This is a genomic window from Streptomyces sp. NPDC046862 (assembly GCF_040704615.1).
Classification (GTDB): Bacteria; Actinomycetota; Actinomycetes; order Streptomycetales; family Streptomycetaceae; genus Streptomyces.
On sequence record NZ_JBEYXP010000003.1, the window covers coordinates 1 to 57,671 of the forward strand.

Consider the following 57,671-nt stretch of genomic DNA (forward strand, 5'->3'; position numbering starts at 1 on the left):
ACACCCCACGACTCCACCAACCGGAACAACGCCACTTCCACCGCGAACAACGCCGGCTGCGCCCACCCCGTCGACTCCAACACCCCCGCCGGACCCTCGAAGACAACCTCCTTCAACGAGCCCGGCCCCTGCAGCAACCCCTCAAAGCCCGCACACACCTCGTCAAAGGCGGCCGCGAACACCGGAAACGCCCCGTACAACCCACGCCCCATCCCCACCCGCTGCGACCCCTGACCCGAGAACACCCAGCCCAGACCGTTCTCGGACGCCACCCCCTTCACCAGACCCGGTGTCGGGCGGTCGTCCGTCAGGGCGGCCAGGGCCGCGCGGAACTCGTCCGGGCGGGACGCGACGATGACGGCACGGTGCTCCAGGGCCGCGCGGTGCGCGCCGAGAGTGAGACCGATATCGTGCGTGTCCGCCGCGGTGGGCTCGGCCGGCAGGGCGTCGAGCAGCCGGGCCGCCTGCTCCCGGAGCGCGGCCTCGCCGCGGGCCGAGACGGGCCACGGGATGACGGGAAGCAGGTGGAGCGGGGAACGCGTGGCCGGTCCGGTGGACTCCGGCACGGCTTCCGGGGCCTGTTCGAGGATGACGTGGGCGTTGGTCCCGCTGATCCCGAACGAGGACACCCCCGCCCGCCGCGCACGCCCCGACTCCGGCCACTCCCGCGCCCGCGTCAGCAACTCCACCGCGCCCGACGACCAGTCCACTTCCGGTGTCGGCTCATCCACGTGCAGCGTCTTCGGCAACACCCCGAGCCGCAGCGCCACCACCGTCTTGATCAGACCACCGACACCCGCAGCCGCCTGCGTATGACCTATGTTCGACTTCAACGACCCCAGGTACAGGGGCCGTTCCCGGTCCTGCCCGTACGTCGCCAGCAACGCCTGCGCCTCGATGGGGTCCCCCAGCCGGGTTCCCGTGCCGTGCGCCTCCACCGCGTCCACGTCGGCGGGGGTCAGTCCGGCGTCGACGAGGGCGGCGCGGATCACTCGCTGCTGCGACGGGCCGTTCGGCGCCGTCAACCCGTTCGACGCACCGTCCTGGTTCACCGCCGAACCCCGTACCACCGCCAGCACCGGATGCCCGTTTCGCCGCGCGTCCGACAGCCGCTCCAACACCAGCACACCCGCGCCCTCCGCCAACGCGAACCCGTCAGCCGCCGCCGCGAAGGACTTGCACCGACCGTCCGGGGCCAGCGCCCCCTGACGGCTGAAGCCGACGAACGGCGCCGGACCGGACATCACGGTCGCCCCACCGGCCAGGGCGAGATCGCACTCGCCGGCCTTCAGAGCCCGCGCCGCCAGATGCAGGGTCACCAGGGAGGAGGAGCAGGCCGTGTCGACCGTGACCGCCGGGCCCTCCAGACCGAGCGTGTACGAGATCCGGCCGGACATGACACCACCGCTGGTGCCGGTCAGCACATAGCCCTCCGCGTCCCGGGCACCGGCGAGCGCCGCTTCGTAGCCGATCTGTGCGCCCCCGACGTAGACGCCGGTACGGCTGCCGCGCAGTGCCCGGGGATCGACACCCGCCCGCTCCAACGCCTCCCACGACGTCTCCAGCAGCAACCGCTGCTGCGGATCCATCGCCACCGCCTCACGCGGCGAAATACCGAAGAACCCGGCGTCGAACAGCGCGGCGTCCCGCAGAAAGCCACCGTGCTCCGTGTAGCTGGAGTCCGGGCTCGTCCCCTCCGGGTCGTACAACCGGTGCAGCGGCCACCCCCGGTCACCGGGAAACGCGCTGATCAGATCGGCCCCGTCCACAACGGTCCGCCACAACTCCTCGGGCGAGCCGATGCCACCTGGATAACGGCAGCCCATCCCCACCACGACCACCGGATCGTCAAAGGCACCGCGCACGGCCGGCACCGGCACCGTGAGGCGATCGGTCGTCCCGAGCGCCTCAGAGCCCAGGAACGCGGCGAGCGCGGTCGCGTTGGGGTGGTCGAAGACGAGAGTGCTGGGCAGCCGCAGACCGGTCGCGGTGGCCAGCCGGTTGCGCAGGTCGACCGCTGTCAGCGAATCGAAACCCAGCTCCTTGAACGCCCGTTTGACATCGACTGCCTCCGGATCCGCGTGTCCCAGGACGGCTGCCGCGTGCTCACGCACCAGATCACGCAACGCCCGCAGGCGGGCGCCCTCGTCCAGACCCGCCAGCCGCCCCGCGAACTCGGACGCCGGCGCCGCCGCACCCCCGGAAGCCTTTTCAGGGGCGGCCGCACACGCCTGTGGAATGTCGTCCAGCAGGCGGCTGGGCCGGCCCGAGGTGAACACCTCCGCGAACCGCTCCCAGTCGACATCCGCCAGGATCACCGAGGCCCCCCCGTCCACGAGGCCGTCCGCCAGGACCGTCCGCAGACCCGTGATGGCCGCCCCCGGGTCCATGACCGGCAGACCCGTATGCCGCAACTGGTCGTACATGCCGCCGGTCACCATGCCGCCGCCCGCCCACGGCCCCCAGGCCACCGACAACGCCGGCACCCCGTCCGCACGGCGCCACTGCGCCCGCGCGTCCAGGACCGCGTTGCCCGCCGCGTAGACACCGTGATCGCCCGCACCCCACACAGCGGTGATCGAGGAGAAGTAGACGACGGCGTCCAGCTGTTCGAGGTCGAGGACGGCCTCCAGATGGTCGATGCCGGCGACTTTGCCCTCCAGGACAGAGGCCAGGTCGTCCACGGACGCCGTGTCGAGCGGGCCGTAGACGCCGACGCCCGCCGCGTGCACGACGGCTCGGATCTCTCCGAGACCCTCCATGGCCGCCGCGAGCGCCGCACGATCCCCCGCGTCGCAGGCCACCACCGTCACCCGGACACCCGACTCCTCCAGTTCGGCGACGAGTCGGTCCGCACCAGGAGCGGCCGTCCCCCGCCGGCTCAGCAGGATCAGATGCTCCGCGCCCTCCCTCGCCAGCCAGCGCGCCGCATGCGCACCCAACGCCCCTGTACCGCCTGTCACCACCACCGTGCCCCGCGGAGACCAACCGCCCCTCCCCGGCGCCGGGGCAGCGACGCGGACCAGGCGACGGACGAAGGCGCCACCGGGGCGCAGGGCCACCTGGTCCTCACCCGTCGCTCCGGCGAGCACCCCGAGCAACCGGCCGATGGTGACGGCGTCGACCGCGCCCGGCAGGTCGACCAGGCCACCCCAGTTGTCCGGGACTTCCACGGCGGCACAGCGGCCCAGCCCCCAGACCGCGTATTGAAGCGGGTGCGCCGGGCCGGAGTCATCGGCCACACCCACCGCTCCCCGGGTCAGGCACCACAGCGGTGCGGCGGCGTCCGCGGCGGCGAGCGCCCGCACCAAGGTCAGGGTCATGGCCAGGCCGGCGGGGACCACGGCGGCGGCCGGGTGCGGTGAGGTGTCGATCCCCACGAGGGTGAGGACACCGGCCAGGTCGCCGTCCAGCGCGGTGCGGATGCGGTCGGCGAGAGTGTCCACGCCGTCATCCGGGGCAACGGTCAGCAAGACGCCGCGCCCGGCCCGCTCACGGACCGCGTCGGCAACCGCGACGAGATCCGGATCTCCGGCGAACGCCTCCGGCACCACCACCAGCCACGTACCCGGCAACGCCGCCGGAACAGCCGGGTCGGACAACGCGCGCCACTCCACGCCGTACCGCCACGCGTCGACCGTCGCCCGCTCCCGGCGCCCCCGCCGCCAGGAGGCAAGCGCGGGCAACACCGTCCGCAACGCCGGCTCCTCGTCCCCCAGTGCCAGCGTGGTGGCCAGCCCGGCGGCATCCTGCTCCTCCACCGCCCGCCAGAACTCCTCGTGGGCGGGATCCGCGACCGGCACGCCCGGGATGGCCTCGGGCCAGTAACGCGTGCGCTGGAAGGGGTATGTGGGCAGGTCGAGGCGGGTGCCGCTGCCGCCGTAGAGGGCCGGCCAGTCGACGGTGGCACCGTGGACGTACGCCTCGGCGAGTGCCTCGACGAAGCGTTCGGGACGTCCGCCCTCGCCGCGGCGGAGGGTACCGAGAGCGGCGGCGGTCCCGTCATCCGTGGCGTCGATGCTCTGCTGAAGCGCGGAGACAAGCACGGGGTGAGGGCTGACCTCGATGAACAGGGTGTGTCCGGTGTCGAGCAGGGCGCGGACGGCCTGTTCGAACCGCACGGTGTGCCGCAGGTTCCGGTACCAGTAGCCGGCGTCCAGTTCGGTGGTGTCCAGACGGCCGCCGGTCAGCGCCGAGTGGAAGGCCACGTCGCTGGAGCGCGGGCGGACGGGGGCCAGGAGTTCGGCCAGCCGGTCCTCCACGGCGTCCATCTGGGGCGTGTGCGAGGCGTAGTCGACCGCGACGCGCCTGGCCCGTATGCCGTCACGTTCGCAGGCGGTCCGCAGTTCCTCCAGGGCGCCGGTGTCGCCCGCGACCACCACCGTGCCCGGGCTGTTGACGGCTGCGACGGCGATCCGGTCCTGCCAGGGGACGATGTGCTCGCGCACCGTGTCGGCGGGCGCCGAGACCGACAGCATGCCCCCGCGTCCGGACACGGACAGCAGCGCACGGGACCGCAGGGCCACCACACGGGCACCGTCCTCCAGGGACAGCCCTCCGGCCACCACGGCGGCGGCGATCTCGCCCTGGGAGTGCCCTATGACGGCGTCGGGCCGCACTCCGCACGAGCGCCACAGCTCCGCCAGCGACACCATGACGGCCCACAGCACCGGCTGGACGACGTCCACGCGTTCCAGCAGCGCGGCGGCGTCCGGTGAGCGCAGTACGTCGGTGAGCGTCCAGTCGGTGAACGGAGCGAGGGCGGCCTCGCACTCCGCCATACGGCCGGCGAACACGGTTGAGGAGTCGAGCAGGTCGACGGACATGCCCGCCCACTGCGCCCCCTGTCCCGGAAACACCAGGACGACACGGGCGGGACCCGCCGCGGTCCCCCGCACGACGCCCGTCGGCAGGCCTCCCTCGGCCAGCCCGGCGAGCCGGTCGAGCAGCCCCTCGCGGTCGGAGGCGGTCACGACGGCACGGTGCTCGAGCGCGGCGCGCGTGGTCGCGAGTGACCAGCCGATGGCCTCCACCGGCCCGCCGCCGTCGTTGCCGGGCAGCCCCGCGGCGAAGTGGTGCAGGTTACGGGCCTGGTCGGTGAGCGCGGCGCCGCTTTTCGCGGACAGCGCCCAGGGGATGGACGGCAGGGTGGTGAAGGGGGCGGTACCGGTGCGCCCGGGGTGGTCAGGGGTCTCCGCGTCTTCCTTGTCCTCCTCCGGCTGTTCCAGGACCACGTGTGCGTTCGTGCCGCTGATGCCGAACGACGACACGCCGGCCCGGCGTACCTGCCCCGTCCGGGGCCACTCACGGCTCTGCGTCAGCAGTTCCACCGCACCCGCCGACCAGTCCACCTCCGGTGTCGGCTCGTCCACGTGGAGGGTCTTCGGGAGCAGCCCGTGCCGCATCGCCATGACCATCTTGATCACGCCGGCCACTCCGGCGGCGGCCTGGGTGTGGCCGATGTTGGACTTGAGCGAGCCCAGCCACAGCGGCTGCCCCTGCGGCCGGCCCTGCCCGTACGTGGCGAGCAGCGCCTCCGCCTCGATGGGGTCGCCGAGACGGGTGGCGGTGCCGTGCGCCTCCACCGCGTCGACCTGGGCCGCGGACAGCCCGGCGTCCGCCAGCGCCTGGCGGACGACCTGTTCCTGGGCGGGGCCGTTGGGCGCGGTCAGGCCGTTCGACGCCCCGTCCTGGTTCACCGCCGTGCCGCGCACCACCGCCAGAACCGGGTGGCCCCGGCGCCGGGCGTCCGACAGCCGCTCCACCAGCAGCAGGCTCACTCCCTCGGACCAGCCGGTGCCGTCCGCCGCCGCCGCGAACGCCCTGCAGCGGCCGTCCGGGGCGAGCCCGCCCTGCCGTTCGAAGTTGAGGAAGAGACCGGGCGTGGGCATGACCGTGACGCCGCCCGCCAGGGCGAGGTCACAGTCCCCGCGGCGCAGTGCCTGCGCCGCCAGGTGCAGGGCGACCAGTGAGGAGGAGCAGGCCGTGTCGACGGTCACCGCCGGGCCCTGGAAGTCGAAGGTGTACGCCACGCGCCCGGAGGCCACGCTGGATGTCGTACCGGTCAGCGCATGGCCGCTGACGTCCTCGTCGGCCTCGTCCAGCCGGGGGCCGTAGTCCTGGGCGACGAGTCCGGCGTACACACCGGTCCGCCGGGCCTCCGGCGACCTCGGGTCGATGCCCGCCCGTTCGAACGCCACCCAGGTGGCTTCGAGGAGCAGCCGCTGCTGAGGATCCATGGCCACGGCCTCCCGCGGCGAGACGCCGAAGAAGTCCGCGTCGAAGTCGCCCGCGTCGGGGAGGAAGCCACCCGGCACGGACGTGCTCCAGCCCCGCTCGTGCGGCACCGTGTCGATGGCGTCGTCGCCGTTCGCGAGCAGGTCCCAGAGGCGTTCCGGGGAATCCACGCCGCCGGGCAGCCTGCAGGCCATGCCGACGATCGCGAGGGGCTCCCGGGCGTCGTCCTCCGCCTGACGCAGCCTCTGACGGGTTTCGTGCAGTTCGGCCGTGACGCGCCTGAGGTATCCGACCAGCTTCTCTTCCTCAGCCATGTGGCTCATTCCCGCATTCCCGGCGCTCGCGCTAGCGCGCCCCGAACTCGTTGTCGATGAAGGAGAAGATCTCGTCGGCCGTGGCCGACCGGAGTGCCGCTCGCACGCCGTCGTCCGCCTCGGCGCCGCGGCTGTCGCCGCCGCTCCCCGTGCCGTTCGTCCCGTGCGCGCCGGCCGCGCCCTCGCATCTGGCCAGCAGGGCACGCAGCCGCCCGGCGGCCCGCTCCGCCGCGGCCCGGTCCGCCGGTGCCTCTGTGAGGAGGGCCTCCAGCTTCCCGAGTTCCTCGTCGAGTGAGGCCGTGGTCGTGGCTCCGGCCCCGACGCCGGTGCCCAGATAGCGGGCGACCGCGAGCGGGGTGGGATGGTTGAACAGCAGTCCGGCCGGCATCCGTCGGCCGCCGGCCGCGCTCAGCCGGTTGCGCAGTTCGACGCCCATAAGCGAGTCGAAGCCCAGTTCCTTGAAGGTGCGGGCCGCGTCGATGCCGCTGCTGCCACGGTGGCCCAGCACCGCCGCGGCGTGAGCCCGGACCTGCTCCAGCAGCAGCGCCTCCTGTTCCCGCGGGGCGCGGCCGGACAGCAACCGCCTGAGGGGGGCGTCGCGCGTACCGGTGTCGGCGGGACCCTGCGGGGCGGCTGCGGTGACGGCCGGGTCGCGCCACGACGCACCGGCCAACTCGCGGAGGAGGAAGGACGCCCGGCCGGCCTGCGCGGCACGCCGGATCGCCGGGCGGGACAGGGCCATCGGCAGCAACAGGGCGGGGCCCGGGCTGCTCAGGGCCGCGTCGAAGAGCGTCAGGCCCTGCTCCTCGGTGAGCGGTCGCAGACCGGTGCGGGCCATGCGCCGGAAGTCGGTGTCGGTGAGCGCGCTGGTCATGCCGCCGCTCGGACCCCAGGGGCCCCACGCCAGGGACACCGCGGGCAGCCCCTGAGCGCGCCGCTCCGACGCCAGCGCGTCGAGGAAGGTGTTGCCGGCCGCGTAGCCGCCCTGTCCGGCGGCGCCCAGGATGCCCGACACGGACGAGAACAGAACGAACGCGGACAGGCCCAGCCCGGCGGTCAGTTCGTGGAGCAGCCACGCGGCGGTGACCTTGGGGTGCAGCACCTCGTCGAGTTCACGGGGGTCGATGGCCTCGGTGACGGCGTCACGGACGACGCCGGCGGTGTGCACGACGGCGGTCAGGGGATGGTCCTCGGGTACAGCGGCCAGCAGTCGGGTGAGCGTGGCGCGGTCGGCGGTGTCACAGGCCGCCACGGTCACCCGGACGTCCGGCCGTGCGCCCAGCTCCGCCGCGATGGCCGCCGCTTCCGGGGCGTTGGAGCCCTGTCGGCTGACCAGCAGCAGGTTCCGTGCGCCGTGCCGGGTGACGAGACGACGTGCGACGAGACGGCCCAGGGCGCCGGTGCCTCCGGTGACCAGGACGGTACCGTCCGGGTCGAACGCCGGTACGGCGGCGGCAGGTGCGGCCGCGGTGACCTGCCCGCCCGTACGGGGACGGACGATGCGCGGTGCGTGGGCCAGGCCGCCGCGCAGGGCGAGCTGCGGTTCACTGCCGGCAACGGCGGACGGCAGGGCCTCGGCGGAGGCCCGGTCGTCGTCCAGGTCGACCAGGAGGAAACGGCCGGGATGCTCGGTCTGGGCGACCCGGAGGAGCCCCCACACAGGGGCCTCGGCCGGGTCGCAGTCGTCACCGTCCACGGGCACCGCACGCCGGGTGAGGACGACCAGTCGGGCGTCGGCGAACCGGTCGTCGGCCAGCCACTCCCGGACGATCCGCGCGGCCCGGTGCGCGGCGGCACGGGCGCGACCGGCGGGATCGACGGCGGCGGGATCGACGACGGCCGGATCCGGGCCGGTCGCACAACCGATCACCACGACCTCCGGCACCACACCGGCGGCCAGCGCGTCCAGGTCCGCGAAGCGAGCGGCCCCGGGCACGGCGTGGTCCGGCAGCGCCAGGTCGCCGACGAGCGCCCATCCGCCGTCAAAAACGCCGGGCGGGGTCCCGACCGGCCGCCAAGCCAGCTCGTACGCCGTGCCCGCGCTCCCGCCGTCCGCCGAGGGGACGGTCTCGGGCAGGGCGCGGGGGGTGAGCGCTCCGATCGTCGCGACGGGCCGGCCGGCGGGGTCGGTGAGGCCGACCGTCGCGGTGCCGTCGTCCCGGCGCGTGATCCGGGCTCGCACGCGGGAGACACCGGCCGTGTGCAGGACCGCCTCCGCGTATGCGACGGCCCGGTGATCGCCGCCTGGCGGCGGGGCGGCCATCAGCAGCGTGTGCAGGACGCCTTCCAGCAGTCCCGGGTGGAGGGCGAATCCTCCGGCGTCCGAGACCTCGATCTCGGCCAGGAGTTCCACCGCGTCCGCGCCGTGCGGTCGCGTATCGCGCCGCCACACCCTCACCGGGCCGGGGAAGGCGGGCCCGTACACGGTTCCGGCGGCCGAGGCCCGGTCGTAGAACAGTGCTGTCTCGGACCCGTCCACCTCTGTCGCGTCCTCCGGTGGCCACTGGCCGGGTCCCGGTCCCTCGGCCGTCGCCGCGGTGCGCGGGCCCAGGAGGCCGGTGGCGTGGCGGGTCCACGGCCCGTCACCGCCGTCGGGACGACTGTGCACCGACATCGGTCGGGCGCCGTCCCCGGCTCGCGGGTCCTCGGGACCGACGAGGACCTGAACCGCCAGCGCGCCGTGCTCCGGCAGGACGAGCGGGACGTCCGGCCGCAGCTCCGTCACCTGCCCGGCGTCCGTCTCCCGGGCCGCGGTGAGGGCGAGGTCCAGCAGGACGGCGTCCGGCACCACGGCGGTCCCCGCCACGGTGCGGTCCGCCAGCCACGGATGGGTCGACAGGGAGACCCGGCCGGTCAGCAGGGTGTGCCCGGCGCCCGCGAGGCCGACGGCCGCGGCGAGCACCGGATGGTCGAGCGTCGTCGCGCCGGGTGCCCCGGCCGAGCCGGACGGTTCCGGCGAGGCCCAGTAGCGGCGGCGGCGGAAGGCGTAGGTGGGCAGGTCGTCGGGGTCGGCGGGCCCATGGCCGGAGAACACCGACGGCCAGTGGGGCGAGTGGCCCGCGAGGTGCAGACGGGCCACGGCGGCGACGGCGGCCGACGGTTCCGGCCGGTCCTTGCGCAGCAGTGGCACCAGGACCGGCGGGATTCGCCCGCCGCCGTCGGCCAGGCACTCCTGAGCCATCGCCGACAGCACCCCGTCGGGCCCGAGTTCGACGTACCCAGTTGCGCCCAGGGCCCGCAGCCGGCGTATTCCGTCGTGGAAGCGCACGGTGTGCCGGGCGTGGCGGACCCAGTAACCGGCGGAGCGCTGGTCGTCCCCGGCCGCCGGTTCCCCGGTGAGGCCGCTGACCACACACAGGGCGGGGTCATGGAAGGTCACGGTGCGGGCGACGCGCTCGAACTCGGTGAGTGCGGGGTCCATGTGCGGTGAGTGGAAGGCGTGGGAGACCCGGAGCATGCGGGTCCGGCGGCCCCGCCCGGCCCAGATCCCGGCGATCTCCTCGACCGCGTCACGGTCACCGGAGATCACCACGGCTGCCGGACCGTTGACCGCCGCAAGGCCGAGTAGGTGTTCGCGTCCGGCGAGGTCGGGCAGGATCTCCTGCTCGGTGACCGCCAGCGCCGCCATGGCGCCGCCGCCGGGCAGCGCCTGCATCAGCCGGCCGCGGGCGGCGACCAGTGCGCAGGCGTCGGACAGCGACAGCACTCCTGCCGCGTGGACGGCGGCGAGTTCGCCGACGGAGTGCCCGAACAGGTGGTCGGGGGCGAGCCCCCAGTGCTCCAGCAGCCGGAAAAGCGCCACCTGCAGGGCGAACAGGGCGGGTTGGGCGTACTCGGTGCGATCAAGGAGTTCCGGTTCGTGGGCGAGCACCTTCAGCAGGGGGTGCTCCAGGTGCGCGTCGAGGTGGCCGGCGATCTCGTCCAGGGCTGCGCGGAAGACGGGCTGGGCGGCGTACAGGCCGAGGCCCATCCGGGGCCGCTGGCTGCCCTGTCCGGTGAACAGGAACGCGGTCCGGCCGTCCCCGGCCGTGTCCCTGAACGTGTGGGGCGTCTCGGCGCCGGCGGCCAGAGCGCCGAGTCCGGCGAGCGCCTCCTCGCGGTCGGCGGTGACGACGGCGGCCCGGTGCGGGAGCGCTGAACGGGTGACGGCCAGCGCGTGGCCGATTCCACCGAGTCCGGCACGGGGCAGGCCGCCGGTCAGCCGGGCGCGCAGCCGCTGCGCCTGTGCGCGCAGCGCGTCCTCGGTCGCGGCCGACAGCACCAGCGGTACGGGGAGGGCGTCCGAGAAGTCCACCGGAATTTTCAGGTCGGCGAAGGTCCCCGCGTCCGGCGCACCGCCCGCGGACGACCGCTCACCGGCTGCGCCCTCCAGGCCTCCTCCGCCCGCTCCCCGCTTCGCACCCGCGTCCTCGCCCTCTTCGAGCACGACATGGGCGTTCGTCCCGCTGATCCCGAACGACGACACGCCCGCCCGCCGGGGTCGCCCCGCCTCCGTCGCCCACTCCCGCGCCTCGGTCAGCAGCCGTACGGCGCCCGTCGACCAGTCCACGTGGGGTGAGGGTTCGTCGACGTGCAGGGTGCGGGGATGCGCGTGGTGCCGCATCGCCATGACCGTCTTGATGACACCCGCGACGCCGGCCGCGGCCTGGGCGTGGCCGATGTTGGACTTCAACGAGCCGAGCCACAGCGGCCGGTCCCCCGGGCGGTCCTGTCCGTACGCGGCGATGAGGGCCTGCGCCTCGATCGGGTCGCCGAGCCGGGTCCCCGTGCCGTGCGCCTCCACCGCGTCCACGTCGGCCGGCGAGAGTCCCGCGTTCGCCAGCGCGTCCCGGATCACCCGCTGTTGGGCGGGTCCGCTGGGGGCGGTCAGCCCGTTGGAGGCGCCGTCCTGGTTGATCGCCGATCCTCGGACGACCGCGAGGACCCGGTGGCCGCTCCTGCGGGCGTCCGACAACCGCTCGACGAGCAGCACGCCCACGCCCTCCGCCCAGCCCGTCCCGTCCGCCGCCGCCGCGAACGCCTTGCAGCGGCCGTCGGCGGACAGCCCGTTCTGCTGTGCGAACTCGCTGAACAGGCCAGGCGTGGCCATCGCCGCCACACCGGCGGCGAACGCCATCGAGCACTCACCGCGCCTCAGCGACTCGACGGCGAGGTGGAGGGCGACCAGCGAGGAGCTGCACGCGGTGTCCACGGTGACGGCCGGGCCCTCGCAGCCGAAGACATAGGACAGCCGGCCGGAGAGTACGCCGGCCGTGTTGCCGGTCAGCAGATACCCGCGCAAGTCGTCCGAAGCCTCGTGCAGTCGGGGGCCGTAGTCCTGGGACATGGCGCCGACGTACACGCCGGTCCGGGTCCCCCGCAGCGCCGAGGGCGCGATGCCGGCCCGCTCGGCGGCCTCCCACGCGGTCTCCAGGAGCAGCCGCTGCTGCGGGTCCATCGCCAGGGCCTCGCGCGGGGCGATGCCGAAGAGGTCTGCGTCGAAGGAGGCGGCGTCGGCAAGGAAGCCGCCCCGGTGGTCCGTGTCGTCCCAGCCCCGGTCGGCTGGTGGCGGGCCGATCGCGTCGGCTCCGTCCCGTACGGCCTGCCAGAGGTCCTCCGGGCCGGTGATGCCGCCGGGCAGCCGGCAGGCCATGCCGATGATCGCGATCGGTTCGGTGGCGGCCTGCGCGGCCGTCGGCGCCGTACGGTCCTGCCCGGCCTCGTCCCCGTTCAGGTGCCGGGCGAGAGCGGCGGGCGTGGGGTGTTCGAAGAGCACGGTGGTGGGCAGGCGCCGTCCCGTCGCGGCGCTGAGGCGACCCCGCAGTTCGAGGGCGAGATGCGAGTCGAATCCGAGGTCTTTGAAGGTCAGCCCGGGCGCTATGTCGGCCGCGCCCTCGTGACCGAGCACGGCGGCGGCCTCCGTCCGTACGAGCCCCAGCAGGTCGGCGGGGGCGCGACGGGCGGACGGCACCGGTGCGGGAGCCGGGGCCGACGCGGGCGCTTCGGGCCGCTGCGCCGCCTGGTCGGCCGGGCCTGTCGGGCCCGTCGAGGCCGGCGGGGCGACCGGGTCTGCCTCGGCCGCCGCAGCGGCCGGGCCCTCCGCGGTCAGCCAGTGTCGGCGGCGCTGGAAGGGATAGGTGGGCAGCTCCACCCGCCGGCCGGGCCGGTGTCCGGCGTAGGCGGCCGTCCAGTCCACGTCGGTTCCCCCGACGAACGCCTGGGCCAGGGAGTGTGTGAGCTGCTCGGGGCCGCCGTGGTGGCGGCGCAGGGTCGGCACGACCACCGGTTCCGCGCCGGTCCGTTCCACGATCGCGCTGACCGCGGTGGTCAGCACCGGGTGCGGGCTGATCTCGATGAAGACGCGGTGTCCCGCCTCGGCCAGCGCCGTGACGGCGGGTTCGAAGGCGACGGTCTCCCGCAGGTTCCGGTACCAGTAGGCGCCGTCCAGCAGGGGGTTGGTCACCCCTGGTTCGACGGTCGAGTGCAGCGGCACGCGGGCCTGCCGGGGCGTGATGCCGTCAAGCGCGTCGAGGAGTTCCTCCCGGACGGCCTCGACGTGGGATGAGTGGGAGGCGTAGTCGACGGCGACGCGACGCGCGCGGACGTCCTGCGCGCCGCAGGAGGCGAGGAGTTCCTCCAGCGCGTCCGGAGAACCGGCCACGACCACCGAGTCGGGGCCGTTGACGGCGGCGATCTCGACCCGCCCGTCGAGCGCGGCCAGCCGGGCCCGCACCACCGGTTCCGACTCGGGTACGGCGACCATGCCGCCGTACCCCGAGAGGTTCCGGCCGATCAGTTCCGCACGGCGCACGGCGATCCGCGCGCCGTCCGCCAGGGAGAGCACGCCGGCCACGCAGGCGGCGGCGACCTCGCCCTGGGAGTGTCCGACGACCGCCGCGGGCTCCACGCCGTACGAGCGCCAGGCCTCGGCCAGACTGACCATGACGGCCCACAGGACGGGCTGGAGCACCTCGACCCGGTCCAGGTCCGGTGCGTCGGCGACCGCACGCAGCACCTCGGTCGGCGACCAGTCGACACAGTCCCCGAGGGCCTCTTCGCACTCCCGCCAGCGGGCGGCGAACGCCCGGTCGCCGTCGAGGAGTCCGACCGCCATGCCGGCCCACTGGGAGCCCTGTCCGGGGAACACGAAGACGGCTCCCGGTCCGGCCGGGGGCGCGTCCGGACCGGGAGTGGTGACCACGGCGGGCGAGGATCCGCCGTCGGCCAGCGTGGCCAGGCCCCGGAGCCGGGAGGGCAGGTCGGCGCCGAGCACAACACCGCGGTGGGCGAAGCGGGTGCGGGTCGTCAGCAGAGCGTGCCCCACGTCCGCCGGAGTGACACCGGGCTGGTCGTGGAGGGCGTCGCGCAGCCGCCGCGCCTGCTCGGCCAGGGCCTCGCGGGTGCGGGCGGAGAGGATCCAGGGCGACGAGGAGACGTCCTGCGGTTCCCCTCCTTCGCCGGACGCCGTGCTCTCCGGTCCGTCCCACGAGGACAGCACCACATGGCAGTTCGTGCCGCCGAGGCCGAACGCGCTGACGCCGGCGACCCGTGGTCCCGTGCCGTCCGGCCAGGGCTCGGCGGTGCGCTGAACGGTCAGCCGCAGCTCGTCCAACGGGATGCGGGGATGGGGGGCGTCGTGATGGAGCGTCGGCACCAACTGCCCGTCGCGCAGGCACAGTACGGCCTTGATGAGGCCCGCGATTCCGGCGGCGCCCTCCAGGTGGCCGATGTTGGTCTTGACCGAGCCGACGCGCAGGAGGGCTCCGCCCGGTCGCGCGGCACCCAGGGCGGCGCCGAGCGCGGCGGCCTCCGCGGGGTCGCCCTCCGGGGTACCGGTGCCGTGCAGTTCGACGTACTGGACGGCGGCGGGATCGGTGGCGGCCCGCTCGCAGGCGAGCAGGAGCACCTCGCGCTGCGCCTCGGGGTCCGGGACGGTCAGTCCGCTGCCGCCGCCGTCGTTGTTCACCGCGCTGCCGCGGATCAGGCAGTGGATCGTGTCCCCGTCGGCGAGCGCCGCCGAGAGCGGTTTGAGGACGACGAGGCCACCGCCCTCACCACGGACGTATCCGTTGGCGCGGGCGTCGAAGGTGTGGCAGCGGCCGTCCGGGGAGAGAGCGCCGATCCGGGCGACGGCGCGGGTGCTGTCGGCCGAGAGGATGAGGTTGACGCCCCCGGCCAGGGCGAGGGTGCACTCGCCGCGCCGCAGGCTCTCGACGGCAAGGTGGACCGAGACCAGCGAGGAGGACTGACCGGTGTCGACGGTCAGGCTCGGACCCCGTAGGCCCAGGGTGTACGAGACCCGGTTCGCGAGGAGGGAGCGCTGCACCCCGGTGAAGGTGTGCGGGGTGACGGCTTCCGGGCCGCCGGCGCGGACGAGTGCGGCGTAGTCGTCGGCGAGTGTCCCGGCGAAGACTCCCGTACGGCTGCCGAGGAGCCCGGCGGGGATGATGCCCGCGTGCTCCAGGGCCTCCCAGCCGAGTTCGAGCAACAGGCGCTGTTGCGGGTCCATGGCGGCTGCCTCCCGCGGTGAGAGCCCGAAGAAGGCGGCGTCGAACCGGTCCACCGCTCGGAGGAATCCGCCCCGGGAGGGGACACCCGGCGCCCCGGAGAGCACGTCCCGGCGGTCGGCCGGCACCTCGGTGACGGCGTCGCCGCCCCGGGCGAGCAGATCGGCGAACTCCGCCGGATTCCCGGCTCCCGGCAGCCGGCACGCGATGCCGACTACGGCGATCGCCTCGGACACACCCGGCATCCGCTTCCCTCCAAAGGGTCAAGAACGGTCAGCGTCGGTCGAGAGCCCCGCCGGGCGGCTCAGCTCCGGTGGAAGTGCAGGATGTCGCCGGGCACCAACTGGCCGTCGACGTCGATGTAGCCGTGCTTCACGAAGTGGTCGTCGTCGATCACCTCGTAGTCGTCCACGAAGCGGTGGCGCATGCCGAAGACGGCGGTGTCCCCGGCGATCTTGAAGTGGCCGTCGTCCCAGCCGGGGCCGGTGAGCGTGCCGTGATGTCCCCAGTCGTCGTAGTAGAAGCTGGTGAAAGCCTGATCGACGGCGCTCCAGCCGATGAGGTATGCGGCGACGATGCCGGGGGCCGGGACGGCGACGCGCTGGGTCATTTCGTAGAACCGGCCGTCTGCCACCGGGCGGGTGGTGCAGGTCGCTGAACCCGTGGTGACCTGCTCGGTGGTCAGGTTGGTGTATTCGACGCGAAATTCTCCGAGGAGGAAGTCGAGCTGTTTCATCTCCACCGGGATTTCGGGGCGTTCCGGAAAGACGACTGCACCGCTATCGGCGGGAACGGAATCCCGCGCGAGCTCGTCCGGGGACGGCTGGGACTGTGCGCTCATAGCGGCGAAGTTATGGACCGGCGATCACCGGACACAAGCCCGGCCGAACCAAATAGGGGTGCGGGACCGGATTGTTCGGGGGCGGCGGATCCCGGCTAGGGGTGTTTGAGCCGTACGGACGACATTAGGCTCTCGGCGACGGGACCGGCTCACCGTCCGGTTCCTTCCCGAAGGAGCGAGACGATGACCACCGAACAGCAGTATCCGACCCCCGAAACGCAGGACGATTTTCCGTCGCTGCTCGCCTGGCTGTCGAAGAACCGGCAGGAAAGCCCGGTGATGCCGGATGCATTTCCCGGCCTCTGGCACGTTTTCCGTTACGCCGACGTCTCCCGCGTCCTGTCGGACACGGCGACGTACTCCAGCGACATGTCGGCCGTCATTCCGGTCCAGCCGGACACGGCATGGATGGCGAAGGGGAACGTGGTCGGCATGGACCCGCCGAAGCACCGCAGGCTGCGGTCGCTGGTCAGCAAGGCGTTCACACCGCGGCTGGTGGCCGGTCTTGAGCCGCGGATCACCGAGCTGGCCACCGAGCTGATCGACGCCGTGACCGGCCGCGACCGGTTCGACCTGGTGGAGGCGGTCACGCATCCCCTGCCGGTGTTCGTGATCGCGGAACTGCTCGGCATCCCGGTGACGGACCGTCCCCTGTTCGAGAAGTGGGCACTCGCCTTCATCGCGGCCAACGGCGGCGGGGAGAGCGCGCTGCCCACCGAGGAGCACGTGCTCGCCTTCACGCAGACGGCCCGGGAGATGCGCGCCTACATGCTGGAGCACGTGGAGCAGCGCCGCACCGCACCGCGGGACGATCTGATCAGCCAGCTGGTCACGGCCCGCACGGAGGACGGGCAGCTGGACGACGACGAGATCATCGGTTTCGCCGGCACGCTGCTGATGGCCGGTCACATCACCACGACGGCTGTCCTCGGCAGCACCGTGCTGTGCCTGGACGAGAACCCCGGTGCGCTGGCCGCCGTTCGCCGGGACCGGTCCCTGGTGCCGGCGGCGGTGGAGGAGGCGGTGCGACTGCGCCCGGCCTTCTCCCGTCTGGTGCGGATGACCACGCGGGAGTCGGAACTCGGGGGCGAGAAGATCCCCGCCGGCCAGGTGCTCACCCTGTGGACGGTGTCGGCGAACCGGGACCCCGAGCGGTTCGACGCCCCCGACTCCTTCGACCTCCACCGCGACCAGGGCCGCCACCTCGGCTTCGGGCAGGGCCTGCACTTCTGCATGGGTGCCCCGCTGGCCCGCCTGGAGGCGCGGATCGTCCTCAATCTGCTGCTGGACCGGTTCCCGGAGCTGACTGTGGCCGGGGGCGCTGACGCGGTGGCGTATCACCACCCGAAGAACGTGGTCGGCCCACGCCGGCTGACGGTCGAGGTACCGGTCTGAGGACGACGCGGGCTCGCGCCTGCGGCAGAGGGCCTGTACACCCCGGGCAGGGTGTACAGGCCCTCTGCTCGTACGACCCGCGTCAGCCGGGCCTCACCAGGTCACCGGCATCCGCTCGATCTCGGGGTGCCAGCTCGGCCTGTCGTAGACCTCCTCGGTCGGCAGGGCGAGCTTCAGGCCTGGCAGGCGGCGGAAGAGGGCGCCGTAGGCGACTTCGAGGCCGACCTTGGTCAGGTTGGCGCCGAGGCAGTGGTGGGCACCGGAGCCGAAGGCCAGGTGCCCACGTCCGGCACGCCGGACGTCCAGCCTGCCGGGTTCCGGGTACTCGGCCGGATCGTGGTTGGCGGCGGTGCCCGACACCACCACGCCCTCGCCCTCGCGGATGAGCCGCCCGCCCACCTCGACGTCCTCCAGTGCGACACGCGGCATCAGATCCAGGGGACTGATCAGTCGTGTCAGTTCGTCGACGGCGGCGGGCAGACGCTGCGGGTCCGTGCCGACGGCGGTCGCCTGCTCCGGCTCCTGAAGCAGCCGCATGACCCCGATGGTGATCATCGCCTTGACCGGTGACTGGCCCGCGACGAATATCACGAAACAGAGTTTGACGAGTTCGTCCTTGCTCAGCGTTCCCGCATTCACGTACTTTTCGACCACGCGGCTGATGGGGTCGTCGCCCGGGTTTTCCGTCTTCGTGTCGACGAACTTCTGGAAGTACTGCTGCAATGCGAGGATCTGGTGCACGATGTCGGCACCGACCTGCTCCGTGTCGACCGCGGAGGCGGCCTTCGTCCGAGTTTCCCGGCTGGCGTCCAGCCACTTCTGCAGATCGGTGTAGTCCATTCCGAGGGACCAGCAGGTGATGGTCCCGGCGAAGGGCTCGGCGAATTCCCTCACCAGATCCGCCGAGTTTCCTCGCGCGACCATGGCGTCCACCAGCTCTTCGGCTTTCCGCTGCATCGCGGGGCGGAGACTTTCGGCGCGCCGCAGCGTGAACTCGCTCACGACCGCCCGGCGCTGCGCCGAATGCTGCGGCGGGTCCATGGTGTTGAGCAGCGGAAAGGCCCGGAACCCCTCAAGGAGTTCGGCGTAGATGGGATATCCGGGGTGCGTGATGTCGGAGCTGAAACGGGGGTCGCCCAGGACGGCTCGCGCCTGGTCGTAGCGGGTGACGAACCAGACAGGTTGCCCGTTGTACAGACGCCCCGGTGTGGGCGTGTCCGCCTCGCGCAGGGTGCGGTACTCCTCGGGCGGCGCGTACGGACAGCTTCTGATGATCGGGACGTCGACGTCCTTGGCACGGGTGGCGTCGGCCATGGGGCACGTTCCTTCGGTGCGAGAGCCGGTGGGAGTAGGCGGAAACGGCGTACGGAGCTCAGGCCTGCCAGCGCAGCAGGCACAGTCCGGCCGCCATGCCCGCGCCGAACCCGGCCAGCAGCAGCAGTTCGCCGTCGGCCAGCAAACCGGCACGGGCGGCCTCGTCGAGGGCCACGGGTACCGAAGCGGCGCCCATGTTCCCGTACTTGACGAGCGGGGTATGGGTGCGGGCGCCGGTGAGGCCGCAGCGCTCGACCAGCTCGCCGAGAAGCACTCCGTTGGCCTGGTGGGGGACGAAGTGCGTGATCTCGTCCCGGGTGGTGCCGGTGCGCCGCAGCAGAGGGTCGATCATCGGGGGCACGTTCCGCATGACGAAGTCGGCGACACCGCGGCCGATCATCCGCAGGTAGTGGCCGCCGTTCGCGACGGTGTCGGCGGAGGCGGGGACGCGGCTTCCGCCTCCTTCGATCCAGATCAGCTCGTGGGCGTCGCCACGTCCGGCGAGTTCGACGTCCAGGATGCCGTACGGCTCCGGAACGGCCCCTATCACGGCGGCACCGGCGGCGTCGCCGAGGAGGACGGCTGTGCCGCGGTCGCCGTAGTCGAGGAACCGTGAGTACAGGTCGGCGCCGATGACCAGGCCGAGCGTGCCGGGGCGCTGGGCGACGAGTGCGCGGGCGACGTCGAGCGCGTAGACGAAGCCGGCGCAGGCGATGTTGATGTCGAAGGCGGCGGCACGGTGGGCGCCGAGCGCGTTCTGCACCAGCGACGAGGTGGGCGGCAGGGGGGCGTCGCCGGTGGAGGTCGCGACGATGAGGTGGTCGATCCGGTCCGCCGTCACGCCGGCCTGTTCCAGGGCCGCGGTGGCGGCGTGCCGGGCCAGGTCCGAGGTGGCCTCGTCCGGTGCCGCGTACCGCCTGCCCCGGATCAGGGTGCGGCGGCCGATCCACTCGGCGGTGATGTCGGGCACCCGGCGGGCGATCTCCTCGTTGGTGATCTCCTCCTTGGGGAGGTAGGAGCCGGTGCCGAGGATTCCGATGTGGGCGGTCACGACGTCACCGCCAGGGCACCGGGCGCTTCGGCGGCGAAGGGACGCAGGGGGTTGAGCCGATCCTCGCCGATACGGGCCCGCAGTTCGGGGTCGGTGACACCGAGGCCGGGCTCCGGGGCCAGGCACAGCACCCCGACCTTGCCGATGTGTTCGTTGCGCTGCACCAGGCGTGTGGCCTCGCCGACCTCCCGCAGCGGGAACAGCGACGACATCGCCGGCATGATCCGTCCCTGGCCGAACAGCCGTGCGCACTCCCACTGTTCCTGGAGGTTGGCGACGTGACTGCCGATCACTCGCTTGAGCTTCATCCACAGGTAGCGGTTGTCGTAGCGGTGCCGGTAACCGGTGCTGGAGCCGCAGGTGATGACGGTGCCGCCGCGGCGCACCACGAAGACGGACATCCCGAAGGTGGCCTGTCCGACGTGCTCGAAGACCGTGTGCGGGTCCTCGCCGGTCGCCTCGCGGATGGCGCGGCCGAGCCGTTTGCCATCGGCGACGGCCTGCTCGACGTTGTCGCCGTCGCCCGCGCCGATGCCGATCTCCTCGCGGTCGATGACGATGTCGCAGCCGAGTGCGCGCAGCGCCTCGGCCTTGCGCGCGGAGCCGACGACGCCGACGGGGATACCGCCGCCGTTCTTGACGAACTGCACGGCGTAGGCGCCGACACCGCCGGTCGCGCCCCAGATCAGTACGACGTCGCCCTGTTTCATCCGGGCCCCGCGGTCCGACACCAGCATCCGGTAGGAGGTGCCGGCGCAGGCGGGGACGCAGGCGGCCTCCTCCCAGGTGAGGTGGGCGGGTTTGGGGATGAGCTGGCTGGCGCGGGCGAGGCAGTAGTGGGCGAGGCCGCCGAAGTTGGTCTCGTAGCCCCAGGCCAACTGGTGCTCGCCGAGCATGCCGTCGGCCTGGGTGACGGCTTCCTGTTCGTCAACACAGGCGGCGTTGACGAGGACGTGGTCGCCGACCCGCCAGTGCCGCACGGCCGAGCCGACCCGGACGACGACGCCGGCCGCGTCCGAACCGAGGACGTGGAACGGCTGGTCGTGGCGGGTGGCCCAGCCGCCCTGCTTGCCGTAGGAGGCGAGGAAACGGAAGGTCGGCAATGGCTCGAAGGTGGCGGACCACACGGTGTTGTAGTTGATCGAGCTGGCCATGACGGCGATCAGGACCTCGTCGGGTGCCGGCTCCGGCATCGGCACCGGGCCGACCCTCAAGGTCTTGCGCACGTCCTTGTCGGCCACGTCCCGGAACGTGTCCACGTCCTCGATCCGCAGATGTGCGGCCGTGAACTCCTCGGGCAGGGGCGCACGTTCGAGGTCCCCTGGGCTCGCGCCCGCCAGCACCGCATCAGTCACAGAACCCATGACGGCCTTTCCTTGTACCTCTGTTGATGTCGCCGACGCTAGGCGAGGCTCCGCCCCCTAACGCCACCCCTCACTGTGTGCGGCGCCCCCTGAATCCGGCTCGGGGGCGCCGATCGATGTGTCCGGTGCTTATTCGGCTACGGCCGTCCGGGCCGCCCATCGGAAGACGGCGACCTCCTCGCCGTCGACGGTGGTGAATTCGCCGTCGTGGACGAAGTGTTCGTAGCCCGCGCCGAGGCGATGCTTGACCTTCTCCGTCAGCGACGTCACGAACTGTGTCCTCTCGTGGTCCGGCAGGGAGGAGGGACCGCCGAAGAGCAGGGCCTTGAAGTTTGCCATGGGGGAATTCTCCGATCAGCGTGAAGGCACGGCCTAATCGTGTTCCGATTCCGATTCCGATTCCGGAGCGGGTCCGTTGTCACGCAATCTGGCAGTGGGCGGCTTTTGCGGACAACCCCTATGTTCCCCTATGGCGCCCGGGGCGGGTTACAGCGGGAACAGGGGTGGCGGGAATACCCCGGTTTCTCCGGAGGGGCTGGATCCGCTCACGCCGTTTCCGGCAGCTTCAGTTCGATGTGCAGGGGCAGTTCCTGGCGGGAGGTGATGTCGAGTTTCTTGTAGACGCGAGTGAGGTGCTGTTCGACCGTACTCACGGTGATGTAGAGCTCGGCGGAGATCTCCCGGTTGGTCAGCCCGCGCGCCGCGAGCACCGCCACACGCCGTTCCGAATCGCTGAGCTTGGCGGCGGGATCCGGGATGTTGAGGGGCCCGCGCGCGGCACGGCGGGCGGCGGAGCCGCCGAGCCCGAGGGAGGCGATCCGCTCGTGGAGGGCACCGGAGCCGCATTCGTCCGCCAGCTGCCGGGCCCTGCGGAGCGTCAGGTCGGCGCGGGCGGACTGGTCGAGGTCCTGGTACGCCTCGGCGAGGTCGGCCAGGACGCGCGCGAGTTCCCAGATGTTCCCGGACACCTGAAGCTGCTCGGCGGCCCGGGTGAGCAGCCCGGGCCGCTCGCGGGTGTCGGAGTGATGCGCCCGCACACGCAGCCACAGACCGGTGGCGGTTGCGCCGGCGGCATGGGCGACCGAGTCGTGGGCGGCCAGCAGTTCCTCGGCCTCACTGCGGTTGCCGAGCCGCAGCCACGCCTCCGCCGCGTCGATCCGCCAGGTGGGCTGGGCATGCGGGGGCAGGTCCCAGCGCTCCGTGCGGCGGCCCACGGCGAGGAAGTCCGACAGTGCGAGCTGCGGCCGGTTGACGGCGAGCAGGAAGGAGCCGCGGGCCCTGAGGTACTCCAGCCCGTAGACGCTGCGGAAGAACCCGTCGGGCAGCGGCCGGTCGAGGAGACGGGCGGCCTCCTCGTACTGCCCGTTCGCGGTGCACACGGTGATGAGTACGGTGAGCGGTCCCCCGCAGAGCCAGTGGCTCGGCACCTCCCCGCCCAGTTCCACGACCTCCCGGGCATACGTCTCCGCGTCGGCCAGCCGCCCCTGGGCGAGCGCGATCTCGGCCCGTAAGGCCATGAAGACGTGCCGCCAGCCCTCGACGCCGCGCCGGGCCGCCTCGGACTGGAAGTACGTGCACCACGCGTCCGCCAGGTCCTGGCGGCCCGCGGCCATGAGATGCCGCAGTTCGGGCACGATCAGGGCGAGCGTGGTGTCGCCGAGCACCGAGGTCCTCAGCTGTTCCTCGATCTCGTGCACCTCGCGCATCCGGACGTGATGCCGGTCGAAGCAGAAGTTGAAGGGGGTGCTGTCGCAGGACAGGCCACCGCTGCCTGCCGCCCCGTCGGCCCCGGTCTCGTCCGCCGGCATGCGCAGGGTCCAGACATCCGGTATGCCGGCAGTGACGCAGAAGAGCCAGGGCCAGCCTCCGTCCAAGCAGCCCGAGTGGCCGTCCCCGTCCGGGCTCTCCGCGCAGGGGGGGCGCAGGGCACGGAGTGCCGCGGCCCCCTCCTCCACGCGTCCACAGCCGATCAGCAGCCGTGCCGTCACGACGGACCGGGCCTGACAGGACTGGGTCCCGTGCGCGCACTCGCCGCGGACCATGTCCTCCAGGTACTGCTGCTCGGACCGCCACGGCTCGGTTCGCATCCGCACCACGGAGCGCTTCAGCACTATCCGGGCCCGGTCCCAGCAGTCGGTCGAGGAGTCGTGGGCGAATTCGAGACAGGCATCCGCGAACTGCGCGTCGTCCTCGTCCAGTGCCTCGGCGGCCGCCCGCTCCAGGGTCGCCAGCTGCCAGGACTCGGCCGCCACGCCGGTCTCCAGCAGGTAGCGGGCTGTCGCGCGGGCGCCGGCTCCCCGTTCCCGCAGCACTTCGGCCACTCGGAGGAGGATCTCGGCACGCCGGTCCCGCGCCGCGTGTTCCAGTACCGCCGACTCGATCACCGGATGCCTCAGCCGCCAGTCGTCGAGCAGGCCGGCCGCGTCCAGCAGGTTTCCCCCACGGGTGATCGCGCCGGGGTCGAGGCGCAGGACGGCCGCCAGGCTCTCAGGCTCGGAGAACTCCCGCAGCGCGGCCATGCCCAGGGCCACGGACTCGGCCAGCGGTCCACTGTCCCGTACGCAGTCCAGGGCCGCCTGCACGAACAGGCCCCGGGGGCACGGCCACGACGCTGCGGGGCGGGTCCTGCCGTGCATGGCCAGTTCCTCGGACATAGCACGTGTCAGCAGCGGATTCCCACCGCTCGCGGCGAGCAGTTGCTCCGCCACCGTGTCGTCGAACGGCCCGTCGTGCAGTGCCTGCCACAGCTCGCCGGTCTGCTCCCGGTCCAGGGGGCGCAGCCTGATCCGGTGGAGGTTGGGCTGCCGGAGCAGATCACAGTGGACGGCGGGCCCGAGGGACCCGTCGAAGGGCAGAAGGGTGACGACCAGCATCACACGGCTGTTCCGCAGCCGCCGCCGGACGGCCTCGAGGAGCCATCTCCAGCTCAGCTCCTCCCGCCCCTGCGGGTCGTCGAGACAGACCACCACGGGGGAGCGCTCCGCCGGCGTGGCGAGCCTGTCGCAGAACTCCTGGAACTCCGCGGAACCGGTGGAGGTGTCGGAACTCGTCCCGGACACCGTGGGGCAGCCGACGTCGCCGGCTCCGAGGACAACCGCTCCGGACTGCGCGGCCTGTTGCGCGAAACTCTCCATCAGTTCGGTCTTGCCGCAGCCGACACCGCCTTCCAGCACGACGGTCATGGCCCCGCCCCGCTCGCACTCGGCGAACAGTGATCGCATGCGCCGCAGCTTTTCGTCTCGGCCGGTAACTAGCATGTACGTAACCCCAATCACATCCGCCTCGTTCTGCCGATTCCACAGGATCGACGCAGAACGGACACGCAGAGCGTCAGGCGGTAGCAGCGTTGCCAAGCTTTCGTTCACGGCGCCGAACACCGCACCGGTAAAGATGACACCGACCTCCTCGCCGCGGTACAGAGAAACCCGTCCGAAGTGTCTGGTGAATTGCTCGTACGACACCGTCCAGCAGGTCGGCGGGACCTGACGACCAAGATAGCCAAGACCCCACGGCCTTGGAAGTGAGCATTCCGCACCTGGCCGAATGTGAGGTGATCCCGTTCAGCGGGGAAAATGATTACGCGTCAGTTTTTCACCCACTGGAAAGGTTGCGAGCCATTTCGACGAGGGCGGCCGCGTCCATTGTGTAAAGCTCCTGCATCTGATCCGTGTTTGCGTCTACGACCCTCTCGGTCGGTTCGGGGCCAGAGGCAAGCGCGAGTAGCGGGTCGAGCAGGCCGCTTTCCCGCAGTCGGTCGAGCGGCAAGGTCATCAGGAGGCTGCGGATCTCCGCGTCCCTCTCCCCCGTTTTCGCCCGGGGCACGCTTTCGGCCATGCCGGGGAAGAGCACGGACGCCACGTGCGCGGCGAGGGCGTCCAGTCTCGGATGGTCGAAGACCAGCGTGGCCGGAAAACGCAGACCGGTGGCGGCGCTCAGCCGGTTGCGCAGTTCCACGGCGGTCAGGGAGTCGAAGCCCATGTCACGGAACGACCGCTCCGGGTCCACCGAACGGGCGGTCGTGTGCCCCAGTACGGCGGCGACCTGGTCGCGGACGAGACCGAGCAGCGCGCTGTCGCGCCGTTCCGCGGGCATGGCGGCCAGCCGCCTGCGCAGGACGTCCCCGGGTTCGTGCGCCTCCTGGACGGCCCGGCGCCGTACGCGGGTCGCGGCCGGCCCGAGGAGGGCGTGGAACAGTTCTGGCAGCGGTTCCCGCGCGTGCTGTGCGCGCAGGGCCGCGGTCCGGACGGGTGCCGCCACGACGGCGGGGTCGGAGAGCCTGCCGAGCAGCGTCTCGTCGAGCAGGGCCAGAGCCTCGTCGGTGGGCAGGGCGCGAAACCCGCCGGAGCGCAACCGCTGGTGGTCGGCGGCGTTCAGATGCGCTGTCAGCGCGCTGGCCTCCTCCCACAGCCCCCAGCCGACGGACACGACGTCTCCACCGCGTTCCCGTCGCCAAGGAGCGAAGGCGTCGAGAAAGGCGTTGGCGGCGGCGTAGTTCGCCTGTCCGGGCGAGCCGAGGGTGGCGGCGGCCGAGGAGAACAGCACCAACTGCCTGACCTCCGGGTGGAGTTCGGTCAGCCGGTGCAGGTTCTGGGCGCCGTGCGTCTTGGGCCGGAGTACGGCGGTGAGCCGGTCCGGGGTCAGGGAGGCGATCGCACCGTCGTCGGTGGTGCCCGCGCAGTGCACGATGGCGGCCAGCCTGAGCCCCGGGGACGCGACGGCCTCGTGCAGCCGGGACGGTGCATCGGGATCGCCGATGTCACCGGCCACGACCTCGACGTCGGCACCCGCGGTGGCGAGTTCGACGCGCAACGCCTCGGCCCTCGGTGTCTCCGGGCCGGTGCGGGACTGGAGGATCAGGTGCCGGGCGCCGTGCCGGGTCACGAGATGGCGGGCGACCAGAGCGCCCAGAGTGCCGGTGCCGCCCGTGACGAGCACCGTCTCGCCCGGTGCGAACCGTGTCGGGGCCAGGGTGAGCACGGCCTTGCCGACGAGGGTGGCCTGTGCGAGCGCCCGGAAGGCCCTCGGAGCGTGGTGGACGTCCCAGACGGTCGCCGGTGGCGGGGTCAGCACGCCGTCGGCGAACAACTCGCTCAGGGCGCGCAGGATCTCCTGGATCCGTTCCGGCCCGGCGTCGGCCAGATCGAAGGGCCGGTAGTCGACGTCCGGGTGCTCGGCGGCGAGCGCGGCGGGGTCCCGCAGGTCGGTCTTGCCCATCTCGACGAACCGGCCGCCGCCCGGCATCAGCCGCAGCGAGGCGTCGGTGAACTCGCCCGCGAGGCAGTTGAGGACGACGTCCATGCCGCGGCCGTCCGTGGCCTTGAGGAACGCGTCGTGGAAGTCGAGGGTCCGCGAGTCCGCGATGTGCGCGTCGTCGAGTCCGGCCGCCCGCAGCGCGTCCCACTTGGTCCGGGAGGCGGTCGCGTACACCTCGGCCCCCAGATGGCGGGCCAGTTGCACGGCGGCGGAGCCGACCCCGCCGGCTCCCGCGTGGACGAGGACGCGCTGCCCGGCGCGCAGTCCGGCGAGGTCGACCAGGCCGTAGTAGGCGGTCAGATGAGCGACGGTGGCCGAGGCGCCCTGGACGTCGGTCCATCCGTCGGGCACCGGGGTGAGCAGCCGGGCGTCGGCCAGGGAGATGGGCGCGAAGGGGGTGTCGAGCGTGCCCATGACCCGGTCGCCGGGCATCGGCCAGGTGACTCCGGGCCCCACCTCGGTGACCACTCCGCACCCCTCGCTGCCGAGCCGTGCCCGGTCCGGGTACATGCCGAGAGCGATGAGGGTGTCGCGGAAGTTGAGCCCGGCCGCGCGGACGGCCAGGCGCACCTGTCCCGCGGCGAGTTCGGCGGTGCCCTCCGGGCCGGGTACGAGGGCGAGATTACCGAAGGATCCGGGCTCGGTGACGTCCAGCCGCCAGTGGTCGCAGCCGGCGGGCTCGGCCAGTACGTCCGGCTCCGGAGCGATCCTGTGCAGGCGCCGCCCGTGGATCCTGCCCTCCCTCACGGCGAGTTCGGTCTCTCCGGCGGCGAGTGCCGCGTCCAGCGCGGCCGGGGTCGGCGGCCCGTCGTCGGCCGCCGCGTCCAGCAGGACCATGCGTCCCGGCTCCTCGGCCTGCGCGGACCGCAGCAGGCCGACCAGAGCAGCATGCGCGGTTCCTGTGGCGCTCGTCCGGGTGCCGGGCACGGGCGCGGCGTCACAGGTGACGACGACCAGCGGCAGATCGGCCGGCCGGTCGCCGTCGAGCCAGTCCCGCAGCAGGCCAAGTCCCCAGACCGTGGCGTGTTCGGCGGCCTCCGCGATGGTGTCGTCGGTCGCGGTGACGGGACAGCGGGCCACGACGGCGGTCGGAGCCGGGGCACCCTCGCTGAGGGCGCTGTCCAGCTCCGCCACGGAACCGAAGCCGGGCATTCCGGGGACTGGTTCGGCTCCGAGGACCACGTAGGTGCCGGACTCGGCCGACCGGGCCGGGAGTTCCGTCCACGCGACGCGCAACAGCGCGTCCTGTCCGACGACGGCCGCCGGGGACAGCTGTTCGGGTGTCACCGACCGGAAGGCGAGCTCGTCCACGGTCACGACCGGCGCGCCGGTGGCGTCCACGGCGTGCACGGACAGCCCGTCGGCTCCGGACGGCGCCAGTCGTACCCGCAGGGAGGTCGCGCCCGTCGCGTGCACCGTCACGCCGGACCACGAGAACGGCAGCCGAGCGCCCCCGTCCAGGGTGCCCGGCAGCAGGCCGGCACCGTGCAGAGCCGCGTCGAGGAGGGCGGGGTGCAGGAGGAAGCCGTCCTCGCCCCGTCCCTCGCCGGGCTCCGTCCCGACCTCGGCGAACACCTCGTCACCGCGTCGCCAGGCGGCTCGCAGCCGGCGGAAGAGAGGACCGTATCCGAACCCGGCGGCCGCCATCTTCTCGTAGACATCGTCCAGTTCGACCGGCTCGGCTCCGACGGGCGGCCACGCCCCGAGGTCGAACTCGGACTGCGGCGCCCCGCCCAGCACGGCACTGCCGTGCCGGGTCCACTCCTCCGTCTCCCCCGCCCGCTCCGGGCGTGAATGGAACCGTACGGCCCGATGTCCGGCCTCGTCCGCTTCGTCGACCACTACCTGGAGCTGAACGGGTTCGCTCTCGGGGAGCAACAGCGGTGCCTCCAGGACGAGTTCGTCCAGTCGGGACAGCACGAACCGCTCGCCGGCCCACAGCGCCAGCTCCACGAGGGCCGCGCCGGGCAGCAGCACGGTGCCGAACACCGCGTGATCGGCCGTCCACGGCTGGTCCTTCAGCGACAGCCGTCCGGTGAACACGGTCCGGTCGGCGTCGGCGAGTTCCACCGCGGCACCGAGCAGCGGGTGTCCGGCCCGCCCGAGTCCGGCGAGCGCCGCGTCGCCGAGCCGTGCGCCGGGCACCTCGGTCCAGTAGCGCTGGTGCTGGAAGGCGTACGTCGGCAGGTCCACGGCGCGGGCACCGGTGCCTGCGAACCATTCCCTCCAGTCGACGGCGGCTCCGTGGACGTACGCCTCGCCGAGGGAGAACAGCAGCCGCTCCGGGCCCCCTTCACCGCGGCGCAGGGTCCCGGTGACGGCGACCTCCCGCCCGGCCGACTCCGCCGTGTCCTGCACCGCGCCGGTGAGGACGGGGTGCGGGCTGATCTCGACGAAGACGTGGTGTCCGGCCTCCAGCAGACCGTTGACGCTGGGTTCGAGTCGGACGGTGGAACGCAGGTTGCGGTACCAGTACTCCGCGTCCAGCCCCACGGTGTCGAACCGCTCACCGGTGACCGTGGAAAAGAACGGGACCCGGGAGTCCGTGGGCGCCAAACCCTCCAGCAACTCCAGGAGTTCAGCGCGGATCCCCTCAACCTGGACCGAGTGGGAGGCATAGTCCACGTCAACACGCCGGGCCCGGACACCCTGCCCGTCAGCCCAGGCCAGCAACTCCTCCAACGCCTCGACCTCACCCGCCACCACCACCGAGGACGGACCGTTCACCGCCGCCAGATCAACCCGGCCGGCCCACCTCCCGACCGCCTCGCGCACCTCCCCGGCGGGCAACTGCACCGACACCATCCCGCCCCCACCCGACAGGGCCAGGATCGCCTTCGACCGCAGCGCCACCACCCTCGCGCCGTCCCCGAGCGACAGAGCCCCGGCCACCACCGCAGCGGCGATCTCCCCCTGCGAATGCCCGACCACAGCCGCCGGCTCCACCCCGTACGACCGCCACACCTCCGCCAACGACACCATCACCGCCCACAAGACCGGCTGGACCACATCCACCCGGCCGAACTCACCACCACCCCGCAGCACATCCGTCAACGACCAGTCCACGAACGCGGACAACGCCTCCTCGCACTCCCCCATCCGCGCCGCGAACACCGGAGAGGCGTCCAGCAGTTCCACCGCCATCCCCGCCCACTGCGACCCCTGACCCGGAAACACGAAGACGACTCCCCCGTCGCCCGCCCGGCCCGACACCACGGCGGCGTCCGGTCGTCCCTCGGCCAGAGCCGTGACGCCCCGCAGCAGTTCGCCGCGCTCACCGCCCACGACCACGGCCCGGTGCTCGAAGGGGGCACGTGACACCGCCGACGCGAGGCCGACATCCTGGGGGCGTGCGGCGGGCCGGTCCGCGAGGTGGGTGAGAAGCTTCGTGGCCTGGGCCCGGAGGGATTCCGCGCTGCGTGCGGAGAGCAGCCAGGGCACAGGCCGTTCGCCTCCGGTGGACTCGTCCTCGTCGCCCGGCTCGACGGTGTCGCCCTGTTCAAGGATGACGTGGGCGTTGGTGCCGCTGATCCCGAACGACGACACCGCTGCCCGCCTCGCCCGTCCCGTCTCCGGCCACGGACGCGACTCCGTCAGCAGTTCCACCGCCCCCGCCGACCAGTCCACCTGCCGCGTCGGCTCGTCCACGTGCAGTGTCTTCGGCAGCACCCCGTGCCGCAGCGCCATCACCGACTTGATCACGCCGCCCACTCCGGCCGCCGCCACCGTGTGGCCGACGTTGGACTTGATGGAGCCGACCCACAACGGCCGCTCCTCCGGGCGTCCTTGGCCGTAGGTGGCCAGCAGCGCCTGCGCCTCGATGGGGTCGCCGAGCCGCGTACCCGTGCCGTGGGCCTCCACCGCGTCCACGTCCGACGGGGACAGGCCGGCGACGGTCAACGCGTCCCGGATGACGCGCTGCTGGGAGGGGCCGTTGGGGGCGGTCATGCCGTTGGAGGCGCCGTCCTGGTTGACCGCCGAGGCACGCACCACCGCCAGCACCGGATGGCCGTGGCGCCGCGCGTCCGACAGCCGCTCCACCAGGAGGACACCCACGCCCTCGCCCCAGCCGGTGCCGTCGGCGCAGTCCGCGAACGCCTTGCAGCGACCGTCCGAGGCCAGACCGCCCTGACGGGCGAACTCGGGGAAGATGCCGGGGGTCGACATCACGGTGACGCCGCCCGTGAGGGCCAGGTCGCATTCACCGGAACGCAGTGCCTGCACGGCGAGGTGGAGGGAGACGAGTGAGGAGGAGCAGGCGGTGTCGACGGTCAGCGCCGGTCCCTCCAGGCCGAGCGTGTACGCCACACGGCCGGACATGACGCTGCTGGTCATCCCTGTCAGGGACGGCGCCTCCTCGGAGCCCTGGGCCATGGCCAGGAGGCCGACGAAATCCTCCGAACCGCCACCGAAGAAGACGCCGGTACGGCTGCCGCGCAGCGCTGGGGGCGCGATGCCGGCCCGTTCCACCGCCTCCCACGACACCTCCAGCAGCAGCCGTTGCTGGGGGTCCATCGTCATGGCCTCGCGGGGCGAGACGCCGAAGAACTCCGCGTCGAAGCCCGCCGGATCGTCGAGGAAGCCGCCCTCCAGGGTCACCGACGAGGCGAGGCCACCGCCCTCCTCGTACAGCTCGTCGACCGGCCAGCCCCGGTCCCGGGGGAATCCGGAGATCGCGTCCACTCCGTCGGCCACCATGTGCCACAGGTCCTCGGGGGACCGGACCCCGCCGGGGAACCTGCACGCCATACCGATGACGGCGATCGGCTCTCGTGCCTTCTCCTCCGTCTCGCGCAGCCGTTCGCGAAGGTCTCGGGCATCCGCGATGGCCCGCTTGAGGTAGTCACGAAGCTTGGTCTCTGTGGCGGTGCCGGGCGGCGTGGGGGATGTGCTGGACATGCGATTGCGTCACTTCCCTGGGGTGTGGGGGTGTCGGCTGCCGGGTCCCGGCGGGTCAGGAGGGTCCGGCCGAAGCGGGCGGTACCGGCCGGGTCAGGACAGCCGGAACCCGTCCTCGACCATGGCGAAGAGGTCGTCGTCGGAGGCCGCCTCGAGGTCGCGGTCCGCGGGCTCGCTCTCCGGCCGCTGCCAGGTCGTCAGCAACTGCCGCAGCCGGTCGTCGAGGCGGGCGCGGTCCGGGTCGTCCGCCGGGACCTGGGTCAGGGAGCGGGCGAGGCCGTCGACTACGGCCAGTGCCTCCTGGGCGGGCGATGCCTGAGGCGGGGCGAGTTCGGCGTGCAGCAGGGCGGCCACCGCCTGGGGCGTGGGGTGGTCGAAGACGAGGGTGGCGGGCAGTCTGAGACCGGTCGCCGCGCCGAGGCTGTTGCGCAGTTCCACGGCAGTCAGGGAGTCGAAGCCCAGCTCGCGGAAAGTGCGTTGGGGGCTGAGGGACTCGGGCGAGCCGTGGCCGAGGACGGTGGCGGTGTGGGTGTGGACGAGGCCGAGCAGGAGACGGTCGCGCTCGGTCCCGGACAGCGCGGCCAGCCGCTCGGCGAGTCCCGGCTCGCCGGTGCCCCCCGGGCCCGCGGCGGCTGCGCGGCGGAGCGCGGGCGCGCGCACCAGCCCACGGAAGACCGGGGGCAGGGTGCCGGCCTCGGCCTGCTGCCGCAGGGCGGCGGCGTCGAGCGCGATCGGCGCGACCGCGTCGGTGTCGGCACCCACGGCCGCGTCGAACAGGGCGAGTCCGTGGTCCGGGGGCAGCGGGAGCAGTCCGGAACGGGCCATACGGCGCTGGTCGGTGTCGCTGAGGCCGGCGGTCATGCCACCGGACTGCTCCCAGGCGCCCCACAGCAGGGACATGCCTGCGAGGCCCCGGGCCCGGCGCCGGGCGGCGAGGGCGTCGAGACAGGTGTTGGCGGCGGCGTAGTTGGCCTGTCCGGGGTTGCCGGTGACACCGGAGGCGGAGGAGAACAGCACGAACAGGGCCGGGTCGTGGCCGAGTTCGCGGGTAAGAGCGTCCAGGTGGGCGGCCGCGTCGGCCTTGGGGCGCAGGACACGGTGGAGTTGTTCGTTGGTGAGGCCCGCGGCCAGGCCGTCGTCGAGGACGCCCGCGGTGTGCACGATCGCCGTCGGCGGGCGGTCGAGCCCGGAGAGCACGGAGCGCAGGGCGTCGCGGTCGGCGGCGTCGCAGGCGACGGTGGTGACCGCCTGTGCCCCGGCCACGCGCAGGTCGGCTTCCAGCGCGGCGGCACCTGGCGCTTCGGGGCCGCGCCGGCTGAGCAGCAGCAGACGGCGGGCCCCGTGCCGGGCGACGAGGTGCCGCGCGAGGAGGCCGCCGAGGTTGCCGCTCGCACCGGTGACGACGTACGTGCCCTCGGGATCCGGGCGCCGAGGCACCGTGAGGACGGCCTTGCCGACCAGCTTGGCCTGGCTGAGCGCCCGGAAGGCGTCGCGGGCGCGGCGTACGTCCCAGACGGTCAGCGGCGGTGGTGTCAGGGCGCCTTGGGCGAAGAGCTCCAGGACCTCGGTGAGCATGGCGCGCATCCGCTCGGGCGGGGCCTCGTTGAGGTCGTACGCCTGGTAGGCGACGCCGGGGTGGGCGGCGGCCACGGTGGCGGGAACGCGGATGTCGGTCTTGCCCATCTCCAGGAAGTGGCCGCCGCGGGGCAGCAGCCTCAGGCCCGCGTCGACGAACTCCCCGGCCAGACAGTCGAGTACGACGTCCATGCCCTCGCCGCCGGTGGTCTTCAGGAAGTGGTCGGCGAAATCGAGGCTGCGCGAGTCGGCGGTGTGCGCGTCGTCGAGACCGGCGGCGCGCAGCACAGGGCGTTTGCCGTCGCTGGCGGTGGCGTACACCTCCGCGCCGAGGTGCCGGGCCAGCTGGACCGCCGCGGTGCCGACGCCTCCGGCTCCGGCGTGCACGAGGACCTTCTGGCCCGGGCGTACTCCGGCGAGGTCCACCAGCCCGTAGTAGGCGGTGAGGTAGGCGATGGGCACCGACGCGGCCTGTTCGAAGGTCCAGCCGTCGGGCATCGGCGCGAGCCAGCGGTCCTCGGTGACGGCGACCGGGCCGAAGGCCGCGGGGGCGAGACCGAGGACGCGGTCGCCGGGTCGCAGGCCGGGCACGTCCGGTCCCACGGCGCTGACCACGCCGGCGAGTTCACCGCCGAGGCCACTCAGTCGGGGGACGAGGCCGAGAGCGACGACGACGTCCCGGAAGTTCACTCCGGCGGCGCGAACGTCCACGCGCACCTGGCCGGGCCCGGGCGGGTCGGTGAGCTCGCCGGGAGCCGGGACGAGTGCCAGGTCGTCGATGGTGCCGCTGTCGCCGACGCGTTCGAGGACCCAGGGCCCGCCGTCGGCGGGCGGCAACAGGGCGGGGTGGTCGGCGAGAGGGGTGAGGCGGGGCGCGTGGACGGTACCGGCCCGGAGGGCCAGGCGGGGCTCCGGTACGGCGACGGCCTGCGGCAGGGCCGCGGCGGACGCCTCGTCGCCGTCCCAGTCGAGCACGGTGATCCGGTCGGGGTTCTCGTGTGCGGCGGAGCCGAGCAGCCCCCACACCGCGGCGGCGGCCGGGTCGGGTACGGGCTCGCCGTCGGTGACGCGTACGGCCGCGCGCAGCAGCACGACGAGCCGGGCGGCGGCGCGGGTGTCGTCCGCGATCCAGCGGCGTACGGTGTCCAGCGCGCGCTGGGCCACGACGTGGACCGCCGTCACGGCGGTGGGGTCGCCGGGATCGGTGCCGGGCGGCAGGGCGGCGTCGAGGTGGACGACGATGTGGTCGGCGTCGAGGGCGGCGGCTGACACATCCGGATGGTGAGTGGCTTCCGGCAGGGCGGGCAACCGGTCCGGGTCCCCGACGAGGGCCCAGCGGCCGGCCGGTACGGCGGGTCCGTCCGGCGGCGGCACGGTCTCCCAGCCGGGCACGTGGAGCCCGTCGGCCGGGCTCGGGGCCGGAGGACTGCCGGTGCCGTCGGTGACGACAGTGGGGGCGGCCCGCACGGTGAGCGAGCGGACGGTAGCGACCGGGGTGCCCGCGGGGTCGGCGAACGCGAGGGCGAGCCTGTCCGGGCCGATGGGCGTGAGCCGGACGCGCAGGGCCGTGGCGCCGGTGGCGTGCAATGTCACCCCGTCCCAGACGAAGGGCAGCCGTCCCTCGCCGGGCGGGGCGGCGAAGGGGCCGCCCGCGAAGACCGCCGCGTGCAGGGCCGCGTCCGCGAGCGCCGGGTGCAATCCGAAGGCGGCGGCGTCGCCCGCGGCCGCCTCGGTCAGGGCGACCTCGGCGTACACCTCGTCGCCCCGCCGCCAGGCCCGGCGTACGCCCTGGAAGGCGGGGCCGTAGGCGAAGCCGGCGGCGGCGAAGTCGTCGTAGAGCGAGCCGGTGTCGAGCGGTGCGGCCTCGGGCGGGGGCCAACTGCCCTCGGCGGCCCACGCGTCGGCGTCTCCACCCTGCCCATGGTCGGTCCGTTCGCCGTCGGTCGGCTCACCACCGGCCCGCTCGTCGCCCAGGGTTCCGTCTGCGTGCAGGCTCCACTCGTCGCCGGTGGCCGTCTCCGGCTGGGAGGCGACGGTGAAGGTGCGCCGCCCGTCGGGGCCGGGCTCACCGACGACCGCCTGGAGGCGTACGCCGCGCGTGGAGGGGAGCACCAGGGGGGCGTGCAGGACGAGTTCGCCCACCGAGAGGGTCGTCCGGGCGCCGGCGTCGAGCCGGGCGGCGGCATGGAGGGCGAGTTCCACGAGGGCGGTTCCGGGGACGAGGACCGTGCCGCCGACCGCGTGGTCGGCCAGCCATGGGTGGGTGTCCAGGCCGAGGCGGCCGGTCAGCAGCAGCGTGTCCGTGCCGGCCACGGTGACGGCGGCCCCGAGCAGGGGGTGCCGGTCGGCGGGCAGTCCTGCGGCGCCCGTCGCCGCCGCGCCCGGCTTGGGGCGCAGCCAGTAGCGGCCTCGCTGGAACGCGTACGTGGGCAGCGCCACCCGGCGCGCGCCCCGGTCCGCGTAGAAGGCGGCCCAGTCGACGGGGACACCATGGGTGTGCAGACGGGCCACAGCGGTGACGAGCGCGCGGACCTCGGGCTGGTCGCGGCGCTGGGCTGCCACCCACAGCGGGGAGCCGGAGCCGTCGGGGCCATCGTCCGCCTGGGCGGTGAGCACCGCGTCCGGGCCCAGTTCGAGCAGGGTGGTGACGCCCGCGTCGCGCAGGGTGCGGGTGACGTCGTGGAAGCGGACGGTGTCCCGGACCTGTCGGGCCCAGTAGTCCGGCGACCGCCACCGCTCCTCGTCCTGGAGCGTGCCGGTGACGCTGGAGACGACGGGCAGGACCGGTGCCTGGAACTCCACCTTCCGTACGACGTCGCGGAACTCGTCCAGCATCGGGTCCATCAGCGGTGAGTGGAAGGCGTGCGAGACGCGCAGCCGGCGGGTGCGGCGCCCGCGGCCGGCGAAGTGCTCGGCGACGGAGGCGACCGCGGCGGCCGTGCCCGAGGCGACGACGGACCGCTCCCCGTTGACCGCGGCAAGCGCGACGGCGGCCTCCTGGCCCGCCAGCAGCGGCGTCACCTCGTGCTCGGCTGCCTCCAGGGCCACCATCGCGCCGCCCGTCGGGAGCGCCTGCATCAGCTTGCCGCGCGCGGCCACCAGCGCGCAGGCGTCGGTCAGCGACAGCATGCCGGAGACGTGGGCCGCGGCGAGTTCGCCGACGGAGTGGCCGGCCACGTACCGGGGGGTCGTCCCCCAGCTCTCGACCAGCCGGAAGAGCGCCACCTCCATCGCGAAGGTCGCCGCCTGGGTGTACTGGGTGTCGTCCAGCAGCGCCGCCGCGTCCGAGCCCGCCTCGGCGAACATCAGGGACTTCAGGTCGTGTCCGAGGTGGCCGTCGAGGTCGGCGCAGATCGTGTCGAGTGCCTGTGCGTACGCCGGGAAGACCTCGTACAACTCGCGTCCCATACCGGGGCGTTGAGCGCCCTGGCCGGTGAACAGGAAGGCGCAGACCTGGTCGTCGGCCGGTCCGGTCAGCAGCCCTGGGGCGGGCTCGGCCGAGGCCAGCGCCTTCAGGCCGCGTACGAGCTCGTCGTGGCCGTCCGCGACGACCACGGCCCGGTGGTCGAGGGCGGCGCGGGCGGTCGCGGTGGTGTGGCCGAGGTCGAGCAGGCGGCCGCTGTCCGGGCCGGTGACGCCGAGCAGGCGGCCGCTGTCCGGGCCGGTGACGCCGAGCAGGCGGCCGCTGTCGGGACCGGTGATGTGATCGTGCAGCCGGGCGGCCTGTGCGGCCAGCGCGTCGGCGTCGCGAGCGGACAGCAGGACGGGGACGGCGGGCAACGCGGGTGCCGGCTCGACCTCGGCGTCCGCCGTGGGCTCCTCGTTCACGGGGGCCTGTTCGAGGATCACATGGGCGTTGGTGCCGCTCACGCCGAACGATGAGACGGCCGCACGCCGGGGCCGGTCCAGATCGGGCCAGTCCCGTGGCTCGGCGAGCAGCTCGACGGCGCCCGCCGTCCAGTCCACCTGGGGTGTCGGCGCGTCGACGTGCAGCGTGCGGGGCAGTTTCCCGTGCCGTATCGCCATCACCATCTTGATGACGCCGGCGGCGCCCGCGGCGGCCTGGGTATGGGCCAGGTTGGACTTGATGGAGCCCAGCCACAGCGGCTGCCCGTCGGGGCGTTCCCTGCCGTAGGTGGCCAGCAGTGCCTGCGCCTCGACGGGGTCGCCGAGCCGGGTGCCCGTGCCGTGTGCCTCGACGGCATCGACGTCGCCGGCGGTCAACCGGGCGTTGGCGAGGGCCTGGCTGATGACCCGTTGCTGGGAGGGGCCGTTGGGCGCGGTGAGACCGTTGCTGGCGCCGTCCTGGTTGACGGCGGTGCCACGGATCACCGCGAGAACCTCGTGGCCGTGGCGCCGGGCGTCGGACAGCCGCTCCACGACCAGCAGGGCGGCACCCTCGCCCCAGCCGGTGCCGTCGGCGGCCCCCGCGAACGACTTGCACCGGCCGTCGGCGGCCAGGCCGCCCTGGCGGGAGTTCTCCACGAAGGTGGAAGGGGTGGCCATGACGGTGACGCCGCCCGCCAGCGCCAGGTCGCACTCGCCGGCTCGCAGGGCCTGGGCCGCGAGGTGGAGTGTGACCAGCGAGGAGGAGCAGGCCGTGTCCACGGTGACGGCCGGGCCCTCGAGGCCGAAGGTGTAGGCGACGCGGCCGGAGACGACACTGCCCGCGACGCCCGTGCTCAGGAAGCCCTGCACCTCGTCGGGCATGGTGGACAGTTCGCCCGCGTAGTCGTGGTACATGAGCCCGGCATAGACCCCGGTGCGGCTCCCGGTCAGGGTGCCGGGGTCGATCCCGGCGTGTTCCAGGGACTCCCAGGCCACCTCCAGCAGCAGCCTCTGCTGTGGGTCCATGGCGAGTGCCTCGCGCGGCGAGATGCCGAAGAATCCGGCGTCGAACCGGGCCGCGTCGTGCAGGAACGCGCCTTCGCGGGCGTGGCTGGTGCCGAGCCGGTCGGGATCCGGGGCGAACAGGGCGTCGAAGTCCCAGCCACGGTCGTCCGGCATGGCGCCCACGGCGTCGCGTCCCTCGTCGACCAGCCGCCACAGCTCGTCGGGTCCGGTGACCCCGCCGGGGAAGCGGCACCCGATGCCGACGATCGCGATGGGCTGACTGCCGGAGTCCTCCAGCTGTTTGACACGTCGGTGAGCCTTGCGCAGATCACCCGTCAGGTTGCGGATGTACTCGACGAGCCGTGCCTCGTCCGTCACTGGAACCCCCGGGGGTCGGAGCCGTGCGGATACCACCATGGAGCCGGTGACGGCGGGTCGGGGGCGGCAACCCGCCCGGCAACTCACCCACGGCTTCTGGTACTTGAAACTCGAAACGGAAGTAGACCAGCTCCCCCTCCGCCCCTGACACCCCTGACCTCGGCCCGGCGCTTTAGGGGTGCGGTCAGGGGCCGGGGAGCGCACGGGCGGGGTCCGGCGGCTGTTAGCTTCCGAAGACGGCTGAGACAGCCGGCAAGCCAGGACATCATGCAGGGAAAGCCCAGCCCCGACCGCTCCGGAGCCCCACGTGACCGTGCGCAGTGAGGACAGGGATCTGTGGATCCGTCGCTACCACCCGGCCGACGACAGTGCCGTACGCCTGCTTTGCCTGCCGCACGCGGGAGGTTCGGCGAGCTTCTACTTTCCCGTCTCCCAGGCCCTCTCACCGCGCGTCGAGGTGCTCGCGGCGCAGTACCCGGGCCGTCAGGACCGGCTCAGGGAGCCCTGCGTCGACAGCATCCCCGAACTGGCCGACCACCTGCTGCCGTTGCTCCTGGCTGAGTGGACCGACCGGCCGCTGGCCCTGTTCGGGCACAGCATGGGCGCGTCGCTCGCCTTCGAGCTGGCCGGTCTGCTGGAGCAGCGGGCGGGGATCGTGCCGGTGATGCTGTTCGCCTCGGGCCGGCGGGCGCCGTCCCGGTTCAGGGTGGGGGAGGACGTTCACCAGCGCGGCGACGACGCCCTGCTCGCCGAGATCAAACGGCTGGCCGGCACCGACACCCGGATCCTGGGCGACGACGAGGTGCTGCGCATGGTGCTGCCCGCGATCCGCAGCGACTACCGCGCCGCCGAGCTGTACCGCCCGGAGCGGGTGCACCGGGTGAGCTGCCCGGTGACGGCGCTGGTCGGCGACGACGACCCCAAGGCACCGCTGGACGACGTCCGGGCGTGGCAGGAGCACACGAGCGGCGCGTTCAGCGTGGAGGCGTACCCCGGCGGCCACTTCTACCTCATCGAGCAGGCGCCCCGGCTGATCGGACTGATCCGGGACGCGCTGGCCGGTGTGCCGACGGACCGCTGAGGTGGCGGTGCGACCGAGGCTGCTGGCCGTCAGCGATCTGCACCTCTCCTACGAGGAGAACCGGCAATGGCTGGACCGGCTCCGGCCGGGCACCGACGAGGACTGGCTGCTGGTCGCCGGGGACGTCGCCGAGAGGACCACGGACATCGCAGCCGCGCTCGACGTGCTGTCCCGCCGTTTCGCGAAGGTCGTCTGGGTGCCGGGGAACCACGAGCTGTGGACGGTCGACGATGATCCTGTGCGCCTGCGCGGCGAGGCCCGCTACCGCCACCTCGTGGACGTGTGCCGCTCCCTGGAGGTGGTGACGCCGGAGGACCCCTACCCGGTCTGGCGGGGCCCGGACGGACCGGTGGCCGTGGCCCCGCTCTTCCTCCTGTACGACTACACCTTCCGTCCCGAGGGAGCCGCCACCAAGGAGCAGGCACTGGAACGGGCGTACGAGGCCGGGGTCGTCTGCAGCGACGAGTTCCAGCTCTCCCCCGACCCCTACGCGGACCGTGAGTCGTGGTGCCGGGCACGGGTCGACGAGACCGAGCGCCGCCTGACCGCGCTCGACCCGGGGACCGCCACGGTGCTCGTGAATCACTGGCCCCTGGTACGGGAGCCCACCCGGGTGCTGTGGTACCCGGAGTTCGCCCTGTGGTGCGGCACGGAACGCACCGCCGACTGGCACGTCCGCTTCCGCGCCGCGGCTGTCGTCTACGGCCATCTGCACATCCCCCGCACGACCGTGCACGACGGCGTGCGGTTCGAGGAGGTGTCCGTCGGCTATCCGCGGGAGTGGCGGCGACGGGGGCACCCTCGGGGTCTCCTGCGTGACGTCCTCTAGCGCGCTTCAACCCCACCCAAAAGGGGCGCGGGGAACCGCGCGACCAGCCCCCGCCCGCCCGCACACGACCGCCCGCGGAGAGGGACAGCCGACGTCCACGCCTGCCGCCACAGCACGCCCCATGACACCCTGCCTTCAACCACTGGGCGGCACTCAGGAGTTGAGAGCGTGGGCAGAAGCACGGAGACCACCGTCGCGGTGACCGGCGGCAGCGGCTTCGTCGGCAGTCATCTGGTCCGGAGGTTGCTGGAGCGCGGCTACCGGGTGCACGCCACCGTGCGCTCCACGGCGAACACGGCGAAGGTGCGGCCCCTGCACGAGATGCAGACGGCGTTCCCCGGCCGACTCGACCTGTTCGAGGCAGACCTCCTGAAGGAGGGCTCCTTCGACGAGGCGACGAAGGACTGCACGGTGGTGTTCCACGTGGCGTCGCCGTTCTTCATGCCGGAGAAGATCAAGGACGGCCGCAGGGACATGGTCGACCCGGCCCTCCTCGGCACCCGCAACGTGCTCGCGAGCGTGGAGAGGACCCCCACGGTCGAGCGACTCGTGTTCACGTCCACCGTCGGGGCGATCTTCGGTGACTACGCGGACGTGCTGGAGATGGACGGCCAGGTGCTGTCGGAGGCGTACTTCAACACCACCAGCACGGAGGAGAACAACCCCTACCACTACGCCAAGACGCTCGCGGAGCGCGCGGCGTGGGCGGCGCAGGCGGAGCAGGACCGCTGGCGCATGGTGTCCGTCAATCCCGGCCTGGTCCTGGGCCCTTCGCTCACCCCCGCTTCGGAATCCGGCAGCCTGTTCCTGCTGGAGGAACTGTTCAAGGGCTACTTCTTCTACGGCGCACCGGACTTCAGCTTCACCACGGTCGACGTACGCGACCTCGCCGACGCGCACATCGCCGCCGCGGAGACCCCCGACGCAGGCGGCCGCTACATCATCGCCGCCGAGACGATGACGTCCTTCCACGACATGGCACGCGTCATCCGTACCCGCCACCCCCGCGACCTCCGCATCCCCCGCACCGCTCTCCCCCACTGGCCGGTGCGCGTCCTCGGCCCCGCCTTCGGCCTGACCCAGGACTACATCCGCAAGCACCTCGGCATCCGGTTCCGGGTGGACAACGGCAGGAGCGTGCGCGAACTGGGTATCACCTACCGGCCGGTCGAGGAGACCGTCCTGGACCACTACGAGGCCTGGCGACAGCGGCGGCGGGCTGCTGGGAGCGGCTCGGCAGCATCGACACCAGCAGCTCCGTGAACTGCGTGGCCGCCCAGGGCAGCCGGCGGCCGAGCATCGTCTGGATCTGCGCCTCGCGCTGCCGGAACACCGGGTGGTCGACCCGGACGTACGCGACGCCGTCCGAGGACGTGCCCTCGCTCTCGTCCAGGTCGCCGAGATCGCCGACGAGGGCGATGCCACCGCCGGAACGCACGAACTCGTACTGCGGGGCGAGCGCGTCGCAGACCAGGGCCGGGCGGGCCGTGAGGCCCTCCAACTGGACGCCGATGTCGAAGAGTTCGCGCTGGCTGGTGCCTGTCGAGCCGAGCGCCAGCGGATACGCGCACAGCTCTTCCAGGGTGACGCGCTCCCGGCCGGCCAGCTCGTGGCCGAGCGGGACGATCGCTGCGACGGGGATGACGAGGGCGCACTCCACCCGTACGTCGTGCTGGGGGCCCATCGTGTAGGTGGCGGCGACGTCGGCGATCCCTTCGGCCACCCGCCGGGTCGCCTCCTGCCGGGGCACGATGTCGAGCCGGAAGGTGACGTCGGGGTGCTCACGGCGGAAGGCGGCCATCGCACCCGGCACGACGCGCCGCGCGAACCCCTCCGAGCAGGCGACGGTCACGCTGCGGACATCGGCTCCCCGGCCCGTGCGCAGCTCGTCCACGAGGGCGGCCGATTCGGCCTCGCTGCGGCGGGCGTGCGCCAGCAGCCGGGAGCCCGCGTCGGTCACGGTCATCCCGCGCGGATGCCGGACGAACAGTGGGACCCCGATCCCGGACTCCAGCTTGGCGATCTGACGGCTGATGGCCGAGGGGGCGACGTTCAGCGTCAGGGCCGCCTCACTGACCGATCCCGTCCGCGCGACCTCCAGGAAGTACGTGAGGCTCACCGGCACTAGCTGCACAGTCCGACTCCTTTCTCTCCCACCTCGCGCGTTGCCGAAATGAGAACGCTCGGCGCCACAAACGGCAATGGTCGTCGGCCGGAAACCGCCCTACGCTGCTGAGCCAACATCCCGTCCCCCGGCGCGGACCGCCACCGTACCGCGCCGTCCGCTCCGCTCTCCCGTCGCCCGGCCGTGTTCGATCACGCGCCGGCGCATCGCTACATCCTGGAGAAACACCGCTGTGATCCCCGCGCAACTGCTGCACAAAGCCGAGGAGTTCGTCGACTCGGGCGCCTTCTTCGCCGAGCTGGCCGCCATGGTCGCGTATCCGACCGAGAGCGCTCGCCCGGAATCGGGCGTTGCCGTCAGGGCATACCTCGACGGGGTCCTCACCCCCGCTCTGGCGGGGCTCGGGTGCTCCGTGACGACGTACGAGAACGACGACCCGCGCGGCGGGCCGTTCCTCGTCGGCAGCCGCGTGGAGTCGCCCGGGCTGCCGACGCTGCTGTGCTACGGGCACGCGGACGTGGTGGAGGGGCAGGCCGGGCGATGGAGCGAGGGCCGTGATCCGTGGACGCTGACCGCCGACGGTGAGCGCTGGTACGGGCGCGGCGCGGCCGACAACAAGGGCCAGCACCTGGTCAACCTCGCCGCCCTGCGGCTGCTCCTCGCCGAGCAGGGCCGGCTCGGCTTCAACCTCACCTTCCTGTTCGAGACAGGTGAGGAGATCGGCTCCCCCGGGCTCGCGGAGTTCGCGGCCGCGCACCGTGAGGAGCTGCGCGCCGACGTGGTCATCGCCTCGGACGGGCCGCGCGTGGACGCGGCCACCCCGACGCTCTTCCTCGGCGCCCGCGGTGGCGTGCAGATCCTGCTCGACGCCGACCTACGCCCGGACGCGTACCACTCGGGCAACTGGGGCGGTGTCCTGCGCAACCCGGCGACCACGCTGGCGGGGGCCGTCGCGAGCGTGGTCGACGGGCACGGCCGCATCCGCGTGCCGGAGCTCCTGCCGCCCGAACTCCCCGACGCCGTACGGCAGTCGCTCACCGGCGTCACTGTCGCCAACAGCCCCGGCGACCCGGCGCCGGACGAGGGCTGGGGCGACACCACGCTCACCACCGCCGAACGCCTCTACGCCTGGAACACGCTGGAAGTGCTGTCGCTGGGCGCGGCCGACATCGACCACCCGGTCAACGCGATTCCCGGCCGGGCCCGGGCGGTCCTCCAACTCCGTTATGTGGCGGGCACGGACGTCAGCCGCGTCGGCGAGATCCTCACCGAGCATCTCGCTCGGGAGGGCTACTCCATGGTCGACGTGACCGTCCTCGGACGGTTCGCCGCCGCCCGGACACCGCTCGACGATCCATGGGTGCACTGGGCGAAGTCCGCGCTGGAGCGGGTGAGCGAGCAGCCGGTGACCGTCCTGCCCAACATCGGCGGCTCACTCCCCCACTCGGTCTTCACCGACGTCCTCGGCCTGCCGGCCCTGTGGCTGCCGCACTCGTACCCCGGCTGTCTGCAGCACGCCCCCGACGAGCACATGCTCGCGCCGATCGCCCGCGAGGGCCTGGTCCTGGCGACGGCGCTCTTCCACGCGCTCGGCACCCCGTCCCCCGAACTCCCGCTCCCCACGCACGCGAAGGACCCACGATGACCGTTCAGCAGGCCGGCCCGGCGACAACCGCGACGCCCACGGCCACGAGGCGCGCGATCGCGGCGGCCACCATCGGCAACGCCCTCGAGTGGTTCGACCTCGCGCTGTACGCGCTGCTGGCGACGTACATCGGCCGTACCTTCTTTCCCTCCGACGACGCGGGTGTCCAACTGGTCCAGACGTACGCGGTGTTCGGCATCACCTACCTGATCCGGCCGATCGGCGGGCTGCTGCTCGGCGCGTACGCCGACCGGTGCGGCCGCAAGAAGGCACTGATGCTCTCCATCCGGCTGATGGTGGCGGGCACGCTGCTGATGGCGTTCATGCCGGGCTACGCGACCCTCGGCATCGTCGCGCCGCTGGGGATCGTCGTGGCCCGTCTGCTGCAAGGGTTCGCGGCGGGTGGCGAGTTCGGCGCGGCGACGTCGTTCCTCGTCGAGCAGAACGCGGGGCGCAAGGGCTTCCTCGGCAGCTTCCAGTTCGCCAGCCAGGGGTTGTCGACGCTGATGGCGGCGGGCTTCGCGGCGGGTCTGACGGCGGTGCTGTCGGACGCGCAGATGACGTCGTGGGGCTGGCGGGTGCCGTTCGTGTTCGGGCTGCTGATCGGGCCGGTGGGGTACTTCGTCCGCCGGTACGTGGAGGAGTCCCCGGCGATGGCGGAGGCGGCGGGCGAGCAGGCGCCCCGGTCGCGGTCCGTCGTCCTCTCGGTGTTCCGCGACCACTGGGGTGGTCTACTGGTCGCGGGCGGTGTGCTGATCGTGTCGACGGCGCTGAACTTCATCCTCCAGTACCTGCCGACGTTCGGCATCAAGGAGCTGGGCCTGGACGACTCGCTGTCGTACGTGGCGCTGTTCATCACCGGCGCCATCCTGACGTTCGGCACGCCCGTGGTGGGTCTGCTCGCCGACCGTTACGGCCGGCTGCGCATCATGCTGCCGTCGGCGCTGCTGATCGGTGCGGCCGCGATCCCGCTCTTCCACTGGCTCACGGCCTCACCCTCGTTCCTGACCCTCACCCTGTGCATGACCGTCCTCGGCCTGTTGAAGGCCGCGTACTTCGGGGCGCTCCCCTCGGTGATGTCGGACGTGTTCCCGGCCCGTGCGCGGGCCACCGGCCTGTCGTTCAGCTACAACACGACGGTCGCCGTCTTCGGCGGGTTCACCCCGACGATCGCGGCGGCCCTCGTCACCGCGACCGGCTCGCAGGTGTCACCGGCGTACTACCTGCTGGCCGTGGCCCTGCTGAGCGTGACCGCACTGGTGGCGGGCGCGCGCAGCCACGGCATCCGCTGACGCCCAGTCCACGATCCGGGTCGCCGCCCCGGCGGCCTCCTCGCCCCGGCAGTGGGCGTGGTGGCGCCGGGCGATGCCGTCGAGGTCGAGATGCGTGCCGAACGCGGGGTGCTGCGCCAGGCGCCGTGCGTACGCCCACAGCCGCCGGTGGTCGGCGATGCGGTGCACCGCGGCGGCGTCCAGGTGGTGGCGGTGCACCGTGTCCAGCTGGACCAGCGTCACCCACAGCCGTACGTCCGCGGCGGTCAGCCGGTCGCCCAGCACGTACTCGTGCGACCCGATCCGCCGCTCCAGCTCGCCCAGGGCGTCCAGCAGGGTGGCGAGCGCCGCGTCGCGGACGGACGGGGCGATGCCGGCCTCGCCCGCGCGCTGTGCGGACGCGGTGATGTCCTGCTCGCAGAGCCGGACGACTGCCCTGACGGCGTCCTCCGTGCCGCACGGGTGGAGGACGGGGCCGTCGCCGCCGAACCGGCGGGCCAGGTCCCGCAGGATGTCGGGGCCGTGGCTGCTGACGATCCGCCCGGTCCACTGGTCGCTGAGCACCGGCGCCGCGGCGGGGCCCCGGTGCTGGTGCTCACTGGCGTCGTACAGCGGGCGCAGCGCCAGGTGCCCGCCGCCGGGCGCGTCGGGCACGGCGGGCAGCAGCGTCACGGGCAGGCGGTCGGCGAGTCCGAGCAGGCTGTGGGTGACGGCGATCTCCAGGCCGTGACGACAGGACAGCGCCAGGTGGAGCCGGTAGCGGTGCGGAACGGCGTAGTAGCCGCTGCGCGCGTCACGGCCGATCCTGCTCCGGAAGGACGGCACGGCTGCGGACGATGTGGCGGACATACGTCTCCCTGGGAGTCTTCGGGCTCGGGCGTACTGCGGCGACGGCACGCGGCGGCCTCGGCGCGGCCGGGGGGCGAGGGGGGGGTTCGTGGGGCGTCAGGCGCGGGCGGGCGCGGTGCCGCCGGCGGGCGGGAGACTCGCGGCGCTGCACACACGGAGCAGATCGATGTGGCGGCGGGACGTCAGCAGGGGCCGCGGACGGACGGCGGTACGGACGCGGGCGGTGTCACCACCGCGGGCCGGCCCCGAGCTCTCCATGGCTTTCCCTACCAGTTCACTAGGATTCCCCATTGGAGTGTCAGGCCGTGCCGGGCTCGCGTCAAGAGGACGTCACCCGGTTCGGGACTCCGGCCGGCCGGTCAGGGGTTCGTCCACGCCTCGGGGTCCTCGGCGAGCCCCTGGACCTCCTCCGGCAGCCTGGCCGTGGCCACGTCGGCCAGGGTGACCTCGCCCAGGATCTTGCGGACGTTGGCGCGCACCGCGATCCACAGCGGCAGCAGCGACTCGGCGGGGCCGACGTAGGAGAGCTCGGGCGGACGCACGCCCCGTACGGACACCAGCGGCCCGTCCGCCACACGGATGATGTCGGCGATGGCGATGGTGTCCGCGGGCCGGGCCAGCCGGTAGCCGCCCTTGCCGCCGCGCTGGCTGACGACGAGCCCGCCTCGGCGCAGGTCGCCGAGGATGCCTTCCAGGAACTTGTGCGGGATGCCCTGCGCCGAGGCGATCACCTCGGCCTTGAGTGACGCGTCGTCACTCACCGAGGCCAGCTCGAGCGCTGCCCGTACCGCATAGTCCGCCTTGGCCGAGATCCGCATGCCCCGATTATCCGTCACCGCCGCGTCGCTCCGTCACCGGCCGTGCGGCCTGTCAGGCGGGGAGGGCGAACGACGGGTGGGTGTCGTTGAGGCAGTAGTCGCCCACCTCGCGCAGCCGGGGGGCCACGGGTTCGCGCAGGGTGTGGGTGCGGGCGTTGCGCCAGAAGCGGTCGAAGCCGTGGCGCGCGGAGGCGGCGCAGGCGCCGATGACGTCCAGGGCGTGTGTGGTGATCTCCTGTGCCGCGCGGGCGGCGGCGGCTTCGGCGGCGCCGGCGAGGACGGTGATCTCCGCGCACTCGTCGTCCTCGACGTCGTCGCCGCGAGCGAGCCCGTACGCCAGGGACTCGACCGCCTGGTCGGCGAGCGCCGACGCGGCGCGCGCGGCCACGGCGAGTTCCCCGTAGGCGGTCAGCGCGTACGGGTCGTGCGGCGTCCCGTCCTGCCAGGCCCCCTGGGCGGACGGCTGCCGGGAGTGGTGTGTGGCCCTGCTGTACTCGCGGGCCTCGGAGAGCAGTCCGTCGGCGATGCCGAGGCAGAACTGGGCCGAGACCAGACGCGCGGTCGGCACGGCCAGGCCCGCGAACGGGGACAGGGCGCCCTCGTCCGAGGAGAGCGAGCCGAACACGTCGTCGGCCGGGACCGGCACCGCGTCGAACTCGACGCTCCCGCCGGCCGCCAGCCGCTGCCCGAACACGTCACCGCCACTGACGCAGGTCACGCCGGGGTGGGCCGGGTCGACGAGGACGGCGAGGGGTTCACCGGTGTCGGACCGTGCGGCCCGCACCGCCAGCCGGTCGGCGACCGCGACACCACAGGCGTAGTCCTGGCGGCCGTCCAGCAGATAGCCGTCGCCGGCGGGGGTCAGCCTCAGCGGTGGCTCATGGGTGGCGAAGCCTCCGCCCCAGCACCACTGCCCCGCCGCGGACTCCCGCTCGACCCGTGCGGCGACAGCGGGACCGGCGAAGAACCGCGCGCCGAAGGAGAGGAAGTAGTGACAGCCCAGCAGGTGGCCGATGGCGCCGTCGGCCGCCGCGACCATCCGGACGACCGCGTAGGCCGTACGCCAGTCCGCGCCTCCCCCGCCGTGTCCGGCCGGTGTCAGCAACGTCAGCAGCCCCGCCTCGCGCAGCCGCGAGACCTCGTCGAGCGGTACCTTCCCGGCCTGCTCGCGGTCGACGGCGTCCATGGCCAGGTCGTCGGCCACCTCGCGGGCCGTGCGCAGCAGATGGCCGTGCCCGGACTCGGCTTCACCGCCTCCGGTCGGCACCTCACTCGTGGCCGACCCCTCGTACCGAATCCGAAACATGTTCGCCATCCTCAGCCACCTCGTCGACGGAGGTCAATGTTTCCCTAGTAAATCGATAGGAAAACTAGGGAAACTGACCGGATTTGTGCCTTCTCGGTATCCCCAGATGGCGTGTTCGCGGGGGCGTTCGCGGACGGCGCCCCGTGGTTACTTGTTGGTCTTCGGCAGACCGGGCGGGTTGATCTCCGACTTCTTCACGGCCTCGGCGGACAGGCCCCAGCGCCCCAGCACCTTGGCGTACGTGCCGTTCTCGATGACGTGGTTCAGCGCGCCGGCGAGCGGCTTGGCCAGTCCGCTGTCCTTCTTGGTGGTGGCCGCGATGAGGCCCTGGAGGGTGGAACCGGCGCCGGAGTACGTGCCGACGACCTCCGTCTTCCCGGTGGTCGCCGCGTGATAGGCGGCGGTCGGGTTGGGGCCGAGGTAGAGATCGATCCGGCCGGACTGGAGGGCGAGGTAGGTGTCGCTGTCGTTCTGGTAGTACTTGATGTCCACCGGCTTGAGGCCGGCCTTCTCGTCCTCCTTGCTCCACTCGACGAGCAGCTTCTCCTGGTTGGTGCCGCTGCCCACGGCGACGGTCTTTCCGGCCACGTCCTTCGGGCCGGTGACCTTCAGGCCGCTGCCCTTCTTCGCCTCGAAGCCCAGGTTGTCCTCGCGGTAGCTGGCGAAGTCGTACTTCTCCTTGCGCTCCTCGGTGACGGTGATGTTGCTGAAGCCGACGTCGTACTTGGCGCTGTCGAGGCCGACGAAGATGTTCTCCCACGACACCGTGTTGATGTGCGGCTTGAGGCCGAGCACGTCGGCGACGAGGTACGCGAGGTCGGGCTCGACGCCGATGACGGTCTTGTTGTCGGTGGCGTAGAAGGTCAGCGGGGCGGCGGAGCCGGAGGAGGAGACGAGCTCCAGCGTTCCTCTCTTGCGGATCTTCTCCGGGACCTCGGCGGCGATGGAGTCGACCTTGTCGGTGGTGACGCGGTTCTGGTCCGGGCTCAGATTGATCTTCGTCCTGGCGCCGGTCTTGTCCGCGACCTCGGTGGTTCCGCCGTCCGAGGGGTTGCTGCAGGCGGCGAGGACGAGGGCGGAGACGAGTCCCAGCGCTACTGCGGTGGATCGGCGGGTGAGGTGGGTGGACACGGTCGTACTCCTTGCACGGGGAAGGGGATGGGGATGGGGATGGGGCGGGGGGTTGGAGGGTTGGTCAGAGGACCTTGGAGAGGAACGCGCGGGTTCGCTCGTGCTGCGGGGCGTCCAGGACGGCCGCGGGCGGCCCCTGCTCCACGACGACTCCGCCGTCCATGAACACCACGGTGTTGGCCACCTCGCGGGCGAAGCCGATCTCGTGGGTCACGACGATCATGGTGGTTCCGGTACTGGCCAAGTCCTTGATGACGTCGAGGACTTCGCCGACCAGTTCCGGGTCGAGCGCCGAGGTGGGCTCATCGAAGAGCAGCACCTTGGGTTCGAGGGCGAGTGCGCGGGCGATGGCCACGCGCTGCTGCTGGCCTCCGGACAACTGCCGGGGGTAGGCGTCGGTCTTGTCGGCGAGCCCGACCCGCTCCAGCAGCCTGCGGGCGGTGTCCTCCGCCTCCTTGCGCGGACGGCGCAGCGCGGAGACCGGCGCCTCGACGAGGTTCTCCAGCACGGTCAGATGCGGGAAGAGGTTGAAGTTCTGGAAGACGAACCCGATGTGGGTGCGCTGCTTGAGGACCTCCTTCTCCTTCAGCTCGTGCAGCTTGCCTCCGGAGCGGCGGTAGCCGATGAGCTCGCCGTCGATGCTGATCCAGCCGCGGTTGACCTTCTCCAGGTGGTTGATGGTCCGCAGCAGCGTGGACTTCCCGGAGCCGGACGGGCCGAGGATCACGGTGACCTCGCCGGGGCGTACCTGGAGGTCGACGCCGCGCAGCACCTCCAGCGGGCCGAAGCTCTTGTGGACGCCGTGGACGTCCACCATCACATCGCTCATCGGTCGGCTCCCAGGGACTTCAGGGGGTGGACGGGCTGGTTGCGCCGGCCCGCCGCGGTCCGCAGGTCGCGGACGAAGCGACGGGCGCGCTGGAGGGGCGTGGGCGGCGGGGTGCGGTTGGCGCCCCGGGCGTAGCGCCGCTCCACGTAGTACTGCGCGACCGACAGCAGGGAGGTGAGCACCACGTACCAGGCGGTGGCGACCATCAGCAGCGGGATCACCCGGCCGTTGCGGCCGTAGATGACCTGCACCTGGTAGAAGAGCTCGCCGATCGCCATGACGTAGACGACCGAGGTGCCCTTGAGGAGACCGATGATCTCGTTGCCGGCCGTGGGCAGGATGGCGCGCATGGCCTGCGGCAGCACGATCCGGCGGATCTGCCTCAGCCGCGGGATGCCGAGCGCGGCCGCGGCCTCCAACTGCCCGTGGTCGACGGCGATGACGCCACCGCGGACGATCTCGGCGGCGTACGCGGCCTGGTGCAGCGACAGGCCGATGAGCGCCGCCCCCATGGTGCCGATCAGGCTGTTGCTGTCGACGGACCAGAACACCGGGCCGAAGGGGATGCCGACGCCCAACCTGTCGTACAGGGCACTGAGGTTGAACCAGAACACCAGCTGGACGATCATCGGGATCGACCGGAAGATCCAGATGTAGGTCCAGGCGACGGTCTGCAGCACCGGGCTGTGCGACAGCCGCATGAAGGCCAGGACCGTGCCGAGGAGGAAGCCCAGCACCGTGGCGTAGGCGGTGAGTTGGAGGGTCACCCCCACCGCGTGGACGATCGTCTCCGACAGGACGTAGTCACGGAAGACGCGCCACTCCCAGACGGGGTTGGTGATCAGGCCGTGCGCGAACTGGGCGACCAGCACGATCACGGCGACGGCCGCCACCCAGCGGGCGTAGTGGCGGGCGGGGACGACCTTGAGCGAGTTCGGGTCGTCCTTGGCGGGCGGAGTCCCGGGGTCGGTGCCCGGGGCGGCCGTGCCCGGTGGCGCGGCGGCGGAATCGGTGGAGAGTCCCATCGTGGTGTTCCTGCTCAACTCTCAGGCGTGCTCGGGTGGGTTGATCCGCGAGGTGTCGATCGCGGAGGGGCTGGTGCCCCATTTCTTGAGGATGCGGGTGTACGTGCCGTCCTTGATCAGCTCGTTGACGGCGGCCTGGAACGCCTTGGCGAGCGGGGAGCCCTTCTTGAAGGCGAAGCCGACGTCGAGGCGGTGGTACTCCCCGAGGAAGGTGGTCTGCGACGCGGGCTGTGCCGCCTGGTAGCGCAGGCCGTTGATGGTCGACATGACGACGTCGATGCGGCCCTGCTGCAGGGCGGTGACGACGGCGCCGTTCTCCGAGTAGACCTTCACGTCGTACGGCTTCTTGCCGGCCTTGGCGCAGACCCCCTTCTGCGCGTCGAGGGTCGCCTCGAACGTGGTGCCCGCTCCGGTGCCGATGGTCAGCCCGCACAGCTGGGTCAGGTCGGTGACCTTCTTGAGCGTGGTGTTGCCCTTCTTCACCGCGAAGCCCTGGCCGTCGTTGATGTAGGTGACGAAGTCGACGGTCTTCAGACGCTCGGTGGTGACGCCGAAGTTGCTGGTGCCGACGTCGTACTTGCCGCTGCCGAGGGCGGGAAGGATCGTCTCGAACGAGGCGTCCTGCCGGTCGAGCTTCACACCGAGGACCTTGGCCACCGCGTTCGCGAGGTCGATGTCCTGGCCCGCCGGCGACTTGTCCTGCCCGTTCGGGTAGTACGCCCCGGGCGGGGACCCGATCGAGCTGCCGATCCGCAGCGTGCCGGACTTGCGGACGCCGGCGGGCAGCAGGTCGGCGGCAGAGTCCACCTTGTGTACGGCGGCGACCGGGTCGTCGGTCGGTGCGGCGGACGCCTGGGCGCCCGCCGGAGTGGTGCCGGTGGGGTCGCCGGAGCCGCAGGCGGTCAGCGCCGTCAGCGGCAGCAGGACGAGGGAGGCGGCGACGCGCAGGCGGGTTCTGTTCCCACGGCGGTTCACGGGTGGGCTGCCTTTCGGGTGTGAGCGGAGGCGGGCAGGTGCTTCTCGAACGGCAGCGGGCCGATCGTCTCCGGGTCGGCCTCCGTGTCGAAGAGCGGGAGGTAACCGGTGGCCAGGTACAGGCCGCGCGCCTCGGGCTGGCGCGGTCCCGTGGTCAGGTAGAGGCGCCGGTAGCCACGGGCGCTCGCCTCGCGCTCCAGTTCGGCGACGACGCGTCGGGCGAGGCCCCGCCGGCGGTGGGCGGAGTGCGTCCAGATGCGCTTGAGTTCGGCCGTGGCCGCGTCGTAGCGTCGGAAGGCACCGCCCGCGACCGGCTCGCCGTGCTCGAGGAGCAGGAGCAGGACGCCGCCGTACGGCGCGGTGAACTCCTCGTCGGGGTAGCGGGCCATCTCGGCGTGGGCGTCCCCGCCGTACCGCGCCGCGTACTCGTCACCGAGTTCGCGCAGCAGAGGCTCGACCCGGGGGTCGGACACCGGTACCTCAATGACCGTCAGTTCGACTGGAGGTGGCGGTGGTTGGGCGACGGAGGTCATCCGTTCACCGCCGTGAGGATCTGCGGGCCACGGGCGGCCCGCTCGGCGTCGCGCTTGGCGACCTCCTCGCGGACGATCGGGATCACGTGCCGCCCGAAGTCGATCGCGTCGCCCAGCAGGTCGTAGCCGCGCGCGGAGAGGATGTCGACACCGAGGTCGTAGTAGTCCAGGAGGGCCTGGGCGACGGTCTCCGGGGTGCCGACCAGGGCGTTGGAGTTGCCCGCGCCTCCGGTGGCGGCTGCCGTAGGGGTCCACAGGGCACGGTCGTAGCGCTCCCCCGCCTCGGCGATGGCGATCAGCCGCTGTGAGCCGGCGTTCTGTGGCTGGGCGTTCCCGTTGTGGCGCTTGGTGATCGCCTCGCCCCGCTCCTTGCGGGCCTTGATCGCGCCGACCGTACGGTGGGCCTTCTCCCAGGCCAGTTCCTCGGTCGGGGCGATGATCGGGCGGAACGCCACCTGGATGCGCGGCACGTCGGTGCGGCACGCGGCCTTCGCGGCGGCCTTCACGTTCTCGATCTGCTCGGCGGTCTTGGCGAGGGGCTCGCCCCACAGGCAGTAGATGTCGGCCTCGGCGCCCCCGGCCTCGTACGCGGCGGGCGAGGAACCGCCGAACGACACGTTCGGGCGCGGCTGCTGGACCGGGAAGACGTCACTGACGAAGTCGTGGAAGCGGTAGTGCTCGCCCTCGTGGTCGAAGGACTCGTGGGTGGTCCAGATCTTCTTGACGATCCGGATGTACTCACGGGTGCGGGTGTAGCGCTCGTCCTTGGTGAGGGTGTCGCCCTCGCGGCCCTGCTCGCGGTCGTTCCCGCCGGTGATGAAGTGCACGGTCAGCCGGCCGTCACTGATCTGGTCCAGGGTCGCGAAGGTCTTCGCGGCGAACGTCGGGTACGAGACGTTGGGCCGGTGGGCGAGCAGGATCTGCAGGTGGTCGAGTCGGCTCGCGATGTAGGCGGCGGCCGGTGCGGGGTCCGGTGACCCGGAGCCGTAGGCGAACAGCACCCTGTCCCAGCCGTGGTCCTCGTGCGCCCGGGCGAGGCGGAGCGTGTACTCCTTGTCGAAGGCGGCGCCGGAGCGCGGGGTGGTTTCGGAGCCGTTGTGCGTCGCGGCGATACCGAGGAACTCCACGGGCATGGGAAAGGGCCTTTCGGGAGGACGGGCCGTACGAGCGCACGCGGGCAGGGCAGAACTGCCCTCCGCGTGACCGCACATGACGGTCCATCAGGAAGAAGGGGTGGCGCTGGTGGGAGCGAGCGTGACGACGCCGGGGCGTCGGGAAACACGGGGAACACGGGGAACACGGGAGGCGGCAGCGCGCGTCCGGGCTCGCAGAACCGTCTCGTACGCGGATCGGATTCCGCATACGCCGGTGACACGAAGGAAGATCTCGGCCCGCTACGGGGTCATCGAGGGAGGGAAGGGCCGGTCAGACGGCCCGCTGCCGCGTCAGGCGCAACACGCGGCCGACCACACCCGACCGAAGTCGATGTGATCGCGCGAGACGAGGCGCTGGTGGGCATTCATGCGACTAATTGAGCATTACATCTCGTCCCTCGTCAACCAGGGCTCATATGCCGGACCTGAACCAGGGTTCATCTGCCGGACCTGCCTCTTCCGGATCCCCCACCTTCTTGACAGCTCCGTGGAGCGGCCTCGTACGATCGGCGGCGGAGCCTCTCCGCCGCGTTGAGGGACGCGGCGAGCGTGATGACGCCGCCCCGGCCGCACCGCACGGGTGCCACCGGGAAGTCACCGACGCCCGCGACCGACTCCCACGGAGAGCCTCCCGATGGTCACGCCTTCCGATGTCACCGCCCCTCACACGGCATCCTCCGCCGCCGCGAAGCGCCCGGCGGATCCGGGCCACCACGACGCCCCCCACTCCGACCTGCCGAGGATCGTGCCGCGACGGCACCTCGGCCGCTGGCTGACGGCTGTCGCGGCGCTGCTCGTCTTCGCGATGGTCCTCAACTCCGTCGTCCGTAACGACGCCTTCCAATGGGAGGTCGTGGGCCGGTACTTCACCACCGCCGCCGTGCTCGACGGGCTGCTGCTCACGCTGTGGCTGACCGGTGTGGTGATGGTGCTCGGCTTCCTGCTCGGCACCCCGCTGGCCGTGATGCGGCTGTCCGCCAACCCCGTGCTCCGGACCCTGAGTTGGGGCTATGTCTGGATCTTCCGGTCCACACCGCTGCTGGTGCAGCTGCTGTTCTGGTTCAACATCGGCGCGCTGTACCCGACGCTCGGGCTCGGCATCCCGTTCGGCCCGCAGTTCGTCACCGTCAAGACGGTGAACCTGCTCGGCCCCACCCTGACCGCCGTCATCGGGCTCACCCTGCACGAGGCCGCCTATGCCGCCGAGGTCGTCCGCGGCGGCATCCTCTCCGTCGAGGCCGGGCAGACCGAGGCGGCCCAGGCACTGGGCCTGGGCAGGCGCCGCACCCTTCGCCGGATCGTCGTACCGCAGGCCATGCGCTCCATCGTGCCGACCGCCGGGAACATGCTGATCGGCACGCTCAAGGGCACCAGCATCGTCAGCGTGCTGGCCGTGCACGACCTGCTGTACTCGGTGCAGCTGGTCTACAACCAGACCTACCAGGTCATCCCCCTGCTGATGGTCGCCACCCTGTGGTACATAGCGGTCACCACCGTGCTGAGCGCGGGACAGTACTACGTCGAGCGGCACTACGCGCGCGGTGACTCGCGCACGCTGCCGCCCACTCCGGTGCAGCGTCTGCGCGGTCGCCTGGCGGCCGTACGCGCGCGACTGAAGGCGGCGACGGCACCCGATGCCCGGTGACGATCCCGGTGGATGGTGAAGTCCGGGGTGGACCGTGACGTCCGGACTCCGGTCTCAGGCCGGACCGCCCGGGCCCGCCTCTCCCTTGAGGCGTTCCAGGTCGGACGGACGGACCTGGATGACGATCAAGGCGATCAGCGCGGCGATCACCGCGAAGATCGCCGCCATGACGAAGGCGGCCGAGACCCCGGCGGCGAGAACCTCGTTGCCCCAGGGCGGTGGGAGCTGCCCGGTGCGCTGGAAGCGGAGGCGCTCGGCCGGAGTCGCCTGCCCCAGGAACTTCGGGATCTGTTTCTGCGCCTCGTTCGTGCTGGCCGTACCGAACACCGTGACCAGGATGGACAGTCCGAGGGAGCCGCCCACCTGCTGGGTGGCGTTGAGCAGCCCGGAGGCGGCGCCGGTCTCCTCGGTCCGGACGTTGGAGAGCGCCATCAGGGTGAGCGAGACGAACTCCATGCCCATGCCCAGGCTGAACACGAGAAGCGGGCCGAGGACACTGCCCGCGTAAGTGGAGTGGACGTCGGTCAGGGTGAGCCAGGCCAGACCCCCCGCCGCGAGGATCCCGCCCACCACCATGAAGGGTTTGGGGCCGAACACGGGCAGGAACCGTGAGGCCAGTCCGGCGCCGACCGCGATGACGGCGCTGACCGGCAGGAAGGCGAAGCCGGTGGCCAGCGGGCTGAAACCCAGCACGTCCTGCGTGAAGAGCGTGAGGAAGAAGAACATGCCGAAGATCGCGGCAGCGAGGCACAGCATGATGCCGTAGGTCCCCGCACGGTTACGGTCGGCGAACATGTGCAGCGGCGTGATCGGCTGTCTGGACCGCCTCTCCACCAGGACGAACCCCGCGAGGACGACGACGGCCGCGGCGAACGAGGCCACCGTGAGCGGGTCCCGCCAGCCGTCCTGCGCGGCTCTGATGAACCCGTACACGAGCAGCACCATGCCGACGGTGGACATCAGCGCACCGGTGACGTCGAAGTGGCCCGGATGGCGTTCGGACTCTCTGATGAAGCGGGGCGTGGCAAGGGCGATGAGCAGCCCGATCGGCACGTTGACGAAGAGCACCCACCGCCAGTCCAGCCACTCGACGAGCACCCCGCCCAGGAGCAGCCCGATCGCGCCGCCGCCCGCCGAGACACCGGCGAACACCCCGAACGCCCGGTTGCGCTCCGGCCCTTCGCGGAAGGTGGTGCTGATCAGGGCGAGTGCCGTCGGGGAGGCGATGGCGCCGCCGACGCCCTGGAGGGCGCGCGCGGCGAGGAGTTGGCCGGAGTTCTGGGCGAGCCCGCCGAGCAGGGAGGCAAGCGCGAAGAGCAGCACACCGGAGATGAAGACGCGCCGTCTGCCGAGGATGTCGCCGGTCCGGCCGCCGAGGAGCAGCAGACCGCCGAAGGTGAGCGTGTACGCGTTGACCACCCAGGACAGGTTGGTGGTGGAGAAGTCCAGGGCGCTCTGGATGTTGGGCAGCGCGATGTTCACGATGGTGATGTCCAGCACCACCATCAGCTGGCACGACGCGATCACCAGCAGCGCGATCGCGCTTCCGCCACCGCCGGGTTCCCGGGCGGTGCTCTGGGGTGCGGAGGTCGGCTGCGGGCTGCTGCTCATGACGGGTCGCACTCTCGGGGACGAACCCTCGGGAGGGGCCAGTGGACGGCCCCGTCCACTGCGGTTTCCTCCGTTCGACCGTACGCCCGCGCCCGGGTCGTCACCACTCGGTCAGCCCGCGCCCGCGGGGCGAGGCCTCACCGGCCCCGCCCCGCGGGTACGGGCGTCGTGACGGCCGCGAAGACGTCTGAGCCGGACCGGCCCCGTCGCGCCTCCCGCTCCGTCTCAGGCCGCCACCCCGGCGCCCCGCTCACCCCCGTCCCGGTGGATCGGCGTCCCCGAGCCTGTCAGCGGAACGCCCGTGCCGCCCCTGCGGAGCGCGACGATCTCCGCCGCGATGGACAGCGCGGTCTCCTCGGGCGTGCGGGCGCCGAGGTCGAGGCCGATCGGCGACCTGAGACGGGACAGCTCCTCATCACTCACGCCCGCTTCACGCAGCCGCCGCTCGCGGTCGGCGTGCGTGCGGCGCGAGCCCATCGCGCCGACGAAGGCGACCGGCATGCGCAGGGCCTCGGTCAACAGCGGGATGTCGAACTTGGCGTCGTGGGTGAGGACGCACAGCACCGTGCGCGCGTCGGTCTCAGTACTGCGCAGGTAGCGGTGCGGCCAGTCGACGACGATGTCGTCGGCCTCGGGGAAGCGGGCCCGGGTGGCGAAGACGGGCCGGGCGTCGCACACGGTCACGTGGTAGCCGAGGAACTTGCCGGCGCGTACGAGGGCGGCGGCGAAGTCGATCGCGCCGAAGACGATCATACGGGGCGGTGGCACGGACGACTCGACGAGCAGGGTGAGGCCACCGGGACAGTGGGAGCCGTCCTCGGACAGCTCCAGCGTGCCGGTGGTGCCGCTGTCCAACAGGGCGCCGGCCTGGGCGAACGCTGTGCGGTCCAGGTCCGGGTCCCCG

The 57,671-nt window shown here is 72.4% G+C and carries 30 protein-coding genes (1 of these 30 running past the window's edge); 7 read left to right on the plus strand and 23 right to left on the minus strand.

What is annotated here, in order from left to right; genetic code table 11:
• From AB0959_RS03685 to AB0959_RS03695, 3 genes are all read right to left on the minus strand, one after another.
• Positions 1–6,551 (minus strand): type I polyketide synthase (locus AB0959_RS03685; protein ID WP_366824612.1); only part of this gene is annotated, 6,551 nt, incomplete at its 3' end.
• A gap of 31 nt (positions 6,552–6,582) precedes the next feature.
• The gene (locus AB0959_RS03690) at positions 6,583–15,282 is read right to left on the minus strand and encodes an SDR family NAD(P)-dependent oxidoreductase (protein ID WP_366824614.1); all 8,700 of its coding nucleotides are present in this window, start codon (positions 15,280–15,282) and stop codon (positions 6,583–6,585) included.
• Between the two features lie 59 nt (positions 15,283–15,341).
• Positions 15,342–15,878, minus strand: coding sequence for an NlmOI (locus AB0959_RS03695; protein ID WP_366824615.1), 537 nt, complete (start codon positions 15,876–15,878; stop codon positions 15,342–15,344).
• A gap of 183 nt (positions 15,879–16,061) precedes the next feature.
• Here AB0959_RS03695 and AB0959_RS03700 point away from each other — a divergent pair, with 183 nt between their 5' ends.
• A complete protein-coding gene (locus AB0959_RS03700; RefSeq protein ID WP_366824616.1) occupies positions 16,062–17,273 on the plus strand; it encodes a cytochrome P450 in 1,212 nt (403 codons plus the stop codon).
• 93 nt (positions 17,274–17,366) lie between these two features.
• Here AB0959_RS03700 and AB0959_RS03705 read toward each other — a convergent pair whose 3' ends face one another.
• The 7 genes from AB0959_RS03705 to AB0959_RS03735 all read right to left on the minus strand — a co-directional run bounded on the left by AB0959_RS03705 (position 17,367) and on the right by AB0959_RS03735 (position 37,940).
• Entirely contained in the window at positions 17,367–18,587 is a 1,221-nt protein-coding gene (locus AB0959_RS03705) for a cytochrome P450 (RefSeq protein WP_366824618.1), read from the minus strand.
• 58 nt (positions 18,588–18,645) lie between these two features.
• A complete protein-coding gene (locus tag AB0959_RS03710; RefSeq protein ID WP_366824619.1) occupies positions 18,646–19,638 on the minus strand; it encodes a ketoacyl-ACP synthase III in 993 nt (330 codons plus the stop codon).
• Positions 19,635–21,002 (minus strand): crotonyl-CoA carboxylase/reductase, encoded by a 1,368-nt coding sequence (gene ccrA / locus AB0959_RS03715; RefSeq protein ID WP_366824620.1) that lies wholly within the window; start codon positions 21,000–21,002, stop codon positions 19,635–19,637. Before ccrA ends, AB0959_RS03710 begins: the two co-directional genes overlap by 4 nt.
• Before the next feature lie 129 nt (positions 21,003–21,131).
• Positions 21,132–21,341 (minus strand): DUF5988 family protein, encoded by a 210-nt coding sequence (locus AB0959_RS03720; protein WP_366824621.1) that lies wholly within the window; start codon positions 21,339–21,341, stop codon positions 21,132–21,134.
• Between the two features lie 206 nt (positions 21,342–21,547).
• A complete protein-coding gene (locus tag AB0959_RS03725; protein WP_366824622.1) occupies positions 21,548–24,223 on the minus strand; it encodes a LuxR C-terminal-related transcriptional regulator in 2,676 nt (891 codons plus the stop codon).
• A gap of 370 nt (positions 24,224–24,593) precedes the next feature.
• The gene (locus AB0959_RS03730; protein ID WP_366824623.1) at positions 24,594–31,154 is read right to left on the minus strand and encodes a type I polyketide synthase; all 6,561 of its coding nucleotides are present in this window, start codon (positions 31,152–31,154) and stop codon (positions 24,594–24,596) included.
• Between the two features lie 93 nt (positions 31,155–31,247).
• On the minus strand, positions 31,248–37,940 hold the full coding sequence (locus AB0959_RS03735; RefSeq protein ID WP_366824624.1) for a type I polyketide synthase: 6,693 nt from the start codon (positions 37,938–37,940) through the stop codon (positions 31,248–31,250).
• A 307-nt stretch (positions 37,941–38,247) separates the two neighbouring features.
• Here AB0959_RS03735 and AB0959_RS03740 point away from each other — a divergent pair, with 307 nt between their 5' ends.
• The 3 genes from AB0959_RS03740 (at position 38,248) to AB0959_RS03750 (ending at position 41,113) form a co-directional block, all read left to right on the plus strand.
• A complete protein-coding gene (locus tag AB0959_RS03740; protein WP_366824625.1) occupies positions 38,248–39,021 on the plus strand; it encodes an alpha/beta fold hydrolase in 774 nt (257 codons plus the stop codon).
• A 1-nt stretch (position 39,022) separates the two neighbouring features.
• On the plus strand, positions 39,023–39,850 hold the full coding sequence (locus AB0959_RS03745) for a metallophosphoesterase (RefSeq protein ID WP_366824626.1): 828 nt from the start codon (positions 39,023–39,025) through the stop codon (positions 39,848–39,850).
• A 168-nt stretch (positions 39,851–40,018) separates the two neighbouring features.
• Complete coding sequence (locus AB0959_RS03750) at positions 40,019–41,113, plus strand: NAD-dependent epimerase/dehydratase family protein (RefSeq protein ID WP_366824627.1); 1,095 nt, start codon at positions 40,019–40,021, stop codon at positions 41,111–41,113.
• On the opposite strand, the gene AB0959_RS03755 is transcribed toward AB0959_RS03750, so the two are convergent.
• Positions 41,004–41,984 carry a LysR family transcriptional regulator gene (locus tag AB0959_RS03755; protein WP_366824628.1) on the minus strand — a complete coding sequence of 327 codons (981 nt, stop codon included), beginning with the start codon at positions 41,982–41,984 and terminating at the stop codon, positions 41,004–41,006. The two genes, AB0959_RS03750 and AB0959_RS03755, sit on opposite strands and share 110 nt — an antisense overlap.
• A 223-nt stretch (positions 41,985–42,207) precedes the next feature.
• Between AB0959_RS03755 and AB0959_RS03760 the strand changes: the two genes are divergently transcribed.
• Both AB0959_RS03760 and AB0959_RS03765 read left to right on the plus strand, forming a co-directional pair.
• Positions 42,208–43,620: a M20 family metallopeptidase gene (locus tag AB0959_RS03760; protein ID WP_366824629.1), complete on the plus strand. Its 1,413-nt coding sequence runs from the start codon at positions 42,208–42,210 to the stop codon at positions 43,618–43,620.
• On the plus strand, positions 43,617–44,912 hold the full coding sequence (locus AB0959_RS03765; RefSeq protein WP_366824630.1) for an MFS transporter: 1,296 nt from the start codon (positions 43,617–43,619) through the stop codon (positions 44,910–44,912). The genes AB0959_RS03760 and AB0959_RS03765 overlap by 4 nt, the downstream gene beginning before the upstream one ends.
• Here AB0959_RS03765 and AB0959_RS03770 read toward each other — a convergent pair.
• The 10 genes from AB0959_RS03770 to AB0959_RS03815 form a co-directional block, all read right to left on the minus strand.
• The gene (locus AB0959_RS03770; RefSeq protein ID WP_366824631.1) at positions 44,829–45,740 is read right to left on the minus strand and encodes a glutathione S-transferase C-terminal domain-containing protein; all 912 of its coding nucleotides are present in this window, start codon (positions 45,738–45,740) and stop codon (positions 44,829–44,831) included. The genes AB0959_RS03765 and AB0959_RS03770 overlap by 84 nt on opposite strands.
• A 96-nt stretch (positions 45,741–45,836) precedes the next feature.
• Positions 45,837–45,998 (minus strand): hypothetical protein, encoded by a 162-nt coding sequence (locus AB0959_RS03775; protein WP_366824632.1) that lies wholly within the window; start codon positions 45,996–45,998, stop codon positions 45,837–45,839.
• Positions 45,999–46,099: 101 nt separating this feature from the next.
• Complete coding sequence (locus AB0959_RS03780; protein WP_366824633.1) at positions 46,100–46,558, minus strand: Rrf2 family transcriptional regulator; 459 nt, start codon at positions 46,556–46,558, stop codon at positions 46,100–46,102.
• A 52-nt stretch (positions 46,559–46,610) separates the two neighbouring features.
• A complete protein-coding gene (locus AB0959_RS03785) occupies positions 46,611–47,864 on the minus strand; it encodes an acyl-CoA dehydrogenase family protein (RefSeq protein ID WP_366824634.1) in 1,254 nt (417 codons plus the stop codon).
• A gap of 147 nt (positions 47,865–48,011) precedes the next feature.
• On the minus strand, positions 48,012–48,995 hold the full coding sequence (locus AB0959_RS03790; protein ID WP_366824635.1) for an ABC transporter substrate-binding protein: 984 nt from the start codon (positions 48,993–48,995) through the stop codon (positions 48,012–48,014).
• Positions 48,996–49,059: 64 nt separating this feature from the next.
• The gene (locus AB0959_RS03795; RefSeq protein ID WP_366824636.1) at positions 49,060–49,824 is read right to left on the minus strand and encodes an amino acid ABC transporter ATP-binding protein; all 765 of its coding nucleotides are present in this window, start codon (positions 49,822–49,824) and stop codon (positions 49,060–49,062) included.
• Positions 49,821–50,849 carry an amino acid ABC transporter permease gene (locus AB0959_RS03800; RefSeq protein ID WP_366824637.1) on the minus strand — a complete coding sequence of 343 codons (1,029 nt, stop codon included), beginning with the start codon at positions 50,847–50,849 and terminating at the stop codon, positions 49,821–49,823. The genes AB0959_RS03795 and AB0959_RS03800 overlap by 4 nt, the downstream gene beginning before the upstream one ends.
• Positions 50,850–50,870: 21 nt before the next feature.
• The gene (locus AB0959_RS03805; protein WP_366824638.1) at positions 50,871–51,824 is read right to left on the minus strand and encodes an ABC transporter substrate-binding protein; all 954 of its coding nucleotides are present in this window, start codon (positions 51,822–51,824) and stop codon (positions 50,871–50,873) included.
• Complete coding sequence (locus tag AB0959_RS03810; RefSeq protein ID WP_366824639.1) at positions 51,821–52,357, minus strand: GNAT family N-acetyltransferase; 537 nt, start codon at positions 52,355–52,357, stop codon at positions 51,821–51,823. The genes AB0959_RS03805 and AB0959_RS03810 overlap by 4 nt, the downstream gene beginning before the upstream one ends.
• Positions 52,354–53,490: an LLM class flavin-dependent oxidoreductase gene (locus AB0959_RS03815; protein ID WP_366824640.1), complete on the minus strand. Its 1,137-nt coding sequence runs from the start codon at positions 53,488–53,490 to the stop codon at positions 52,354–52,356. The genes AB0959_RS03810 and AB0959_RS03815 overlap by 4 nt, the downstream gene beginning before the upstream one ends.
• 655 nt (positions 53,491–54,145) lie before the next feature.
• Between AB0959_RS03815 and AB0959_RS03820 the strand changes: the two genes are divergently transcribed.
• Positions 54,146–55,156 (plus strand): amino acid ABC transporter permease, encoded by a 1,011-nt coding sequence (locus AB0959_RS03820; RefSeq protein ID WP_366824641.1) that lies wholly within the window; start codon positions 54,146–54,148, stop codon positions 55,154–55,156.
• A gap of 54 nt (positions 55,157–55,210) precedes the next feature.
• Here AB0959_RS03820 and AB0959_RS03825 read toward each other — a convergent pair whose 3' ends face one another.
• Together AB0959_RS03825 and AB0959_RS03830 are read right to left on the minus strand one after the other, a co-directional pair.
• Positions 55,211–56,767: an MFS transporter gene (locus tag AB0959_RS03825; protein ID WP_366824642.1), complete on the minus strand. Its 1,557-nt coding sequence runs from the start codon at positions 56,765–56,767 to the stop codon at positions 55,211–55,213.
• A gap of 225 nt (positions 56,768–56,992) precedes the next feature.
• On the minus strand, positions 56,993–57,671 hold the 3' portion of the coding sequence (locus AB0959_RS03830) for an XdhC/CoxI family protein (RefSeq protein ID WP_366824643.1). The gene runs 464 nt beyond the window's last position; 679 of the gene's 1,143 nt are visible here — the last part of the coding sequence; its start codon lies beyond the right edge, outside the window — the gene reads right to left on this strand; the stop codon is at positions 56,993–56,995.

What these genes read in the sequence shown, in the direction of transcription:
- AB0959_RS03690 (WP_366824614.1), bottom strand. Translation starts at nt 15,282, where the DNA reads ATGCCGGGTGTGTCCGAGGCGATCGCCGTAGTCGGCATCGCGTGCCGG.
- AB0959_RS03695 (WP_366824615.1), bottom strand. Translation starts at nt 15,878, where the DNA reads ATGAGCGCACAGTCCCAGCCGTCCCCGGACGAGCTCGCGCGGGATTCC.
- AB0959_RS03700 (WP_366824616.1), top strand. Translation starts at nt 16,062, where the DNA reads ATGACCACCGAACAGCAGTATCCGACCCCCGAAACGCAGGACGATTTT.
- AB0959_RS03705 (WP_366824618.1), bottom strand. Translation starts at nt 18,587, where the DNA reads ATGGCCGACGCCACCCGTGCCAAGGACGTCGACGTCCCGATCATCAGA.
- ccrA (WP_366824620.1), bottom strand. Translation starts at nt 21,002, where the DNA reads ATGGGTTCTGTGACTGATGCGGTGCTGGCGGGCGCGAGCCCAGGGGAC.
- AB0959_RS03720 (WP_366824621.1), bottom strand. Translation starts at nt 21,341, where the DNA reads ATGGCAAACTTCAAGGCCCTGCTCTTCGGCGGTCCCTCCTCCCTGCCG.
- AB0959_RS03725 (WP_366824622.1), bottom strand. Translation starts at nt 24,223, where the DNA reads ATGCGATCACTGTTCGCCGAGTGCGAGCGGGGCGGGGCCATGACCGTC.
- AB0959_RS03730 (WP_366824623.1), bottom strand. Translation starts at nt 31,154, where the DNA reads ATGTCCAGCACATCCCCCACGCCGCCCGGCACCGCCACAGAGACCAAG.
- AB0959_RS03765 (WP_366824630.1), top strand. Translation starts at nt 43,617, where the DNA reads ATGACCGTTCAGCAGGCCGGCCCGGCGACAACCGCGACGCCCACGGCC.
- AB0959_RS03770 (WP_366824631.1), bottom strand. Translation starts at nt 45,740, where the DNA reads ATGTCCGCCACATCGTCCGCAGCCGTGCCGTCCTTCCGGAGCAGGATC.
- AB0959_RS03775 (WP_366824632.1), bottom strand. Translation starts at nt 45,998, where the DNA reads ATGGAGAGCTCGGGGCCGGCCCGCGGTGGTGACACCGCCCGCGTCCGT.
- AB0959_RS03780 (WP_366824633.1), bottom strand. Translation starts at nt 46,558, where the DNA reads ATGCGGATCTCGGCCAAGGCGGACTATGCGGTACGGGCAGCGCTCGAG.
- AB0959_RS03785 (WP_366824634.1), bottom strand. Translation starts at nt 47,864, where the DNA reads ATGTTTCGGATTCGGTACGAGGGGTCGGCCACGAGTGAGGTGCCGACC.
- AB0959_RS03795 (WP_366824636.1), bottom strand. Translation starts at nt 49,824, where the DNA reads ATGAGCGATGTGATGGTGGACGTCCACGGCGTCCACAAGAGCTTCGGC.
- AB0959_RS03800 (WP_366824637.1), bottom strand. Translation starts at nt 50,849, where the DNA reads ATGGGACTCTCCACCGATTCCGCCGCCGCGCCACCGGGCACGGCCGCC.
- AB0959_RS03810 (WP_366824639.1), bottom strand. Translation starts at nt 52,357, where the DNA reads ATGACCTCCGTCGCCCAACCACCGCCACCTCCAGTCGAACTGACGGTC.
- AB0959_RS03815 (WP_366824640.1), bottom strand. Translation starts at nt 53,490, where the DNA reads ATGCCCGTGGAGTTCCTCGGTATCGCCGCGACGCACAACGGCTCCGAA.
- AB0959_RS03820 (WP_366824641.1), top strand. Translation starts at nt 54,146, where the DNA reads ATGGTCACGCCTTCCGATGTCACCGCCCCTCACACGGCATCCTCCGCC.
- AB0959_RS03825 (WP_366824642.1), bottom strand. Translation starts at nt 56,767, where the DNA reads ATGAGCAGCAGCCCGCAGCCGACCTCCGCACCCCAGAGCACCGCCCGG.